This window comes from Nocardia vinacea, from assembly GCF_035920345.1.
Lineage (GTDB): Bacteria > Actinomycetota > Actinomycetes > Mycobacteriales > Mycobacteriaceae > Nocardia > Nocardia vinacea_A.
In genome coordinates, this window is record NZ_CP109149.1 from 9,067,488 (window position 1) to 9,123,684 (window position 56,197).

Sequence of the window (56,197 nt, forward strand, 5' to 3'; positions counted from 1 at the left end):
AACTCATCGAACCCGCGCTGGCAATGTGCAAGCCGGTCAAGCCGTACACCCCGGTGCCCTACGCGGCCGCGCCCGCCCTCGGCCTGACCGGTGCCACCCGCGACGATGTGATCGCGACGCTGTCGCCCATGCCCGCAACCAGATTCACCGAATGCGCGCTGAATCTGGTGTGGTCCAATGTCGTCCTGGAGAACGCCAGGGAGGACCTGGCGGGTGCGGTCAAGAATTCCCAGGGCGCCGTCGCCGATATCGCCGCACATCGGCTCATCGCCATGGCAGTCCGTGTCTTGTTGTCCGCATTCGGGATTCACTCGCTGCCCGCCGATGTCGCGCCCGCGCAGACCCTGCGGCGGCTGTTGCCGGACCACGCCCTGCGTCGTGACGATCTGCTGACGCAGCTGGAATCGGCACGGCGGGTCCGTTTCTCGGAGATAATCGGAATGGGCGGAGATACTCTCGCGGGTCTCGCGGTGCTGGACGATTTCGTCACACTGGTCCGATCGGTTGCTGCGGGGGCGGAGACGACAACGGGATTCCCGGCCTCCTTCGATTCACGTGAGCAGTGGCGGCGCACTCTGGCAATCGGTTACGACTGGCTGCGCATCGCCGGGTACCTGAATACCGACCTGCCCCTGGACGAGGCCCGCGATCTGCTGGCTTCCGGTGGCCAACAACCGCATCTGCGGGAAGGAGAGTCGTCATGACGGCGGTGGCTGGTACTACGACTGCCGACAAGGTGCGCCGGATCGTCCTGGCCACGGCCCCGGAACCGCCTGCCGAATTGTCCGACGAGCACCGCCTCGTGGAGGATCTCGGCTTCGATTCGCTGCGTCTGATGGAACTCACCGTCGTACTCGAGCGTGCGTTCGAACTGCCGCGCTACCGGCCCGAGGAGTTGGTGGGCGTACGCCGGGTCGATGCGGTGATCGCCTTGGTCTCTGGCAGTTTGGCGGCCGGCGAGGTTCCACTATGAGCTCCGGCGATACCGTGCTGGTGACAGGTGCGGCCGGATTGGTCGGTGCCGAGGTCGTCGCCAGGCTTGCGGCCGCGAGCCGACCGGTCGCCGCTGTGCTGCACAGCAATTCGACCATCGTGCGCAATGACGGCACCTTGATCGAGGCCGGTACCGCCGTCGCGGGTGACGTGCGGTTGCCCGGATTGGGCCTGTCCGAGCGCGATACCGAGGATCTGGCCGAGCGAGCCGGCATCATCGTGCACTGCGCGGCGACAACGGCATTCGACGCATCGGCAGCTGACTACGAGGAACTCAATGTGGTCGGCACCGCGAATGCCATCGCGCTCGCCCGCGAGTGGGAGGTGCCGCTCGTGCACGTCAGTACCGCTTACGTCTGCGGTATGCGGGGCGGCACCATCGCCGAGGACGAACTCGACGCCGGTCAAACTTTCGGAAATGGATACGAGGACAGCAAGTTTCGCGCCGAAAAGCTGGTGCGGGCGGCCGGGGCGCAGGGCCTGCCGTGGGCGATCGTGCGCCCCGGCATCGTGACCGGAGCGAGCGATACCGGCACGATTCGGGAATACAAGAACCTCTACACCGTCGTGAAACTCATGGTCGAGGGCAAGCTGCGCTCGCTGCCCGGCCGCTACGACGCGACGCTTTCGCTGGCGCCGGTCGACCATGTCGCCGATGTAATCGCCGCAGCCGTCCTGGATTTCGACTCCGCGCAGAATCGCACGCTGCACGCGCTCGGCCGCGACACCCTCTCGCTGCGCGAGGTCTCCGATGTGCTCGCCGAATATCCGTCCTTCGAGGTCGCCACCTTCGTGCCGGAAGCGACCTTCGCCGAGGACGATCTCGAGCCGATCGAGCGCGAATACTACCGCCGCATCGGTTCGCTCTACACCAGCTATTTCCGCCGGCGGCTGGTATTCGACACCGCCCACGCCGACGTCCTGCTCGGCAAGCCGTCTCCGGCGAGCGGCAAGGGGTATCTGCGGGTGCTGCTGGACTACTGCCTGGAATCGGGATACCTCGGCATGCCGCTACCGTCGATAGCGGAGATCCTGGCGAGCAACGACTTCGACGGAGCCGCCCCATGAGTGAGTCGTTGCGGGAACTGCTGAGCGCGCTGACGCCGTCGCTGCAGAAGGTCGACGCCTACGTCGCCGACACCTACGTGCAGGAATCGGTGGACCAACTCGATCGACTCGGCGTCGACGCGGCCAAATTCGCCAGGGAGCATTCCCTGTTGCTGCTCAAGCCGGACGCGATTGTCGCGCGTTCCGTCGAGCCGACACTGAATTGGTTGGCCGACAATGGTTTTCGTGTGGTCAGCGCGTTCCGCGTCCCGGTCGACCGGCATCTGGCTCGCGCACTGTGGTACTTCGCGTGGAATATCGCCTCCCCCGAACGCCGCCGCTTGGCCGATCTGCTGGTCGCCATCTCGGATGTGCTCGTACTCGTCGTGCACGCACCCGACGGCGAACTGCCCGTACCGGTGCGGCTGACCGAGGCGAAGGGTGCCACCGATCCGCGCAAGCGCCGCCCCGGTGAGCTGCGGTATCTGCTCGGCCGTCACAACTACCTGCTGAACCTGGTGCATTCGCCCGACGATCCCGCCGACGTACTGCGGGAACTCGCCATCTACCTGGACGAATGGAGCCGGGCAGCGGTGATCGCACAAGCCTGCACCGGCGCGGATCACGCGGCGGACGCGGCCGCGATCGCCGAGGAACTGTATGCGCGCACACCCGCGCGCAGCTTCGATCGGGCGGACGCGCTCGACCGGGTGCTACACGATTCGGCACGGGGCGGTAGGTCGGCCCCATCCGGCTTCGATCCGGCCTCGGATGCGGACTGCGCGCAGTTGCTGTATCGGGCCTGGGCCGATGGCCGGGAGCTGGATCCGTGGTCGGCGATCGTACTCGGATCCTATGTACTTCCCATGCGGACCGGCACCGCGTCGCAGACGTTGCGGCCGGTGTCCGCCGAAGAATGGTTGGAGGGTCGAACGTGACCACAGACGCGGCCGCCGTGCAGACGGCGAGCCATACCCGCACGATCCCCCGGGAGCTCGCACACCGATGCGCGGTCTCGGAGGTGTTCGTCACCTCATTGGACGCCGTCGGCGAGCACACCTTTGTCGCCGGAGCTCAACTACCGAGAATGCACGCGTATTACGGCGATCATGCCGGATCGCTTGCGGTGCGGCATGATCCGCTGGTGGTCATGGAGGCGGCCCGGCAGGCCGCCATCGCATTGACGCACAAGTTCTACGGAGTGCCGAACGAAATGGCCTTCGTGGTGCGCACTTTCAACGGCACCGGATCCGACACCGCCGCCTGGGAGGTGTGCACCGCGCCCGCCGATCTGGTGATGCATGTGCGAGTTCCGCAGCGCCATCAGCGCGGTGGTGTTCTGCAGGGTCTCGAAATGGTGCTCGAGATCGAATCCGACGGCGAGCCGATGCTGACGGTCGACGGATCCTTCTCCTGGGTGACCGCACGGCAGTGGTCGGCGCTGCGCAGCGGATTCCGGGACAGCCTGGAACTCGGCGAGTTTCGCGGTGCCTCGGCACTTACCGAACGCGCCGCACCCGCCGCAGTGGGACGAGAGAACTGGCGCAATGTGGTGATCGGCCCGCCGGTGCGCGACGGTGCGACCGCACGGGCACGGCTGGTACCCGATCTCGGCCATCCCTTCCTGTTCGACCACCAACTCGACCATGTGCCCGGCAGTCTGCTCATCGAGGCCTGCCGTCAGACCGCATTGTCGATGGTCGTGCGCGACCTGCCCCAACTCGAATGTGTGGCAAGTACTTTCGACCGCTTCGTTGAGCTCGATCTGCCTGCGGAATGCACCGCGGAGATCACCGACCAAGGGGCGGGAAATACCGTCATCCACTGCGAGATCCTCCAGGCCGATGCCGTGGCCGCCCAGATCGATCTCGAATTCGCCGAGGACGCACTGGTTTCCGAGGCCGATCCCGAAGGAGTCTGATGGGCGAGGAGTTCTCGGGCACCGACCTGCTGACCACCACCCGCGCCTTCCGTCGCCGCCTCGACCTGACCCGTCCGGTCGCGCGCCGAGACCTGCTGGACTGTCTGGATATCGCGGTGCACGCGCCGAGCGGCACCAACCGTCAGCCGTGGCGCTTTCTGGTCGTCGAGGATCCGGAGACCAAACAGCAGATCGCCGAGTACTACCGAAAGGGTTTCGCCGCTTACCTTTCGGCGCGCACACCCCGTCCGGACCAACTCGGTGATCTGGCCTCAGGGCAGCATCTCGCGGCGCATCTGCACGAGGTGCCCGCGCTGGTCATCGTGTGCTCCCTCGGTCGCCCACCCGCGAACGCCTCGCCGCTGCTGCTCGCCAGTTTCTACGGCTCGATCTACCCGGCGGTCTGGAACCTCATGCTCGCGCTGCACGAACGTGGGCTCGGCTCCACCATGACCACCGCACATCTGGCCTATGAGCGAGACATCGCCGACCTGCTCGGGATTCCGTTCGAGCAGGTCACCCAGGTCGCCATGGTGCCGGTCGCGCATCTGCGGCCCGGCACCCGGGGGCCGGGTTTGCGGCGCACGCCTGCCGCGGAGGTGACCATGTGGGATCGGTGGACCGAGGCATGAGCGAGCGAATCATGTCAGAGCGCGCATCGCGCATGCCGAAGCCGAGTGCCAACGAGGCACGGGCATGAGCGACGTCGCTGGGACGTCGTCCTCCGGTCTGTTTGATTCCGTCGTCCGCGTCTTCCGCTTCACTGCGGTTATGTACAAACCGCAGTACCTCCTGTACGGCGTGCTCTGGGTGCTGGCGTTGGAGGGCACTGCAGCCCTTGTGTCACAACCGGATTCGGCCTGGCATCCGACCGGGTCCACGGTTCTGCGCATCGTCGTCGTCGCGTTCGTCCTGCTGTATCTGCGCATGGTCGACGAACAGAAGGACCTCGACTACGACCGCGTGCACAACCCGGACCGCCCCTTGGTCACCGGCGCGATCTCGGCCGGCGAACTCCGTGCCGCCATGGGCGTCATCGCCGTCGGTGCGATCGCCGCCAGCCTGACGCTCTCGGTGGTCTCCGCACTCATGATCGCCGCCGTCCTCGCCTACGGCCTGGCGCTGTGGGGTCTCGAGCGCCTGTCGGCAACCATCCGAACCGATATCCTGGCGAATCTGGCCGTCACCTATCCGGTTCAACTCCTGGTCACCGCCTATGTCGTCCTCTCGGCTGCCGACACCGGCGAAGTCCGCGCCATCTGGAAGACCGCAGCCGTCGCTCTGATCTTCGCGGGTGCGTTCTTGCAATTCGAATTGGCTCGCAAGACATCTCGTACGCCACGCACCGACGAGCACTTCTACTCCAATGCCCTCGGCGCGACGGGCAGCACCGCGTTCGGACTGCTATGTGCTGCCGTCGCCGCCGCCACCGACATTGCCCTCGTCCAACCATGGACGTACACGTCGGCGCAGGCGGTGATCGCCTGGATTCCGTCGGCGCTCTTAGTGCTTCCTATCTGGGGAGCGGTGAAGTTCGTGCGCGGCAGCAAGCCGGACTATCCGGTACTCCCGGCTGTCCTGTTCATCCTGACGCTGTACACAGCATTGATCGTGCAGGCAATCACGCTGACGTAAGTTATACGCCCGCAGCTGATTTCAGCCGGTCGGCAAGCACGCCGACCCGAGATCGATGCCTGTCCCGACGCGCACCACGACCGAGCCCTCCGACTCCGGCGTGTAATTGCCGCCCACATACTTCGCGCGCACCGTGTGATTGCCGGTCGTGGCGGGCTTCCAATCGACCTGGGCGGTCAACGAGACACCGTTCGACGGCGTCGCCTTGTTCACCGTCGGCGTGACACTCCCGAGGAAGGTTCCGTCATCCCAGAACTCCACCGGCGGAATGTAATTCCCGAGCCCGAGCGAGGAACTCCCTGCCACCGTTGCCTTCACCTGCGCCGTGCATCCGGTGGCCGCCTGCCCCGATAGCGTCACCGCGGTGGTGACATCCCCCGGTGCGCCCACGGCGGCGCCGGACGCCAGCAACGACCCGCCTCCCAACGCAACGACAGCGGTGAGAACCGCGAACCCGGACGAGATACGACGAACAGCTGTGACGGCCATGTTGGCTCCTGCGCTCGCGGAACTTCGACCGATCCAGTTTCGACAGAGACTCGCTCGATCGCAAGATCTAAAACGCCTCAGCCGCCGTAGAGCCGGATGAAATCCTGGGTGGGATCGACCGCGGGCAGCGTGTACGACGAATATGTCGGATCCACCTGGGTTTCCTCGACGTAGCGGTCCGGTTCCTTCGGCAGGTGCCGCCAACGGGCGCGCGGGTCCGCAACTTCGCTCTCGAAACTCTCCGACGCCATGACCGAACCCTCTCGAATCGTGCTACTTACGAGGCTACCTGTGCGGATGAGTAGCTGGAATGAGTAGTTCGGCGGACGTCGGACTTGCTTTGCTGTCGAGGCCGATTGTGAAATCGCTACCGGACTGGTGTTATCCGAGCGCACCGCGCAGAACCACGTCCAACACATCCTGACCAAGCTGGGATTCGCCAATCGCAGCCAGATCGCGGCCTGGGTTAGCAGGAACCCGGGTCCGAAGTAACGGTTGTGTTGCTATGGGCTCACATGGCATTGATTCCGCCGGAATTGGGAATTCCTCGTGACACGTCCCGTGAGCGGAATGAGGTGCCACATGAACACAGTGGTATGCGGCGATTGCTGGCGTCGCGAAAACTTGACGTTCGCACAGCGACTGGACCCGGCATTCATCCGGCCCGGATTTGCCTATCTGTGCCCCGAGCACCGAGCCTGCCGAGCTGAAACGCTCGGTCGGCCCGAGCTCGGACAATCGGCGGCGTGAACCCCCGAAACCAACGCGCACCCCAGCGAATTTCGCTGGCGGTCAAGGCGCGTCGGGCAATGAACCGGTACGTCCGCGTTCGCGCTCCGCGGCGGTGGCGAGGTAATCGCCCAACTCGCGGCGCAGCGTGACATCGAGCGACCGGGCCAGGGTGGCGTGCACCGAGGCGACGGCCAGTTCGCGCATTTTGTTGAGCATCGTTGTGGTGTCGGCGATTTCGCTGCTGGTCTCCGGCAGCCAGCCGGGCCCGTGTTCGTCGACGATGTGCTGTTTGGCGGCCGTGATCATGATGTGGGTGATGTCATCGATGCGGTCGGCGACCTTGGCGTAGATCTCGATGAGCGTGCGCAGTTCCAGGCCGTATTCGTGCAATTCGGCGAATGAGGTGAGCAGTGCGGTATCGGTGAAGGCAACGGTATCGCCCTCGATCCGCACCAGCTTCATCTCCGCGAGCCGGTCGACGAGTTCGTCGGTATCGGTGCCGAGAATGGTTCCGATCAGTTCGCGAGGCACCTCGAAGGTTTCGTCCTTCGCCCAGGGGGCCGTCACCGCGTGCTGCAGGCCGAGCACCTCGGTGAGGTCCTTGCCGGTCTCCCAACTGGTGATGAAATCGGCGATATGGGCGGTGGTGAAGCCGCGCTGCAGCAGCGCATCGATGAGTCGCAGCCGCTCCAGATGCGAATCGTCGTAGATGCTGGCGCGCCCGTCCTTGCCGACCGGGGGCGGTAGCAGTCCGCGCTCCTGGTAGGCGCGCACGTTCCGGCTCGTGGTGCCCGCGGCGCGGGCGAGATCATCGATCCGGTACTCCGGCACCGGTATCACCTCCCATAGCGACTAGGGCCCGCTTGCACCGGCGGCCGGAATGCGGTCTTCGAACCGACCGAGTCTAGCGTCCCGGTCGCCGCCGGCCGATTGCTTGCGGGTCGCTCGAACAACACAGCCGCCCGTCACCTAGGAAACCGCCGCGGTCCGGTGCTTCGTCGTGCCCGCGGCGGGTACGACGTGATAGTCACCGAGGTTCACTGATCGCAGCTGGCCCACGTACTGGGTGGCGAAACCCGGATACATGGTCGCATTGAACCCGTCCTCGGTGAGATACCAACTGCGGCAGCCGGAGTTCCACGTGGTGCTGTCGAGGCGCCGCTGGATCGCCGCGTTGTAGCGGTCCTGCCGGTCCTTGCGCACGTCGAGCATGCGCAGATTCCGGTCCAGGATGGTGCCGATCGCGCTCACCAGATAGTCGATCTGGGCCTCCATGTAAACCAGCGCCGAATTGTGTCCCGGCCCCGAATTCGGCCCGAAGGTGAAGAACAGATTCGGGTACCCGGATACCGCGATGCTCTTGTACGCATATGCGCCACGGTGCCACTCGTCGGCGAGTGTCCGCCCGTCCCGGCCGACGACCGGGATGGGCGTGCCGGTCTTGGAGACATCGAATCCGGTGGCGAAGACGATGCAATCGACTTGGTGCTCAACACCTTCCGCGGTGCGGATGCCGTGTTCGGCGATGCGGGCGATCGGCCAGGTGACCAGCTTGCAGTTGTCGCGTTGCAGGGCCGGATAGTAGTCGTCGGTCATCAGCAGCCGCTTGCATCCGGCCCGGAAATCCGGGGTCAGCTGGCGGCGCAGCCACGGATCCTTGACCTGCCTGCGCAGTTGGGCTCGCCCGACCAGTTCGACGACCCTGGTCAGCGGGGTATTCCAGACCACTCCGAGCGCGACCGATTCGTGCCCGTAGAACCAGGCCAGGCGCGAGAGGGATTCGGCCGCGGGCACCTGGCGGTAGAGCTGCTTGGTCAGCGGGGTGGTGCGCCGATTGACCCGGGGCAGCACCCATCCCGGCGTCCGCTGGAACACCTTGACCGAGGCCGCCCGCTCCACCAGCTCCGGAATGATCTGCACCGCACTTGCCCCGGTACCGACGACCGCCACCTTCTTACCGGTGAAGTCGTAGTCGTGATCCCAACGGGCACTGTGGATCTTGTGTCCCCGGTAGTCCGCTATGCCGGGAATATTCGGCAGACTCGCATTGGCCAGTGGTCCAGAGGCCAACACCACCGTTCTGGCGCGGACGGTCTCCGCGCGGTCCTCGATCGTGATGCGCCAGACCCCGGCGTCCTCGTCGAACGCGATTCCGGTGACGTTGTGGCCGAAGCGGAAGTGCTTGTGCAGTCCGAACTTCGCGGCCATCGACTCGATATAGCCGAGGATTTCGCTGCTGCCGGAATAGGTGTGCGACCAATTCGGGTTCGGCGCGAAACTGTAGGAGTACAGCCGCGACGGAATATCGCACGCCGCACCGGGATAGGTGTTGTCGCGCCAGGTCCCGCCGATCGCGGTGCCGCGTTCGAAGATCGCGAAATCGCCGATTCCCTTTTGCTTCAGGCGAATCGCGGCACCGATACCGGCGAATCCGCCGCCGATAATGGCGACATCCAAGGTATGCCGACCCGTCGTCCGACGGCCGCCCATCGAATCGCTGCGCGATGCTGTATTCATCTCGTCCTTCGTCATGCCGCGGGCTCGTAGGTGAGTTCCTTGGACCAGGTCGGCTGCGGGCGCAGCAGCCGCTTCGGCACCCGGGCGGTGATCTTGACCAGTGCGTCGGCCAGTAGGTGATAGGGGTGGCCACGGTTGATCACCCAGCCGCCGTGCATCTTCACGATCTGATACATCGGCAGCCTGCGCGCGAATTCACTACGCTCGCCGACATTCGCGTAGCGCTTCAGCGCCGCATACAACTTCTCCTCGTCGACGCCCATCTCGACGATGTTGTCGCGCATCTTGTTCAGCAGCGGCACATAGCTCAGTACGCCGATGATGAACGTCGGCTTGGCCCACCCGCCCACCAGATCGATGAGCAGCTTGCGCATCTGTGCGTGGCCCAGCAGATCCATCACCGCGAAATCCACGGCCAGATGACGGGATTCGTCGGCATTGATCTTCTTGAAGGCCTCCTGGCAGATCGGATCCTCGATCTCGTCCATGATGAACTTGATCAGCGCACCGTCGAGGGCGACCTCCAGCATCGGAATCACCGTGCCGAGGAACGACAGCGACATATCGTCGGAGTACTGGTCCAGGAAGTCGATGACCAGCTTGACGTTCACATTCGGCTGCGGGATCTCGTCACCGTCGAGCATGCCCCAGCGCCGCATCAGGGCGAGTTCGGCATTGGCGTGCTTCTGCTCCTCGGCGTGGAAGTAGCGGTAGATCTCGCGCAGCGTTTCGGTCGGTGCCTTCTTCGCCATGGCGGCGAAGCCGCGCGCGCCGACATTCTCGATCCACATCAGATCGGCCATGAACGGCTTGAGTTTGGTGTGCAGTTCGGGCGAAATCGTTTCCGCGCCGGGGGCATCCCAGTCGATATCGGCCAGCGCCCATTGGCGGTCCTTGATCTTGCGGAGCATGTCGTCGAAGTCCATAGCGTGGCGATCGCTTGCGGGTCGCTCGAAAGGGCCAGCTGTGGCCATGATCAGACTCCTGTTTTGTCGGAGACCGAGGATCGGTCCGTGGTGGTCGAGTTCTCCTGTGGCAGTAGCCGATCCAGGAGTCCGAGGGCGTAGGTGTACTGGGCGGGGAAGTAGCGCTTGAGCCGCCAGATGAGGTGCGCGTCCAGTTGCGGCAGCACATACAGTTGGCCGCGGTCGTGGGCGTCAAGGGTGGTGCGCGCGACGCTGTCGGGGGAGAAGCCGGTCAGGCGCATGAGGGTGTCGGCCAATCGGGCCGATTGCGGTGTAATGCGGCCGTCGCGAGCCACATTCGTCTTGACGAAGGTCGGGCACAGTACGGTGACCGCGACTCCGGTGCCGCTCATTTCGGCGGCCATGGTCTCCGAAAGCGAAAGCACCGCGGCCTTGGACGCGTTGTAGACCGCCATCGATGGTGCGGCGGCGAAGGCGGCCGCCGAGGCGACATTGATGATGCCGCCGCGGCGGGCGGCACGCAGTTGCGGGGCGAAGATCTCGCATCCGTGCACCACACCCCACAGGTTGATGCCGAGCGCCCACTCCCAGTCGTCGAAACCGATTTCGCCGACCGGCTTTCCACCGATGCCGACACCGGCATTGTTGACCACCAGCGTGACCGGGCGTTCGAACAGCGATTCGGCGAAGCGCGCAAGCACTTCCACCTCCTCGCGCCGCGAAACATCACAGCGGAACGCGTGCGCGGCCCCGGGATGATTGCGCTCGATGAGGGCGACGGTCTCATCGGCGCGGGATTCATCGATATCGGCGCAGATCACCTGTCCACCGCGTTCGGCGATTTCGAGTGCGAAGGCCCGGCCGATACCGCTGCCCGCACCGGTCACCACCGCGCGGGCGCCGTGGCTGCGACGCGGTCGGATGCCGATCGGAATGAGCCTTTCCAGTCCGAACATCTCAGCTCACCTTCTTCGTGACGGTCTGGGAAATCAGTGCGGTATGGAGGAATTCGGCGGCCCGATCCAATGCCTTGTCCGCCTCCGGAACCAGTAGCGGCAGCGCCTGGAAGACGTGCACCTGCCCCGGCCAGATCTCGAGTGCGCAGTCGCCGCCCGCGTCGCGCACCATCGCGTGCAGGTGTCGGGCGTCGGCGCAGAGCATTTCGGCGCCGCCGGCCTGGATCAGCAGCGGCGGCATGGCCATGCCCGGCGGAATTCGTAGCCGCAGGCGTGGTGCGTCGGCGGGCAGGTCGCGGGTATAGGCGTGGGGGAGTCGGCCGGCGGCGCGGGCCGAGATGACCGGATCCCGTTGCCGCCGTTCCTGTTCGGCGGCCAAGCCGAGGGTGAGATCGATCAGCGGGGAGAACATCGCGACGGCGGCGGGTTGCGGCCGGGCGTTGCGGTCGTTCTCGATCAGCAGATCCAGTGCCAGATGCCCACCCGCGGAATCGCAGGCGATCACCAGATCTGCTGCGGCGAAACCGCGGTCGAGCAGCCAGCGGTATCCGGCCTCGACATCATCGGCGGCGGCCGGAAACCGATGCTCCGGCGCGAGCCGGTAGTCGGTGAGGAAGACCGGAAGTCCGGTTTTCCTGGACAATTGTGCGGCCAAGCCGCGGTGGGTGCGGGCCGAGCAGACGACGTAGCCGCTGCCGTGGATGTAGTAGATGGCGCGCTGTCCGAAATCCACGCCGGGTGCGCGGACCCATTCGCCGCGGACAGCGCCGGACCTGACCTGGACGACGGATATGCCACGCGGCGGCGGACCCGCCGTGGCCATGATCGTCGCGATCAGTTTGCGTGCGAACCACACTCCCGGTGCGTTCATGGGTACCGCATTGTTCAGCGGCCGCAGCCCGATCTCGCATGCCGCGGCAGCGAGTCTGGACCGTGCCGACGGCACCGTCGGAACGCCGGGGACCGAGGTCCTCGTTGACCTTGTCATGAGCTAAGAGTCAGGCATGAATGTGCCAGTTGTCAATGGCACATTTGAAACAGGCTGTTTGCGGCGCACGGTTATCGTGAGCCAGGCCGCCGCTCAGTGCGGTGGATTCAAGACGCCAGTGCTCGTAGCCGAATCCGACACCGACCTGGCCACGATCCTGGGCGGGTCAGTAACCCCGTTCGGTATCGATCGGAGCGAGCAGGTCACGCCCGGTGGTGAAGCGCTGCACATTCGCGCCGACATGGTCCGCGAACGCCGCGAGTCGCAGCTGTGGGGGATTCGAATCATGCGGTGTGACAATGGCATTCGGCAGCACCCAGAGCGGGTGGCCGTCCGGCAGCGGTTCGGGATCGGTGACATCGAGACCGGCGCCGCCGATCGCGCCGGAGGCCAGTGCGCCCACCAGCGCGTCGGTATCGATGAGGCTGCCGCGCGCCACATTGATCACCCAGGAAGACGGCTTCAACCGGGCCAGTTCCTCGGCTCCGACCAGGTGTTTCGTCTCGGGCGTCGCGGGCGCGGCGATCACCACGTGATCGGTGCGCGGCCAGATGCGGGCGAGATGTTCGGCCGGAAGGGTCTCGACGGTATCCGGAATGCCGGGTCCGGTCACCGGCCGGCCGGAGCGATTGACGGCGATGATGTGCGCGCCGAGCGGGACGAGCATGGGAATCAGGGCGCGCCCGATCCCGCCCGCGCCGACGATGGTGACCGTTCTGCCGTGCAGTGTGCCGACGTGCGGGAAGAACTCGTGCTGTCGCCAACTGCCCGCCCGCAGGTGCTCCGGCAGATAACGCACTCCGGCGAGCAGCAGCATCAGTGCGTGCTCGGCCACGCTCGCGGCGAAAGCGCCTGCGGCGGAGGTGAATCGAATGTCCGGGTGCCGAGCGAGAATGCCCGCGGTGAACCAGTCCTCGACACCGGCCGCGGGCAGCTGCACCCATTCGACGGACGGCGGCAACTCGTCCGGGAATTCGCCCGGCCCACCCGCCCAGATCAAGGCCCGCGCCTGCGGCAGATCCGCGATGGTCGCGCCGCCCTCGACGACGGCCTTGCGCAGCAGCGTCGGCGCGGGCGTCGACGGGCCGATCGCGACCGGCACCGGAACCTCGGCGGGGCTCATGGACAACCTCCTGTCGCGGGCAAAACCACTGGCACAGCGCCTGCGGCTGACTCTGCAGCGAACCGTAGCACCGGTGTCTTTTGTCCGGTCCGGGCCGTTCGAGTTCGGGCGGTCAGTCCTCGTCGAGTTCGACGTCCAGATTGTCGCGCTCGGCCCACTCCAGCAGTTGGTCGATGCGGAACACCGCCTCGTCGATGCCCTCGTGCAGATCGCCGAATTCGGCGAAGCGGGCGGGGACCGTCTTCATGGTGAAGTCGCGCGGGTCGACATCGGGTATCTCGTCCCAGCGGATGGGGGTAGAGACCGTCGCCTCCGGGACGCCGCGCACCGAATAGGCGGCGGCGATGGTGTGGTCGCGGGCGTTCTGATTGTAGTCGACGAACAGCAGTTTCGGATCGCGGTCCTTGCGCCACCAGGTGGTGGTCACATCGTCGGGCGCGCGGCGCTCGACCTCGTGCGCGAAGGCCAGTGCCGCCCGGCGCACCTCGGTGAAACCCCACTCCGGCGCGATGCGCACATAGATGTGCATGCCCTTGCCCCCGGAGGTTTTCGGCCAGCCGACCGCGCCCAGCTCGTCGAGTACTTCCTGCGCGACGCCCGCGACTCGCTGCACCCGCGACCACGGGCAATCCGGCATCGGGTCCAGGTCGATGCGCCATTCGTCGGGTCGCTCGGTGTCATCGCGGCGCGAGTTCCACGGATGGAACTCGACCGTGGACATCTGCACCGCCCAGATGACATCGGCCAGCTTGTCCACGCAGAGTTCGTCCGCATGCCGGCCGTAGCGCGGAAAGAAGACGCGCACAGTGGGAATCCAGTCCGGCGCACCGGCGGGCAGCCGCTTCTGATGCACCTTGTCCCCCGCGAGCCCCTTGGGGAACCGATGCAGCATGCACGGCCTATCCCGCAGCGCGCGGACGATGCCGTCGCCGACGCTCAGGTAGTACTGCACCAGGTCGAGCTTGGTCGCACCGGACTCCGGGAAGTAGATCCGGTCCGGATTGGACACGCGGACGGTGCGGTCGCCGACATCGAGTTCGACGGCGGGCGACGCGGACTTACTGGCCACGGTCCGACGATATCGGTTCGGTGGGTCCCCCGCCGGTGTCCCGAGTTGTATACAGCTAAAACTGTGTAGTTAAAACTGTACAGTTGAGGCTGAGTAAATTAGAGTCGATGGCATGGACGAGAAGATCTCCGAATCGGCCGTCCGAGCCGCCAGTGAGGTGCGGGTTGTCGTCGGCAGGCTGCGGCGGCGCCTGCGCGAACTGGCCGCCGATGACGACCTAACCCCCTCGCAGGCGGCGGTACTGAGTCGCCTGGATCGGGACGGCGCGGCATCCACCAGTGATCTGGCGGCGGCCGAACGGGTGCGGCCGCAGTCGATGGCAATGACCGTCGCGGCGCTGGATCGCTACGGATTCGTGGCGCGTCGTCCGGATCCCACGGACGGGCGCAGGCAATTGCTGTCGTTGACCGCTGCGGGCCGTGAGCGACTGAAGGGCGACCGGCAGGTGCGTCAGGAGTGGTTGGCGCGCACGCTGCACGAGCGGTATACCGAGGCGCAGCGGCGCACCATCCTCGAAGCGCTCGCATTGCTGGACGATGTGGCGCAATCATGACGGCCGTCGAAGAGCGCTCCGGATCATTCACTGGTACAAGGGGATTCGATCACAGGCTGATCGCGCCGATGATCCTCGGCTCGATTCTGAATCCGATCAACTCCTCGATGCTGGCGGTTGCGCTGGTACCGATCGGCAAGGCGTTCGGCGCGCCGCCATCGGAAACCATCTGGCTGGTGTCGGCGCTGTATCTGGCCACCGCGGTCGGGCAGCCGGTGGTCGGGCGGCTCGTCGACCGATACGGGCCGCGCACGCTCTATCTGCTCGGTACCGCTTTGGTCGGTATCGCGGGTGTACTCGGTGCCGTCGCACCGGGGCTCGGTGTCCTGATCCTGTCCAGGGTGCTGCTCGGCTTCGGCACCTCCGCGGCGTATCCGGCCTCGATGTTCTTGTTGCGCAGCGAATCCGAGCGCACCGGATTGCAGAGTCCGGCCGGGGTGCTCGCCATGTTGTCGATCGCCAATCAGGTGATGGCGGTGCTCGGGCCGACGCTGGGTGGGGCGCTGATCGGTGTCGGCGGTTGGCATCTGATTTTCACTGTCAATGTGCCGTTATCGCTGGCTTGTCTGGCGCTCGGGCGGATGAGTTTGCCCAAGCTGGCCGAACTGCCCGCGAGCGTGCGGGCACGGCAGGGTGGTGGCGTGGATATCACCGGCATGGTGTTGTTCGCGGGAACGCTGGTCGTCTCGATGCTGTTTCTGATGAAACCGGCTGTTGCGCACTGGTATCTGCTCGTGCTCGCCGGTGTGGTGGGTATCGGATTCGTGCTGCGGGAGTTGCACGCCGCCCAGCCGTTCATCGATCTGCGAGTGCTCGGCGGCAATGCGCCGTTGCTGGCCACCTATGGCCGCCAGGTGCTCGCGTTCGTCACGGCTTATGCCTTCCTGTACGGCTTTACGCAATGGCTGGAGGAGGGACGGTCGCTGAGTGCGTCCGTGGCCGGACTGGTGCTGCTACCGATGTCGTTGAGCGCCATCGCGATTACCGCGATTACCGCGCGGCGTCGCCAGGTGCGCGGCAAGCTCGTCGCCGGTGCTCTGCTGCAGGTCGCGGCGTGTGCGTGCCTGCTGCTGCTCGGTCCGCACACCGGGATCTGGCTGCTCGTGGTGGTCGGTGTGCTGAGTGGTCTGCCGCAGGGACTCAACGGGCTCGCCAATCAGAACGCCCTGTATCACCAGGCCGATCCGGCGCGGATGGCGTCGTCGGCCGGATTATTGCGCACCGGAACGTATCTCGGTGCGCTGATCGCGGCGGCGGCCGATGCCGCGGTATTTCCGCACGTCGCGGACAGTGCCGGAGTGCACGAGCTGGCCCTGTTGCTGCTCGTCGTCTCGGTGCTGCTGGTCATCGTCACGCTCACCGACCGCTCGCTCGCGCGGGTCGGACGCGACTGCGCCTGATCCTGTTATGTCCCAAGATAATTCAGCCAAGAAAGGGTAATTCATGCCGGTCACCACACTCGACGAGCGCACCGCCCTGGTCGTCATCGACCTCCAGCAAGGCATTGTCGCCGCACCGCGCCAACCACATTCGGCCGCCGCGGTCATCGAGAATTCCGCCGCACTCGTCCACGCATTCCGGGAGCACGGCCTGCCGGTAGTACTTGTCCGCGTCTCGTTCGCGCCCGATGGTGCCGATCAGGTGAAGGGGCGCAATGAATTTCCGTATCCGGGCGGAAACCCGCCCGAGGGTTGGGACCGGATCGTGGACGAGCTCATCGGCCATCCGGAGGATATCCACGTCACCAAGCGCAACTGGGGCGCGTTCTACGGCACCGACCTCGATCTGCAACTGCGTCGCCGCGGCATCACCCAGATCGTGCTCGCCGGAATCGCCACCAGCATTGGCGTCGAATCCACCGCCCGCGCCGCGCACGAACACGGCTACCACGTCACCCTGGCCGTCGACGCCATGACCGACTCCGATGCCGAGGCCCACCAGCACAGCATCAGCAAGATCTTCCCGCGTCTCGGCGAAACCGGCAGCACCGCCGAAATCGTCGAACTGCTCGCCGCGACCCGCTGACCCGCGGCTTCGCCTGTTGTGAACACCGATGCCATCCGGAGCGAACGGGCGCACACTGGCGAGATGATGACCAAGCTGACGCGAGCGATTCGTCGACTGTTCGGCCGGGGCGCGGTGCCCGCCGGCGGTGGTCAGGGACCTGGTGAGGCCGGTGGCGGAGCCGCGGGCGTCCGCGAGCCGCGCAGGCCGATACCGCCGGACGACCGACTGAGCGACACCAAGCGGATCGAGCCGGACCCGCCGACGCTTCGACTACCGGACGCGCGCCAGTAGGGCGCGTCCGGTGACCCCCGCGCGGGCTCAGTCGGGCCCGCGCAGCTCCGGCATAGGCGGTAGCTCGGTGGTATCGGCGATCGGGTCGATGCGCAGGTTGTCCAAGGATTCGAAGAATGCCTCGGCCGAGCCGTACCGCGCTTTGACCTCCTCCAGCAGCCGTTTTGCGGGAAGGTTCGAGTACATAGGCATATCGTGACCGATAATCCCGGTCCGAAACATTAGTTAGCCAAATATTTGCCGATTTGTTAGTTGCTGATCGGCAAACGGCGGGTTCGCGGAGCGAATCCGACTAGGTCTGGCTGGCGAGTGCGAATGGCAGTACTGCTGGTGCCCCCGCGTCGCGCAGCGCATGAGCCGCCACGGTCAGCGTCCAGCCGGTATCGGAGAGTGCGTCGACGAGCAGGATCGGACCGTCCACCGAACTCAGATCCGGGATCAGCCAGGAGTCGAACAGTCCGGCCACCCGGTGGGCCGAGTTCGCGGCGGACACCGGCGGCCGGTCCGGACGCAGTTGCAGGGTACCGAGGTCACGCAAACGGCCGACCTCGGCGAGGCGGGCAGCGAGGGTGGCGGTGAGCACCGGATAGCGGTGCGATTCGAGGGCCATTACCGCGGTCGGGCGCGTCGTCCAGTTCCACTCGCGAAGCACCGCGATGCAGGCGTCGAACACCGCATCCGGAACCGGATCGTCGGGCGCATCCAGCAGGGCGCGCAGGCGCTGACCCCAGCCGAGATCGGTGAGCCGACCGAGCGCACGGCCGGTCTGCGCACCGTTGGTGATCTTGCCGGACAACGGAATACCGAGTTTTGCCATCCCGGTCGGCCACTGCTTACGCGGGGCGAGATCGAGGCCGGGACGGTCCAGCCGGGCGCGGGTCGCGGCGATGGCCGAGGAGTCGATGGTGGTATCGAGGCGGGTGCCCGTGCAGTTGTCGCAGCGGCCGCAGCCCGGCGCGTCGGCCTCGAGTGCGGGCAAGCCCGGATCGTCGAGTTGGCGGCGCAGAAACTGCATCCGGCAGCCGGTGGTGCGCTGATAGTCGATCATCGCCTGCTGTTCGACCTCGCGGGCCGCGGCGAGACGTTCATAGCGTTCGGTGTCATAGACCCACGGCTGTCCGGTGGCGATCCAACCGCCGCGGACCCGCCGCACCGCGCCGTCCACATCGAGCACCTTGAGCACCATTTCCAGTCGCGAGCGGTTCAGCTCGACCATAGGCTCGAGCGCGACGGTGGACATGGCCCGGTCGAAATCCAGTGCGTCGAGTACCGAGCGCACGATGTGCTCGCGCGGAAAGGCGACGGAGGCAAAGTAACTCCAGATCCTGGCGTCCTCCGGCCCGGGCAGCAGCACCACCTCGGCGCGATCGGTGCCACGACCGGCACGACCCACCTGCTGGTAGTAGGCGATGGGGGAGGACGGTGCGCCGACGTGCACCACGAAACCAAGATCGGGTTTGTCGAAGCCCATACCGAGCGCCGAGGTGGCGATCAGTGCCTTCACCTCGTTGTTCAGCAGCGCCGCCTCCAGCGCCTCGCGTTCGGCGGTATCGGTCTGCCCGGTGTAGGCGGCGACATTGTGTCCATGCGAATTAAGCACGTCGGCGAGGTCGTGCGCGGCGGCGACGGTGAGGGTGTAGACGATGCCGGAGCCGGCCAGCTTGTCGAGGTGTCCGCTGAGCCATGCGGTGCGCTCGACGGCGTCGTCGAAACGCACCACCGACATGTGCAGTGATTCGCGATCCAAGGTTCCGCGCAGCACCAACGGGGGTGGCAGGCCGACGGAGTCGGCGTCGGTACCGATCTGGGTGGCGACATCGGTGACCACCCGATCGTTGGCGGTCGCGGTGGTCGCGAGCACCGGCACATCGGAGCCGAGATCGGCGATCAGGGTGCGGATGCGGCGGTAGTCGGGCCGGAAGTCGTGACCCCAGTCCGAGACGCAGTGCGCCTCGTCGATCACAACCAGTCCGGCGTCGGCGGCCAGCCTGGGCAATACCTGGTCGCGGAAGTCCGGATTGTTCAGTCGCTCCGGGCTGACCAGCAGCACATCCACCTCGCCCGCGGCCACCCGATCGTGGATCTCATCCCATTCGGTGACATTGCCGGAGTTGATGGTCGCCGCGACGACGCCCGCCCGTTCGGCGGCCGCGACCTGGTTGCGCATCAGCGCCAGCAGCGGCGACACGATCACCGTCGGCCCGCGCCCCGCCCGCCGCAGCAGCTTGGCCGCGATGAAATACACCGCCGACTTACCCCAACCGGTGCGCTGCACCACCAGCGCTCGGCGTCGCTGCACGATGAGCGCCTCGATCGCCGTCCACTGATCCTCGCGCAATTGCGCCCGCGCACCCGCTAGATCGCGCAGCAACTCCTCGGCCCGCTCGCGCAGGTCGGGAGCAGTGAGGTCGATCGCTGAGGTACCGGCCGCGGTGGTCATGCGCTCCATCGTGCCTGATGGCACCGACATCGATACCGACGACCGTGCCGCGCGGTATCCGCTCGGCGGATCGAAGGTCCCGGTCGTTACCGGTGGATACCGACATCTCCGGCGCCGCCAGGGCGGCCGAAACGGCGAAATATCCCTGGGCAACGGACAATAGGATGAGACGATTGCTCCGCACCGTGGGACCGCGCAGGAGGCAGCCATGACCAACTACGAGCCGCCGCCGGGTTGGTCGCCACCCGGTGCCCAATTCCGCAGTACCGGTGGATTCGGGCGGACCGTTTTCGGCATACTGACCGGTCTGGTCGTGACGCCGGTCGGGATCGGACTTGCCGCGCACGCGGCGCTGGATACCCGGCAGTGGGTCATTCTCGGATCCGCGGCAAATCGGGCCGGGTCGACGTTCCAGATCGTCGGCGGGGCGCTGTTGCTGCTCCTGGTGGCCGCGCTTGCCGCGTACTCGCCGGCTGGGACGGTGCTGGCCGGACTGGTCTGGGGTGTGGTGCCGGGTTTCGTGTATTTCCTGTTCCCGGATGACACCTGGCGGATCATTCATGACGATCTGCCGCTGTTGTCCGATGAGATGCGGCAAGCGCTGATCACCTGGGTGACCAGCGGTTTCCCTTTCATCCTCGGCGTCCTGCTGCTCGGTGCGGGCGTGGCAGGGACGCTGCGGCGACGCTGAGCGGCCGAATTGCATCTGTTCCCGCAATTCGACCGCTAGTTCCGAGTCCAGTCAGGTGCGCTCCGCAAACGGGTGTCGGTGTTGATCTTGGCCGCAATCCGTTGTACCGCACATTTTTTGTTGACGATGTGGTGAAACACCTTGCGCCACAACAACCGTAGGCGACCTACTCCTCTTCATCACGTAGGACCTCACCCGATCGCCTCGACGTCTGCCGCACACGAACGACCCGACCATCCTGCACCACCAGATCGGTGTCGTAGCCGCGCGGCTTGTTGAGGTAGGACAAGAATCTTTGACGAGGCAATTTCGAACCGCCCGCGACGTTCTTGTAGCTCGCGAGAACGTCTTCGGTACTCGACTGTCGCTTGGTCTGTCCCAGCAAAGCGACGAGCTCTGCCTCACTCATTCCGAGAACGACCTGCTCCGGACCGACAGTGTCCCTTTTCCGACCGAACACGATCCAAACCTCCTCCGTGGCCTACGGATCCCGGATCCGACCGTACTCGCACGTACTACCGGCCGGTTGACATTCCAACGGATTCCGAATCAGCGGACGTCGTGGATTGGGCTCGTAGCATGATGCGTGTCCACTCCAGCTGCGCGCGAACCGATTACACCGCTTCGCCACACCGATGCGCGACGACTGCTCGAGAATCGCATCACCCCTTCACGCACAGCACCTGACGCAACGTCGCGACGATATCGACCAGATCGCTCTGCGCGGCGATCACCTCGTCGATGTCCTTGTACGCGGCCGGGATCTCGTCGACCACACCCGCGTCCTTGCGTGATTCCACGCCCTCGGTCTGCGCGATCAGATCCGCGACGGTGAACTGCTTCTTCGCCGCGTTCCGGCTCATCCGCCGACCCGCACCGTGCGATGCCGACTGGAACGAGGCCGGATTTCCCTTGCCGCGCACCACATATGAGCGTGTGCCCATCGAACCTGGAATCAACGCCAGATCGCCAGCGCCTGCCCGCACCGCGCCCTTCCGGGTGACCAGCATCGGAACACCGTCGATCTCCTCCTCTGCCACATAATTGTGATGACAGCTGATCGGCTCGTCGAAAAGCACCTCGCGCCCGGCAAATTCCGCACGTACCGCACCGCATACCAGCGAAAGCATGACCGCGCGGTTGCGTGCGGCGTATTCCTGCGCCCAGGTCAGATCGCGCCGGTAGGCTTCCATTTCCGGTGTGCCGGAAAGGAATACGGCCAGATCACGATCGGGTAGGTCCTGGTTGTGCGGCAGTGCGCGTGCGACGGTCATATGGCGTTCGGCGAGTTCCTTGCCGATATTGCGGCTACCGGAGTGCAGCAGGATCCACACCGAGTCGTGCTCGTCCAGGCAGACTTCGATGAAGTGATTGCCGCCGCCTAGCGAGCCGATCTGCTTGTGCGCCTTGGACTCGAGCGCCTGTACGCCTGGATTCAGCGAGCCGAACTCGGACCAGAAACGCGACCAGCCACGGACGTGCTTGGCCAACTCGCCATGTGAGGTGGCGAACTGCGCTCCCAGCTTCGCGACGTCGACCGCATCCTTATGCGACTGGAACCCCACCGGAACCGCCGCCTCGATGCGCGAGCGCAGCGAATGCAGATTGTCCGGCAGGTCGGCGGCGGTGAGGTCGGTCTTCACGCTCTCCATGCCGCAGCCGATATCCACGCCGACGGCCGCGGGTGCGACGGCATGGCGCATGGCGATCACAGAGCCGACGGTCGCACCCTTGCCGAGGTGCACATCGGGCATGACGCGGACGCCGTGGACCCATGGCAGTTGCGCGATATTCCGCAGCTGCCGCAGCGCGGCCTGCTCGATTTCGTGCTCGTTGGCCCACATGAGCGTCTGCGCCTTGGTACCGCGCAGCTCGACGGGAAACATGGGGAACGTCCTTTCTCGTTTGGTCTGTTCCCCTTCAACGCTAGATTCCCCCAGGTCGACGCGCACTTAATTATTCGCATCCTCGCCTCCGAGAAATCGCCGGTCAGGCGACACCGGGTCGCTACCGACGAGCACGCGGTGTTCCGCGACCGCTATCGTGCGGGGCGGAACTGTTCGGCGAGCGAAAGCCTGGTGAAGCTACGGTGAGCACCCCTCAGGGCGGATGGTCGGGTCCGCCATCGGCGTCTCGGTCCACCAATCCCGCTGTTGTCATTCTGGTCGCGGTTGCCGCGCTGCTGGCCGTCGTCGTGGGCGTGGTCGGCGTAGTTGTGATGCAGAAGAGCAACGTCATTTCGGGTGCCGCGGCGGCAGCGGGCGCCAGTTCCGGGACGACCCCGGCGGGCGTGACCGCCACCGGTGCGGTCCGCGTCGGTGATTCGAATGCGAAGGTCGTCGTTCGCGTGGTCGCGGATCTGCAGTGCCCTGCATGCAAATCATTCGAGAAGCGCAACGCCAAGACCCTCGAAGACGCCGCCAAGAACGGCACGGCCATCATCGAATACGACGTCATCTCGTTCTTGGACCGCGCCTCCAGCACCCAATACTCCTCGCGCGCCGCGAACGCGTCGTATTGTGTTGCCGGACAAGACCATTCGAAGTATCAGGGCTGGTTCGCCGCGATGTTCGAACAGCAGCCCGCCGAGGGCGGCAGTGGCCTGCCCGACAGCAAACTCGTCGAGATCGCCAAGAATGCGGGCTACACCGACCCGTCGGTTGCTCAATGCATTACCGATCGCAAATACGACACCTATCTCCGTGACAAAACCGACCAGGTCCTGAACGGCGACGTCAACGCCACTCCGACCGTCTTCGTCAACGGTGAGAAACTCGACTCCAGCCAGCTGTCCAACGGACTCGACGCCGCCATCGCCGCCGCACGCTAGGGATAGGTGCGCACGGCGTTTCCACGGGCGATCGCGATGACGAGCCCTTCGGCATCGGCGAGAGTGATGGCGTCGTCGGCGATCCAATCGTCAAGTAGGCGGCCGAGACCGCGCCGCCACAGCAGTGCGCCGAGGTAGTGCAGCTCGGGGAGTCCGTAGCCGTCGGAGGAGTAGAGCATCGACCGGAACGGCGCGAGTTCGAGCGCTTCGCCGAGTACCGCCGAGGCTCGTTGTCCCACGTAGGGGATTGTCAGGCCGAGGTCCAGGTGCACATGGTCGAAGGCATGCGCGAGGTAGGCGGCATTGCGGTGGAAGGGCCAGCAGTGCAGCAGCATGACCGATAGTCCGGAGCCCGAGGTGGCGTGCAGGAAGTCGGTGAGCAGCAGCGGATCGGTGTGCTGGAGCCGCAGATCCGTATCGCCGAATCCGGTGTGGAACTGCAGCGGCAGGCCGAATTCCGCTCCGATGCGGGCACCGAGTCCGACCAGCCAGCCGAGCGTCGCCGGATCGGTGAGGCGCAGTTCGTGGATGATCGTCGATGGCAGGGTATCGGTGACGGGAAAGTTCAGACCATAGCGGTAGGCCACGATTGTCTTGAGGCCGACCGCATTTCGGGCCCGACCACGCAATGTGGTTTCGATATCCTCGAAAGGCATTGTCGCGATGCTGACTTCGGCGATTACCTGTTCGGCTATCTGTTCGAGCCTGACGATCTCACGCACCTCGCCAGGGGCGACCGCAGCGAATTCCGCTCGGCCACCGCCGAATCCGGTATCGAGAAACCATCGCGTGGTGCCGGAGGCGCGCAGCAGTCGGGTGGTCGTTTCACGCCAGCCGAGTTCGGCCCTGCGCGCCAGATACCTTTCCGGATCGGCATGCGGCTCCAGGTCGAGAATCGGTGCGCACCAACGCCTTACGGCAAGGCCAATAGCAGAATCGAAGGTGCCGCGTTGCCCTTCGCCGAGCAGTCGCTCGAAACCGGGGCGGTCCAGATCCGCGGCGACGACGCCGTGACAATGGTGATCGGTGAGTGCGACACCATCGGTGAGCACGCTAGAACCGCCAGCGGGTCATCTCGATCACCTTGGCCGGGCTGATATCCCGATAGCGTTCGGCCTCGGCGCGGCGCACGGTGAGCAGCGCGTCGTGCAGTTCGCCCCCGAGTGCCTCGGCGAGCACCTTGGAGTCGGCGAGTGCGTCGGCGGCCTCCATCGAACTGGTCGGCAACCGTCGCACACCCGACAGCATGAGTTTTTCCGCGTCGAATCCCATTGGGTCGCCAGTGATCTCGGTCGGCAGCCGCAGTTCTTCGGCGACACCGGCGAGTCCGGCCGCGATCACCGTACCGACGATCAGATACGGATTACCGGTCGCGTCGAAACATTTGACCTCGGCATTGGCTGCCCAGTCTTCGGTGCCCTGCACACCGGTGATGAAGCGCAGCGCCGCCTCCCGCGTCTCCCGGCCCCAGCACTGCCAGACCCCGGCCCACCGCGAGGGTTGCAGCCGGAGAAAACTCGCCGGATTGCCTGCGCCGATCGCGACCAATGCGGGCAGTTCCCGCAGCACACCGGCCAGGAACGCCTCGCCCGCGCGGCGCATGCCGTGGGGCCCCTCGCCCTGCGCCAAGAGCGGTCCTTCGTCGTCTTGCAGCGAAAAATGCAGGTGCGCACCGGAACCCGCACCGCTGGGCTCGATGCACGGCGCGAGCAGCGCACGCCAACCGTATTGCGCGCTCACCTGCCGGATGGTGTGCCGTACCAGGATCGCGTCATCCGCGGCAGCGACCGGATCATTGGGTGCGACCGACAATTCCAGTTGCGACAGCGCGTACTCCGGATGGAACTGATCGACAGCGATCTCCTGACGCTCCAACGCCGCGACGAGATCACTGGCGTACTCGCCCACCTGGCTCAACCGGATCAAGCTGTAGGCGGGCCCGAATACCACTGGGACGAAATCGTTTTCGACATCGCCGCGCCCGACCGACCACTCCGTCTCGAATGCCATCGAAATCCGCAGACCGGCATTCTGGGCCACCTGCGTCTGCCGGGTCGCGAAGGCGCGCTGACAGGCGACGAAGCGAGTGCCGTCCTGGGTGAACTTATCGGCAGGCGCCCAGGCCCACCCCGGCTGACAGGCGAGTTCGGTCAATCGCGACAGATCGGGAATCAGTCGCAGATCACCATCGGGTCCGCCGAGATACCGCCCGACCGACATCAGATCATCGAAGGTGAACGTCTCGAAACAGGGCGACACCCCGATGCCGAATTTGGCGGCCTGTGCCAACCGCCCCTTCGGCACCGCCTTCACCCTGGTTATCCCGGCATTGTCCACAAAAGTCAGGGCAACCATATGGGCCTCGAGGTGCCCGATAAACGCATCGTGGGCACCCTCGGCCGGTATCCGATCCGGCATGGTGGGCATGAGTCCCAAGATAATCCGCCCTCGCCCGCTTCGGGACGGACTCGGCCTACCTCGTCGCGCCGCGCCAGTTCGGCGGCCCGCACGCTGCTCGCGTCGTGGCGGCTTATGATCGACCTGTCGGGACCAGCTGGTTTTCGACTCGAGAGGTGAGTACATGAGTCGCTCGTGGTGCGGTCGGGGTGGCAGCCCGCCGCGAACGCGCGTATTTCCGGGAAGTCTGCGCCGATGATCGGTTGAGCGGTCGGTGTCCGACGGCAAGGCCGAGGGGACGCAACGCGACCTGACTTTCGGCATCGCAGCGGAACTGGCTGCGGCCGGGTTCGCCGACGCCCAAGAGATCGGCCGCGGCGCGTTCGGCATCGTGTACCGATGCACCGAGTCCGCACTCGATCGGGACGTGGCGGTCAAGGTGCTCGGCTCCACGGTCGACGATGACGACCGGACCCGCTTCCTGCGCGAACAACGTGCGCTGGGGAAGTTCTCGACTCACCCGAATATCGTCCAGGTGCTGACGACCGACGTCACCCCCACCGGACGGCCGTTCATCGTGATGCCCTTCCACCTCAGGGGCTCACTCGACGCTCGGATTCGCGCAGACGGACCGTTGCCGTGGCAGGACGTGCTGGCCGTGGGCGTGAAGTTGGCGGGTGCGCTGGCGACCGCGCACGCCTGCGGCGTCATCCATCGCGACGTCAATCCCGCAAATGTGCTGATCAGCGACTACGGTGAACCGCAGCTGTCGGACTTCGGTATCGCGCGCATCGGCGGCGCATTCGAGACAGCGGCGGGACTCGTTGCGGGGACCCCCGCCTACACGGCTCCGGAGGTGATACGCGGCGAACCTCCGACGGTTCTCTCCGATATCTACGGGCTGGGCGCGACGCTGTTCGCGGTTCTCACCGGACACGCCGCGTTCGAGCGCCAGTCGGGCGAGTCGATGGTGGCGCAGTTCGTGCGCATCACCTCCGAACCCGTACCCGACCTGCGAGCCGCCGGTGTACCGGCAATGGTGTGCGCCATCCTGGAAGCCGCGATGGCCACCGACCCCGCCGACCGGCCCGCCACCGCCCGGGACGTCGGCGAGCGGTTGCGCACCGTGCAGTTCTCCTGCGGGCTGCCGGTGGACACGATGGCCGCCCCGGAGCCCGACGGACCCGTCGAAACCGTGTCGGTCGCGGGCGGTCCGCCGATCCCGCCGACAACGTCGACCGCCGCAAGCATGTTGCCGCCGCAATCGGCCCCGAAGACCCGGTTCCGTCCACCGACGACGCTGCGCCGGCTGGTGAATCGCCCGCGGTTGCTGGAGACCTTACGGGAGGGACAATCCAGGCGACTGGTCCTCATTCATGGCCCGGCCGGTTTCGGCAAGAGCAGCCTGGCCGCACAGTGGGCGCATGCGCTCGACGTGGACGGCGTCCGGGCGGCCTGGTTGGCGATCGCCGAGGACGACAACAATGTCGTGTGGTTCCTGAGCCACTTGGTGGAGGCGATTCGGCAGGTCCGTCCCGCGCTCGCGATCGAACTGACGCAGATTCTCGAGGAGCATTCCGCCGCCGCGGCGCCGCAGGTGATGACGGCCCTGATCAACGAGATCGACGACAATGCGGAGCCCGTTGCCGTCGTGATCGACGATTGGCACTTGGTGACCAGTCCGGCGACCCTCGCCGCGATGGAGTTCCTGCTCGACAACGGGGGCCAGTACCTGCGATTGATCGTCACCAGCCGCACTCGCACCGGTCTTCCGTTGGGGCGCATGAGCGTTCAGGACGAACTGGTGGAAATCGACGAGACCGCACTGCGCTTCGATTCCGGGGAAACGACGGATTTCCTGGTCGGTGCGAAGAGATTGCACCTATCCGACGCCGATGTCGACCGGCTGCGCGAGTCGACGGAGGGCTGGGTGGCGGCGTTGCAGCTCGCCTCACTGTCACTGCGCGGCAAGGAGGATCCCGGTGGCTACCTGGACCAGATCACGGGGCAGCACTACGCCATCGGCGAATACCTGATGGAAAACGTCGTCGGTGAGCTCGAACCGACGATGCTCGACTTCGTCATTCGGACCGCGGTCACCGACACCATCTGCGGAGGTCTCGCGGAGGCGCTGACCGGAGTGCGGTCCGGGCAGGAACAGCTCGAGGAGGTCCGGCGCCGAGACCTGTTCCTGCGCAGCATCGATGACGAGCTGCGGTGGTTCCGCTATCACGCGCTCTTCGCGGACTTCTTGCGCCGCAGACTGATCCGGCAGCATCCCGGCTTGCTCGAACAGCTCCATCTGATCGCGTCGACCTGGTTTGCCGGGCACGAAATGCTCACCGAAGCCGTGGATCACGCACTCGCGGCCGGCGCCGCCGAGCAGGCGAAACAACTGGTGCAAGAACACGCCGACACGCTGATCGAAGATTCCCGCATGGCCACCTTCCTAGGGCTGGTGAAGAAGCTGCCCGCCGCGATCACGGTTGCCGATCCACAACTGCAACTGTCGGTGGCCTGGGCCAACATCTCGCTGCAGCGCCCTGCCGCCACCCGGAACGCGCTGGATCGCGTGGACGCGGCACTGGCAACCGCCGCACCGGACGATCCCGGGACCGCGGATCTGCGCATCCAGGCCGATGTGACGCGAGCCGCGGAATACCTTGTGACGGACCGGTTCAAGGATTTCCCGGATGCCGCCGAGGCATGGCTGGGGCAGCCGGTACGACCGTTCTTCGCCAGCGTCGCGGCCACCACCGCGGAAGCGGCCGCCTACTACCGTTTCGACTTTGCCGGCGCCCGCCGCTGGCACGCATGGGCCGAGCCCTACCGGACGCGCATCAACGGCCCGGCCGGCGTGGTGTATGGCACCTGCATCGCGGGCCAAGCCACCGCCGAAGAACTCGATATCGCCGGCGCCGAGGCGCTCTTCCGCTCCGCGCTCACCCTCGCCCGGAGTACCGGCAGCCAATCCCACGCGACTCGGATGGCCAGCGGGCTGCTCGGTGAATTGCTCTACCAGAAAGGGCAATACGCCGAAGCCGCCGAGCTGCTGACATCCGGCCCCGGCGTCGCGGCCGGCGCTATGGAATTCCTGGTCGCCACCTACGGGACCGGTGCCAGGCTGGTGGCAATGCGCGGCGATCTCGATGCCGCACGAAGACGGTTGGACGAGGGGCAAATGGTCGCGGAGCATATCGCCCTGCCACGGTTGACCGCCCGCATTGTGAACGAGCGGGTACGCCTGGGTCTGCCGATCACCGACGCAGACCGGCAGACGCTAGAGCACCTGCCCGCGTACCAGCGGCAACCGAACCACCCACTCGCGATCACCGCCGAACTCACCCACGAGTCGGCCATTCGTCTGCTACTCGCCCAACAGTCACCGGCCGCCGCCGAGCGCTGCGTCGCCGCCGCCGAACAGATCCTCGCTGAAATCCGTACCCAACCTCGCCCCCGCGCTCTCTTACAGGCTCAATTGCTATACGGCGGTTGCCTTTCCGTCGCCGGACGAACCGATCAGGCGATCGCCTGCCTGACTCCGGCACTTTCCCGCTGCGCCGAACTCGGTCTCGTCCGAGTGGCCGTAGACAGTGCCCCCGCGCTTGCGCCGGTCGTGGAAGCCCTGCTCGCTGCCCCGGAGGCACCCGACCGCCCACCCCGATCTTTCCTGCGACAGATCCTGAACGAGATCGACGCCTGAGAGCTGAAACAGGATGGGCCTCAGTCCATTACGTGTCAGACTCAGGCCGTTGACCCCGATCGCTTCGGGGCGCTGTTAGGTGGTGAGCGGGGTCGACTCGCCGTCTTGCACGCCTGCCGCGAATGCATCCCACTCGCCAGGTGTCGGATTACCGGTCGCGTCGAAACATTGACCTCGGCATTGGCCGCCCGGTCCTTCTTGCGCGGGTAAATGCGACGTGATATCGGACAGATTCGGTTTATCTAACAAGGCGAGATGCTTGTGGTGGCATCACTCGCCGCAAAAGCGGCGCGGAAAAAGCCGGTGACGTTTGCCACGGGCGTAGGTGTAGTTGGGGTCGTTGTCCTCGCGGAAGTGGCGGATGGTGTTGTCGAGGCAGCTCTGCAGGTGGGATTGGAGGAGTTGGGGTCAGCGGGATCGGCGCGGAGGACATTGTCGTTGTGGCGCAACAGGTATCGGCCATCGGGGAAGCCCAATGGTGTGGAGATCGCGGGCCGTGGTGGGGGGCGATCGGTGATGGGCTCGGGCAGACTGCGCCGCCGGTATCATCCAAACACCCGCGACAACTAAAACGGAATCAATCCGCCCAGCAGTGAGAAATGTAGCTTCGTGATCTTTACTTGGCGTGTGTCTTGCTATCTCGGAGAACCCGCAGCGCGGTCGGTCGGCGTCGGAGTAGGGAGCAAAAGGAATAAATCACCCGAAAGCTCCGATATCGGACTCGAGCGTCCAGCGTGGTGGGCCGCGACGTTGCGGGTTGTCGGCGAAGTTGCCTCGGTAGTGTCGGTAGTGCTGCTGGCTGTCGGCACGGCTGCTGCCGAGGCGCCTACGTCGGGCCCGGACCTCGGGCCGCCGGGCGGATATCACGCTCCCGCCGAGAGCGGCACCGGCCTTCCTGCCCAGCCGGTCATTACCGGGATCGAGCCGATCACCGACCGTTGGCTGCGGGTGTCCGTGCAATCGCCGTCGATGAATCGGGTCGTACAGGTGCAGGTGCTGCTCCCGGCCGACCGCAGCCGGCCGCGACCCACCCTGTACATGCTCGACGGGCGCGGCGCTCCCGAGAACGCCAGCAGCTGGACCGAGTACGGGCACGCGGTGGAGTTCTTCGCCGACAAGAACGTCAACGTCGTGCTGACCACCGGAGGGCCCGCCAACCTCTACGCCGACTGGCAACGCCGAGACCCCGTCCTGGGCACCAACAAATGGGAAACCTTTCTCATCCGCGAACTGCCCCCACTGATCGACGCTCAGTTCGAGGGCAACGGGCACAAGGCAATCGAAGGCGTGTCGATGGGCGGCGAGGCCGCGATGATGCTTACGATGCGCAACCCGGACGCCTACCGGGCGGTGGCGGCCCACAGCGGCTGCTACAGCGTCGCCCCAGGGCCCGGGCAAGCCCAGGCCCGCGCGATCGTGAAAACCTACGGCGGCGACCCCGACAACATGTTCGGGACCACCGACGATCCCGACTGGATCGCCCACGACGTCATGACACACGCGGAAGCCCTGCGCGGCACCGCAATCTACCTGTCCAGCGGCAGCGGGATTCCGGGGGAGCACGATATTCCCGGCCAGGTGGACGACTTCGCCGACGCCATCACCGTTGGTGGCTCCCTGGAAGCAGGCGCGTACGTATGCCTTGCCAAGCTCTCCGATCGGCTGGCGAAACTGCGGATTCCCGCGACGGTGAACCTGCGGCCCACCGGCACGCATTCGTGGCCGTATTGGGCCGACGAATTGGTCCGGTCCTGGCCGCTCATCTCCCACGCGCTCGACATCGACACGTCGTTGTCGACCACGGACCACAAGTAGGGCCGGTAGCGGCAGGCCGACGCGCGCATCTTCGAAACGATCGAACGTCTCTCGCCGCTGCTCAGTGGTCGATCTGGATTCGCTGGCTGAAAACCTAACGGCCTCAGTCCATTACGTGTGGGACTGAGGCCGTTGGCTGTGGTCGGGTAGGGGAGTTGTTACGCGGTGGGGTAGGTGAACTCACCGTCTTGTACGCCTGCTGCGAAGGCATCCCATTCGCCGGGAGTGAATACCAGTGCTGGGCCGGTTGGATTCTTCGAGTCTCGGACGCCGACGCTGCTTCCGTCGAGCCATGCCACTTCGACGCATTGGGCGCTGCCTTCGCTGTAGCTGCTCTTGAACCAGTTCACCCCGGATAGGTCAACGCTCACGACGCTCGTGCTCCTTCGCTACCTGCCGCAACAGGTTTCTGCTTTCCACCTCATCCAGACATGCATCCTGGATGGCCGTAGCAAGCTCACTATAGAACCGTACGTCGGCTGGCTTCTCGAGATAGACGTCCTGCGCTGCGCCGCCGTCGATAAATACCACTGGAGGCTCGACTGGTTCCCCCTTGGTGGTGCGCTCGAACTCCAGGATGATGAACGAACTGTAGGGCGTCCCCCAGGTCAAGCCTGCACTGAAGGGATGTATCCGCAGCGTGATGTTGGGTCGCTTGGACATTTCGGCGAGATGCTTCAATTGCGCGGCCATGATTCTCGGGGTGCCGATCACTCGGTGAAGCACCGACTCGTGCAGGATCACCTCCAACTGGATCGGGTTCGTCTTGCGCTTGATGAGAGCTTGTCGCTTCATCCGGTGCTCCACGCGCCGGTCGACGTCCTCGGGACTGGTGAACTTGGGGAACGCGCCGATGATTGCGCGGGCGTACTCGGCCGTCTGGAGCAGGCCGGGGACATGTTGCTCGTGGTAGGTGGTGAGTCGGCGTGCTGCGGCTTCGAGCCCGACATACATGCTGAACGCGGTGCTGAAAAGGCCGCCGTATACGTGGTACCAATTCTTGAACCTGGCTTGGGTCGCGAGATCGACTGCGGCACGGGTGTCTTCGCGTCCAACGTCGTACACCTCACACAGTGCCTGCACATCCTGCCTCTGGACCTTCTGAATCTGTCCGGTCTCGATGCGCTGCAGCACGGCTCTCGATAGGTCGACCAATTGGGCGGCTTCGGCGATCGTGAATCCGGTTGCTTCGCGGCGATCGCGAAGGAACCGTCCGAGCTGGCGGCGCGGCAGGGTCGACGATGGGCCATCCTCTTCGGTGCTGGTCACGGGGGTCTCCTGGAATCGAGTCACATCGGATCGGAAACTGAGCCTGTTTTCACCACGGAACCGAGTCCCGTTCTGGCGCTTCGGAGCAATCGCAATCGAGTTCTCGTTTCTGCTGGCCGCGAGCAGTTGCTGATGCTGTGCTGTGCACGGCGTTCGAGATGAGAACTGATGAGGCGCGAGACCTGCTCGGCCGCCACCCACCGTAATCCATCGACCGAAGGGGCGGAGCGATGATGAACAATCAAGTGGCAGAAGTAGATACCGGGCGATTCGACACGCCCAAGGCGGTCGGATTCGTGCGCGGTGACGTGTCCGGACTCGCTGCACCCCGGCACGCGAGCGCAGTGATGCAACACGCCGGGTTACTCGGCTATCAGTACGTGTACACGATACGGCCGCCGCAGGACACTCCCGATCCGATCGGTTACGCGCTCGGCATCGCGTCCGGGCTCGGTGTGGCCGCGATCGTGGTCTACGACCTGGCGCAGGTCGATGATCAACCGGCGCGCGTGTGTGAGGACTTCGATCTCGAAACCGTGTGTCCCGCAACGACATGGGCCAGAGTCGCACACCCGACCGTTGAGACGGGAGCGGCGTGATGGGGGAGGACACGATCCTGGCACCGCCGAGTGTTTGCGGGTATGCCGATATCGAGTTGGCGCACGAGCAGATGCGCGCGCACCGCGCCTGTCGCATCGGGCGGTGCGTGTGGAAGGCGGCGGCGTATTACACGCTGGTTGATGCGGGTCGCCTTGCGCCACAGTCGTTGACGCCGCGTGAGCGTGCTGCCGCTCGCGGGCTCGAGTTCCCACCGATCGGCAGCCAGGTGCACGCGGGCGGTGGGCCGACGTTGCGAACCCTGCGTGAGGTGCTGGACAAACTCACCGAACTAACGCTGCCGGGCGCGGACGGCGGTGACCACGGGTAGTCGGTCCGGGATGAGCGAGCATCGCACCGAGGTGGACGGCTGGCAGGCGATCTGGCGGATCGACAATTGCTGCATTCGAATGATGTTGGTGCGCAATCTATCCGAATCGGAAACGCTGATCTCGATGCCGAGCGTCGTCGCCGCGCCGGATCTGGTGCAGGTCCGTGAGCGGTTCCCGGAACTTGCGCGGTTGTGGGACGCGGTACGGCACGAATATTGGGTTGAATCCCTCGGCCCCGGGAGCAACGGCGCACGATCTGACTGACCGGCATCGATCACGTGAATGGCCCGCACGGGCATAGGTCGGAACTAGTGCCGAGTCCAGATTGCTTGCTGCGCTATCCGCCTCCGGCAGCTCGCCGAGCGTAGTGATATGGCGGTCGAATTCGGCGTGGGCGACCACCATTCGGCTATGTTCGACGGAACCCATCGCCCGAGCAGCGATACGGGCAGAAGCTGTCTGGATACGGAACCAGCTGCTGGCCCGGCTGTTCGGGCCTTTGCGATCGCCAACTGAATGCACCGGTGAGGCTGCGGCTGAATGTCGAAGATCTTATGCCGCAGCGTATCCGGTGAATTCATGCGCGGTCACGGTGACCATGCGGCCACCCATTGCCTTCACCGCCGTGCGAAAGTTGGGTCTACCACTGGGCGGTAGCGGCATCGACCAAGCGCTCGAACCGTCTCCGGCGTCGATCGCGTGCACCGTGATGCCGTCGGTCAGGATGAGATGGCTTGCGTCGGTTATTCCGTCGTAGCGTGAGGTGTTCGTGAACGGCGTCGGCTGCCGCCAGATTCGGTGTCCGTCCGTGAGATCGAGGCCTACCAGCTCTGATCCATCGAGCGATCGAACGATCACAGTGCTATCCACTATTCCTTCTACGGCAGGCATACGTCCGGTGTGCTCGTCGATGCCGATCTGCGCATTGGTCCAGAGGACTCGGCCTGTCGTTCGCTCGTAGGCACTTTCGCCGGTGAGGATCGGCGGCGGCGTCGCGGTCGCGGTCGGGTACCACTCGAGCAGGAAGCTCGCGTTGCTGACCTCGGTGATCGGGTGGCCAATGCGATCGAGAAGCGTGACCCGTCCCGGGCCCCGGTCGCGGCCGATCACCTGCGAAGCGACAATGCCGCCGTCGAACGTATGGCCAACGGGGCCGGTGAACAGCAACTCGCCGGTGCGCAGATCGTAGACGCGAACGTCCTGGTCGTGCCCGTCCTGGAAGTAGTCCTGCGCGATCCTGGGTCTGACAGGGTCGCCGGGAACGGGCGTCGGATACGTCCGCCGCCAGGTGGCGTCGATAGCGGAAACGGTCCCTCGCGTGACGACGGCGGTCATCCAGTCCGCGGTTCGGCCGACTACCGAAACCACGCCGTCGCGCACCCCCGCGTCCATGACCTCGAAGTCCGTCGCATGGTCTGCGAGTACCGCGCCCGTGGCGGCTTCGATGATCAACACCCGATTCGTGCCGTGGCAGGCGATCTTTCCGTCGAATACCTGCTCACGGCAGCCGAGGAGTTCGCCGACATCGGTCGTCCATCGCACCTGGCCGGTATCCGGATCGATGCCGTGCATACGCACCGGTCCGACGGTCAGTCCAACATTTTCGCCCGGCCCAAGCCCACCGGGCACCGCGGTTGCCGCGACGATCATCGGCCCGGCGTCCATCGGTCCGCCATAGCCGTAATAGCGATGCAGCGTCTGCGGCGCGGCCAGCAAAACCGCACCGGGCTCCTCGGACAAGTCGGCAGCGCGCAATGTCCACCGCGGCGCCGGAGCGGAGTCGAGTCGGGGCGAAATCCGGAACCGGCCGCCAGTCGCGGATATCTCCTGCGGCTGCACAGGCGAACGGTTCACCCACACGACCGCGGTGATGCCCGCCACCACAGCCACGACCAGCACCGTGATCCAGATCCTCCACTGATCGGTGAGCCACCTTGCAGCCTTGTTCACTCGGAGGTCTCCTTCATATACGTATCGGGACCAGGCGCTGGGCGGTCCGATACGCAAGATATCGGCTTGTCAGGGCTGAGAACTCAGACCGAACCGAGGCCGACGTGCCGGTTCAGCATGCGGCGTGGATCCAGGAAGACGCGTTGGGGGCAGTGTCAGTGCGTCCGCGGCTGCGCATGCGGCGTCCACTGCTGTCCGTCGAACCAGCGCACTACGCCGGGATTCGCCGGATCCGGATACCACCCCGGTGTCATCGATTGCGCGGGATGGCTCGGTCTGCGAGATCCGGACTGCGATGAGCAGGACGAGCCCGAGGCCCACTCCGACGACCACCAGTGCCACGATCAAGAGCAGCAGGAGTTCCATGCGGCAAGTATTGAGGGGCCGCCGGTCCGCGCCGTGGCTGGAACCGCTTTCGCACCGGTCAGTAGGCTGTTACCCATGACGGCTGGAACCACGACCGAGCAGGATATCCGCGAGACGGTGCACGATGCCGCGCGCAAGGCTCGGGTAGCTTCGCGGGTGCTCGCACAGCTGACCACGGCGCAGAAGGACGAGGCGCTGCATGCGGCGGCCGATGCGTTGCTCGCGGCGGCCGATACCGTGCTCGCTGCCAACGCCGAGGACATCGCGATCGCGCAGGCGGCCGGGACCGAGGAGTCCCTGCTGGACCGGCTGCGGCTGACCAAGGCGCGCATCGACGGCATCGCCTCCGGGTTGCGTCAGGTGGCCGGGCTGCCGGATCCGGTCGGTGTGGTCGTGCGCGGGTCGACGTTGCCGAACGGGCTGGAGATCCGTCAGGTTCGGGTGCCGCTCGGCGTGGTGGGCATGGTCTACGAGGCCCGGCCGAATGTCACCGTCGACGCATTCGGGCTCGCGCTCAAATCCGGCAATGCGGCGCTGCTGCGCGGTTCCTCCTCGGCCGCGCACTCCAATGCCGCATTGGTCACGGTGCTGCGTGAAGCCCTTGTCGCACTGGACATTCCGGCTGATGCGGTACAGCTGCTGCCCAGCCACGACCGCTCCAGCGTGACCCATCTGATCCAGGCCCGCGGCCTGGTCGACGTGGTCATCCCGCGTGGCGGCGCGGGTCTGATCAATGCCGTGGTCCGCGACGCCAAGGTGCCCACCATCGAGACCGGCACCGGCAACTGCCACGTCTACGTGCACGAAGCCGCCGATCTGGAGATGGCCGAGCAGATCTTGATCAATGCCAAGACCCGCCGTCCCAGCGTGTGCAATGCCGCCGAGACGGTGCTCATCGACGATGCGATCGCCACCACCGCCGTGCCCCGGCTGATCGAGGCGCTGGAACGACACGGCGTCACCGTGCACGGCGATCTGCCCGGACTGGTGCCCGCCAACGATCAGGACTGGGGCGAGGAGTACCTCACCCTCGATATCGCGCTCAAGATCGTCAAGGATCTCGACGCGGCTGTCGAGCACATCAACACCTGGGGCACCGGCCACACCGAGGCCATCGTCACCGCTGAACTGGCCGCGGCCCGCGAATTCACCAACCGCGTCGATGCCGCCGCTGTCATGGTGAACGCCTCCACCGCCTTCACCGATGGTGAGCAGTTCGGCTTCGGCGCGGAGATCGGCATCTCCACCCAGAAGTTGCACGCCCGCGGCCCGATGGCACTGCCGGAACTGACCTCGACCAAATGGATCGTCTGGGGCGACGGCCAGATCCGCCCGGTCTAGATTTCGTTCGGCGTAAGAACCGCCGAGCGCTTGCTTCGGGTACTCCCGTAGCTTTAGGGGCGGGATTGAATGGAAGGACGCTACGTGGGTACCGAAAGCGCAGTGCAGGAGCCGATCTTCACCTCGGTCGACGATGTGATCGAACGGCTGGCCACGACCGGGTACCTGGCCGATAAGGCGACGGCGACCTCGGTATTCCTGGCCGATCGGCTCGGCAAGCCGCTGCTGATCGAGGGGCCGGCCGGTGTCGGCAAGACCGAACTGGCAAGGGCGGTCGCGCAGACCGCGGATGCGGAGCTGGTGCGTTTGCAGTGCTACGAGGGTGTCGACGAGGCCCGCGCACTGTACGAGTGGAATCACGCCAAGCAGATTCTGCGGATCCAGGCGTCCAGCGAGAATGATTGGGAAGAGACCAAGGCCGACGTCTTCACCGAGGAATTCCTGCTGTCGCGCCCGCTGCTGACCGCGATCCGCCGCGCCGATCCGACCGTGCTGCTCATCGACGAAACCGATAAGGCCGATGTCGAGATCGAGGGTCTGCTGCTCGAGGTGCTCAGCGATTTCGCGGTCACCGTCCCGGAACTCGGCACGATTACCGCGAGCCGCAAGCCGTTCGTGGTGCTGACCTCCAATGCGACGCGCGAACTGTCCGAAGCGCTCAAACGCCGCTGCCTCTATCTGCACCTGGACTTCCCGGATGAGGAACTCGAGCGCCGCATCCTGGCCAGCCGGGTGCCGGAACTGTCCGCCTCGGTCGCCGCGCAGCTGGTCCGGATCGTGCACGTGCTGCGTGGGATGCAGCTGAAGAAGCTGCCGAGCGTCGCGGAGTCGATCGACTGGGGACGTACCCTGCTCGCGCTCGGCCTGCAGGATCTCGACGACACCACCGTGCGCGCCACCCTCGGTGTCGTGCTCAAACACCAGGCCGACCACCAGCGCGCGCTGGCCGAGCTGAAGCTGGCCTGAGCCATGGCGGCCGGATCGCAGCCCACACTCGATGCGCCGCACGGGATTTCGGGACATCTCGTCGGTTTCGTCGAGGCTTTGCGGGCGCGCGGCATCCCGGTTGGTCCGTCGGAAACGGTGGACGCGGGCCGTGTGGTGTCGGTGCTGGATCTGATGGACCGTGAGGTCGTGCGCGAAGGTCTGGCCTGTTCGCTACTGCGCCGCACCACTCATCGCAGCACCTTCGACGGCCTGTTCGACCTGTGGTTCCCGGCCGCCCTCGGTGCGCGCGGCAGCACTGCGGATGATCTCGAACTTCCGCGCACACCGTCCGGCGAGATCGATATTCCCGCGCTGCGCGGACTGCTCGCGGCCCTGCTGACCAGGGAGGATTCAACGCAGCAGCAGCAAATGATCGCCGCGCAGCTGGTCGAACAACTCGGGCAGTACGAATCCTCGCGTGGTCCCTCCTTCTCCGCGTACCGCACGCTGCGCGAGGTCCAGCCGGAAACACTGCTGGCCAGGATTCTGCAGGGTTTGGCCGCCGGACCGGATACCAGCGAATTCGATACCGAGATCGCCCGCCGCATCGGCAGGCAGCGCATCGCCGGATTCCGCGCCATCGTGGAGGCGGAAACGCATCGGCGGGTGGCCGAGAATATCGGCAGGGATCGCGTCGCGAGCTATGCCGTCGCTCGTCAAGTCGAGGATGTCGATTTCCTGCGTGCCTCCGAAACCGAGCTGGCGGAGATGCGGCGCGGCACCCAGCGACTGGCCCGAATCCTGGCGTCCCGACTTGCCGTGCGGCGCAGGCATTCTCGTCGCGGTGAGATTGATTTACGCAAGACGCTGCGCAAATCCATGTCGACCGGCGGCGTCCCCATCGACCTGGTGAATCGCAAACCGCGACCGGGTCGCCCCGAACTGGTGCTGCTCTGCGATGTGTCCGGCTCGGTGGCCGGATTCAGCAACTTCACGCTCCTGCTGGTCAATTCGCTGCGCGAACAGTTCTCCCGGGTGCGGATATTCGCCTTCGTGGACCGGACCGATGAGGTGACCCGATTCTTCGATCCGCACACCCAACTGGACCAGTCCATGGCCCGCATCTTCACCGAGGGCAGGGTGGTCGGCCTGGACGGGCACTCCGACTACGGCCATGCGCTGTCGACCTTCGTCGAGCAGTGGCCCGATGCGGTCACCTCCCGCAGCTCACTGCTGATCCTCGGTGATGCCCGCACCAATTACCGTGATCCGGACCTGAATACGCTGCGCGAGCTGGTACGCACCGCCAAGCACGCGCATTGGCTCAATCCGGAGAAGGAAAGCAACTGGGGCACCGGCGATTCCGCCGCCGACAGGTATCGCGAAGTGATCGATATGCACGAGTGCCGCTCGGCCAAACAACTGACCGCGGTGGTGTCCCGGCTGCTACCGGTGTGACGCTATTGTGACCGAACTCATTATCGGTCTCCGTTAACACCATCAGCATTCGTTAAGGGAACTATTGGCGCTGCGCACCAGGATTCGGTCCATGGTGAACAACGCGCCGGGTAGGTCTGGCCGCAGCGGTAGTGGGGATTATTCGTTCCAGGTCGATCTGCGCGGAATCGTCGATCTGCTCTCGCATCACTTGTATTCGAGTCCCCGGGTCTACATCCGTGAACTGCTGCAGAACGCGGTCGATGCCGTCACCGCGCGCAGGCAGCGCGATGCCTTGGCGCCCACCGCGATTCGGCTGGTCGTCGACGAATCCGGGCTGCGGATAACCGATCACGGCATCGGCCTCACCGAGGCGGATGTGCACCGCTTCCTCGCCACCATCGGAAATTCGTCCAAGCGCGACGATATCGAGGGTGCGCGCCGAGAGTTCCTCGGGCAATTCGGCATCGGGCTGCTGGCGTGCTTCACCGTGGCCGAGACGATCCGAGTGGTGACCCGCTCGGCCATCGACCCGGCCGCCCTGCCCGTCGAATGGCTGGCCGCCGCCGACGGCACCTACTCGCTGCGTTTGCTCGATCCGGCAGCGCAGCAAGAGCCGGGCACCACGGTACATCTCACGCCGCGAGCCGGTGCGCAGGCGTGGTTCACGCCCGGGCGGGTGCTGGATTTGGTCCGCGATTATGGTTCGCTGCTGCCCTATGAGGTGACGGTCGAGGCGAATGGTGCCGGACTGCGCGCGACCGACGGTCCGCCGGTGTGGCGGCGCGCCCATGCATCCCCAGCCCAGCGGCGTGCGGCGCTGTTCGAGTACGGCGCGCGCGTCCTCGGATTCACTCCGCTGGATGTGATCGATCTCGATGCCGAATTGGCGGGGGTCAGCGGGGTTGCTTTCGTGCTGTCACAGCCGGGCAATCCCGCGGAAAGCAGTGCGCACCGGGTGTATCTCAAGGGCATGCTGCTCGGTGACGCGGTGCGCGGATTGCTGCCGGACTGGGCCTTCTTCGTGCGCTGTGTCATCGATACCGACAGCCTGCGCCCGACCGCCTCTCGCGAGGGCCTCTACGAAGACGAACGCCTCGCCATCGTCCGCGACAGCCTCGGCGACCGAATCCGCGACTGGCTCACCGAAATCGCCGCCGAACAGCCCGAGCGGCTCGCCGCATTCCTGTCCGTGCACGCCCTCGGTGTCAAGGCGATGGCACGGCATTCGCCGGACATGCTGCGGATCATGGTGCCGCACTTGCTGTTCGAGACGACCGACGGCCGGGTCCCGCTGACCGAATTCGTGCGCAACCATCCGACCGTGCGGGTGACGGCGACGGTGGAGGAATTCCGTCAGGTGGCCGCCACCGCGGCCGCGCAAGGCATCGGCGTTGTCAATGGCGGCTATACCTACGATGCGGAACTCGTCGCGCTGCTGCCGACGATCCTGCCTGGTATCACCGTGACCGAGCTGGACGCGGCCGCGGTTACGGCCGCCCTCGACCTGGTGGATCCCGCCGAGGAACTGTTGTCGGCTCCGGTGCTCGCCGCGGCGCGCACCGCACTGGATCCGCTGTCCTGCGATGTGATTCTGCGTGCGTTCCATCCGGTTTCGGTTCCTGCACTGCATCTGGACAGTCGGGGTGCGCGTAATGAGCGGGCACGGGTCGAGACCACCGTCGGTGCGGATGAGCTCTGGACCGAAATCCTCGGTGCGCTGGAGGCGAGCGCACCCCGTGCCCAACTGGTGTTGAACCACAACAGTCCGGTGGTCCGACGATTGAGCCGGATCGACGACCCGGCCTTCCTGCGGACCGCGGTCGAATCGCTCTACGGCCAAGCGTTATTGATGACGCACCGGCCGTTGCGACCGGCCGACACCGCGCTGCTCAATCGCGCTTTCGGCGAATTCCTCAGCTGGGCGACCCGGCGTGTGGCGGGCGAGACCGCGGAGGAGGCCTGAGATGGATACCTCCGAGATCCGATCCGCGCTGGCGCAGAGCCGTTCACTGCCACCCGGACGCGGCCGCACCGAACGACTGGAAATGCTTGCCGCCGAGGCGAAGTCGGGTCCGGACCGGGCACTGGAGGGGAGTGTCCTGTTGGAACTGGCCCAGGCGTATGCGTATGCGGGTGAACGCGATCTGGCACCGGTCGCCTACGGCAGGCTGTTGCGGATCTACGACGATTTCCCGGCCGAACTCGGTCCGATGACGCATTCGGTGCACTGGTATCTGAAATGGCTGACCTGGGGCCTGATCGAGAATCCCGCGGTGCCGCTGCAGACCACCTACCGCTGGCTCGATGAGCTCGAAAGTCGTTACCGGCAGCGGGGGTACAGTGCGCGTCCGGTGCTCGCATTGCGCTCCGACTTGGCACGGGAACTGGGTCAGCACGACCTGGCCGCCGAACTGCTGGACGCCGCGCGTGCGGCCCCGCGCGACAGCATGTCCGATTGCGACGCCTGTGAACGCAACCAGTGGGGTGCGAACTACGCGCAGGCCGGTGACGACGAGTCCGCATTGGAGAGCTGGCGTCCGGTCATCGACGGTGCCCGCAGCTGTGCCGAGGAGCCGCATCGGGTGCTCGGGCAGGCCTTGCTGCCGATGTTGCGCACCGGGCGCACCGCTGAAGCACGCAGTGCGCATTTGACGGGTTATCCACTGGTGCGCCACCTTCCGGATCTGCGGCGCTCGGTTGGCGAGCACATCGAGTTCTGCGCACTGACCGGGAACGAGGCGCGTGGTCTGGAGATGCTGGCCAAGCATGCGGCGTGGCTGACCGATTCCGGCGCGGATGCCGCCATCCGGCTGGCCTTCATATCGGGAGTGTGCGTGCTGTTGCGGCGGCTGACCGAGCGGGATCTCGGTGCGCTCGAAGTCGGCGCGGGCACGGTGGATTCGGTATGCGCCGAGCTGAGCGTCGAAATCGGCGAGCTCGCCGCACGTTACGACGCGCGCAATGGCAATTCGGTGGTCAGCGAGCGGGTCACGGCCCGGCTCGCGCAACAACCGCTGGTCGACCATCTGCCACTCGGTGTGCGAAACACATTGCCGCGCAAAGTTTCCGCAGTGGTGCCTGCGCGGACGGCTACCGCCGAGGAACAAGCCGAGGACGCACTGCAGCTGGCCGAGCTCGCCGCAGTACGCCTCGTCGACTATCCGAATGATGCCGAACAGTATCTGCGCCAGGCACTTTCGATCGGCGCTACCGCGCTGCCCGCCGAACATCTCGCCCGCCTGAGTTCCCAGCTCGTCATGGTGCTCTCCGGACAGCCGGGCCGAGAATACGAACTGGCCGATGCGGCACTCACCGCCGCCGCACGGTGGGAACCGATTTCGGCCGCGGATGCGATACACCTCACCTTCGTCGCCGCGCGTGCCTGCCACCGGGCCGGACGGCATGGGGAGGCAGCGGCCCTGTTCGAGCAGCCACTCGCGGCCGGCGAGCAGCCGTATCCGCCCGCAGAAATGGCGATCGTGCGCCGCCAATACGGCGAATCCCTGCGCAAGCTCAGCCGATTCCGTGACGCGGCACAGCAATTCGTCGAGGCGGCCCGTCTGGTCCACAACGATCCCGACCGGGTCGAACTCGAAGCCGAGCTCGCCTGGTCGGCCGCCTCGGTCCTGGACTACTGCGGCGAAGACGAACAAGCTGTCGTCGCCTTCCTCCGCGCCGCCCACCTCTGGGGCACCCTCGACCGCGTCGGCCCCCGAGCCAAATGCCTACGCTCCGCGGCGTGGTTACAGCTCTACGGCGCCGGGATGGAATCCGACCGCCCCTGGCTCACAACCATGCGCGACCTACTCGCGGAACTGGAGAATCTGGCCGAAACGTCCCCATCACCCGAGGTGACCACCGAACTCCTCAACACCCGCACCCAACTCGCCGACATGCAGTGTGACGAGGACCGCTGATCACGTAGCCGACTGCTCGCCGACCAGCCCGCCGAGCAGCGCCTCGACCTGGTCGAAAGCGATGGCACCGGCGAGCGGATTCGAATAGCTGCGGGTCGAGACGATCAGCCCGTCACGTACCCGGGAGACATTGATGATCGGCAAATCGAACCGCTTACCGGTGGCCAGCACCGTGCCGTTGATCCGGTACTCGGCGATGACGACCTCCGGGTCGGCGGTCTCGTGAATGTGGACCTCGTCGACGGAATCGAAGCGTTGGATCCGCGCGCCTTCCACCAGATGAGCGCGAAACGCATCGCGGCCGACCTCGGGATGCTCGGCCCCCGGCGGCAGAAACGGCAGTTCGAACACCGCGTCGACGGCATACACATCGGCCATCTCCGGCGTCGGGCCGGGGGCAGTCGAGGACAGCAGGCGTTCGACGGTCTCACGAGGGGTGCGGGACATGACATACTCCTGTTCGGTAGCTAACCGGGGTGATCCCCCCGTTTAATATACGGGGCGAGCGCCCCGCTTGTCTGCGATTGCCTCCGACCTACGCGGTGTGCACCGGAATGACGCCAGCGCCGCCGGTGGGGGTGCTGACGGAGTTTGCGGACGATAAGAAAACTGTTAGGTGGCATCGGCATTGTTGGGGAGGACACCGAGATCGGCTCGGTGCGTTCTCGATTCGGAGCTCCGGATGAAGAAGACCGCTGCTGTTATCGGTGCGCTGGCCAGCGCCGCAGTACTCACGGCCTGTGGGCCGGACGAATCGCCGACGACCGGGGGCGGATCGTCGGTGACCGCGACACCGGCCGCGTCGGTGACGGCGACACCGGCCGCGTCGGTGACGGCGACACCGGCCGCGTCGGTGACGGCGACACCGGCCGCGTCGGTGACGGCGACACCGGCTGCGTCGACGACCGTCGCCGGATCGCCTCGAGCCGAAACCTTCACCGCGACAACAGTTCATCTCGAGGGTGCCGGGTACAAGATCGACGTGCCCCAGGTGAGCGGTGGAAAGGCCGATGCCAGAGCCGAATTCAACGCGGCTGTGCAGGCCGGGGCGCAGGAGTGGATCGACCGCATCACGCGTCCGGGCGATTCGGTCACCGGCGGTGACAGTCAGGTCGTCCGCATCGGTTCGCGGGTGCTCAGCGGGCATCTGGTCGTCATCATGTACTCCGAGGGCGCCGCGCACCCGAACAGCTTCGACGCCGCGCACGTCACCAACATCGATACCGGCAAGGCCATCACCCTGCCCGACCTGTTCACCGATCTGCAGCAGGGCCTGAACACGCTCTCGACTCAGGCCGAGGCTCAGGTGCAGCAGAATCCGCGAGCGACCGGCTACAGCAAGAGCCTGCTCACCCCCGTCGCCGAGCACTTCCAGACCTGGGTCGCCACGCCGGAGGGTATGCGGATCTATCTCGGTGAAATCGCGTCGCACGCCGCGGGCAATATTGATGTCACCGTGCCGTGGTCCGCGCTGGACGGCGTGCTGAAGCCAGGGATGCGCGCGGTCGTCAGCAGCTGATGAAACGGCCATAGCTCGCGGTGGTACGTTCTCGGGCACGAACGCGAGCTATTCGGGGAGGCGAAATGAGGAAGACCGCTGCCGCTGTCCTGGTCGGCGTCCTGTTCGCCGTGCTGACGGCGTGCGGGTCCGCCGACCGGGCCCATTCGACCGCGGCACCGGCCTTCACCGCGACCTCGATTCGGCTGGAGGGCCCCTGGTACTCCTTCGACCTGCCGCAGGTCGAAGGCGGAACCGAGGATGCGCGCACCGACTTCAACGACGGCTTGCGCGCCGAGCTGGATCCGTTCCTCCGGACCGCAGCGCCGGACCGGGCGGTCAAGGGATTCAACAGCGAGGTCGCCCATATCGGCCGCCATGTGCTCAGCGGTGTGCTCGGCGTCGAGGTCGAGGTCGACGGCGGCAAGCTGCATCCGACCACCTTCAAGCGCACTCATGTGACCGATATCGACGACGGTAAGGCGCTCACGCTGCCGGATCTGTTCACCGATCTGCAGCTGGGGCTCGATCGGCTGTCGGAGCAGGCGGCGGTGCAGGTACCCAAGTCCCGCGTCGGCACCAACCCCTACGACAAGCAGCGCATCGCACCGGCCGTGGAGAACTTCAAGGACTGGCTGGCCATGCCCGACGGTCTGCGCGTCTACCTCGGGGAGATCGCCTCGCACGCGCTGGGCTATATCGACATCACGATCCCGTGGTCCGAACTCGACGGAGTGCTGAAGCCGGGTCTGCGGGCGGTTGTCAGCAGTTGACCGTCCGGCCCCGGCCCGGACCGAACCGACCGGTTAAGCTCGGCTCTCATGCAGGAGAACGGTCGGCGTCGACGCAAGCTGGGGGTGATGGGTGGCACCTTCGACCCCATCCACCACGGCCACCTCGTCGCCGCCAGCGAGGTCGCGAACCGGTTCGAACTGGACGAAGTGATCTTCGTCCCGACCGGACAGCCGTGGCAGAAGGCCGATAGGCAGGTCAGCCCGGCCGAGGATCGCTATCTCATGACCGTGATCGCGACCGCTTCCAACCCCCGATTCTCGGTCAGCCGGGCCGATATCGACCGGGGTAAGGTCACCTACACCGTCGACACCCTGCGCGAGATGCGCACCAAGCATCCCGACGCCGAGTTGTACTTCATCACCGGAGCTGACGCGCTCGCCAATATCTTGACGTGGCAGGATTGGGCGGAGTTGTTCGAACTGGCGAAATTCGTCGGGGTGAGCCGACCGGGGTATGAGCTGAACACCGATCATCTCGAAGAGCATCTGCGCGACCTGCCGGTCGATGCGGTGACCATGATCGAGGTCCCGGCGTTGGCGATCTCATCGAGTGAATGCCGTCGCCGCGCCGCCGAGAACCGGCCGGTGTGGTACCTCGTGCCCGACGGCGTCGTGCAGTACATATCGAAGCGGCATTTATATGTGCCCGTAGGAGTGGAAGGTATTTAATTTGAGCGCATCTGTCGAGTCGGTGGAGATGGCGCAGGTCGCCGCGCGCGCGGCGGACGAGAAGCTGGCCACCGACGTCGTGGTGCTCGACGTGTCCGAGCAGTTGGTGATCACCGACTGCTTCGTGATCGCCTCCGCGCCGAACGAGCGTCAGGTCAATGCCATCGTCGACAATGTCGAGGAGAAGCTCCGCGCGGCCGGGCACAAGCCGGTCCGGCGCGAGGGGACCCGCGAGGGCCGGTGGGCACTGCTGGATTACGTCGACATCGTCGTGCACATCCAGCACAATGACGAACGCAATTTTTATGCGCTGGAACGGCTCTGGAAGGATTGTCCGGCGGTTCCGGTGGACGGGATCGCGGCCGGGACCGATGTGTTCAAGCACACCGAGTCCGAGGGTGTCGCGGTGCGTGGTGAAGCGGGGGAAGAACACGTGAGCGAGCGTAGCGAGTGAACCATCAATACTGCGAGCATGCTCGCAGCGGAGCCGAGCGAAGCGAGGCGTAGCTGTGAGCAAGTATGCCGGCGTCCGCACGCTGATCCTGCTGCGGCACGGGCAGACCGAGTGGAATGCAGCCGACCGGATGCAGGGGCAAATCGACACCGATCTCACCGAGCTCGGTCGTCGTCAGGCGAAAGAGGCCGCGCGCGAACTGGTTTCGCGCAATGCGATCGCCATCGTGTCCTCCGATCTGCGGCGCGCCTTCGATACCGCCTCGGCGTTGGCCGACCACACCGATGTTCCGGTGGTCCAGGATCGGCGGCTACGGGAAACCAACCTCGGCGACTGGGAGGGGTTGACCCATCTGGAGGTCGACGCCGACTATCCGGGCGCGCGGGTCGCGTGGCGCTTGGATGCGGCCTATACCCCGCCCGGCGGTGAGAGCAAGCTCGAGGTCGGCACACGGTCCCTACCGGTTGTTCGAGAATTGTTCGCCGAGCGGCAGGATTGGCCAGGCCGGACTATCATCCTGGTGGCGCACGGCGGGCTGATCGCCGCCCTCACGGCCGCGCTGCTCGACCTGCCGCCGCTGAACTGGCCTGTCCTAGGGGGATTGGCCAATACCAGCTGGGTGCAGCTGAGCAGTCACGGTCCGAGCATCGATCAGCCCGGTTGGCGCCTGGATGTGTGGAATGCAGCGGCGAAGGTGGCCCCGGATGTCCTCTGAAGAACCGGTTCGGCAGGTACCGGATGAATTGTTCCGTCGGGTTTCGGCGAAGCCCGAACGGGCGATCCCGGACGCGCTGTTCGGACCTCCCCCGGTGCAGCAGGTCGAGCCGGAGGAACCGGCCGAGTCGCAGTCGGCCGAGTCCGACAGCGACGAATCGGTTGCCGCCGCCGACTCCGGGGAAGGTAACGAGGAGCCCGCCGCGCACGTGACGGAGTTCGGAACCGGCGCGGAGCCGGCGGAACCGGCGAGTGAACCACCGGAAGGTGTTGCGGCAGCTTCCGATACGGATATCGCGGCGTCGACCGATGAGTCGGTGATCGGCACTGCTCGCAAAGACGAGTCCATAGCTCCCGCAGCGGAATCCGCGCCCGAGGTCACGGCTGCGTTTTCGGCAAGTGGTGGCGAGTCCACAGTCGATTCGGTGGTCGACGATCCCGAATCGGTACCCGCGCTCGAATCGGTTATCGACGACGAGGTTTCGGCCGCCGTAGCCGAACCGGCATCGACCGATGATTCGGATCGCCCGGTGCTGCTGGTGATCGCGGACTCACTGTCCTACTTCGGTCCGAAGGGCGGCTTGCCCGCGGACCATCCGAAGATCTGGCCGAATCTGGTCGGCGCCGAACTCGATTGGGATGTCGAGCTGATCGGGCGGATCGGCTGGACCTGCCGGGACGCGTACTGGGCGCTGATCGGCGACCCCCGGGTGTGGGCCGCGGTACCGCGCGCGGGTGCGGTCGTCTTCGCGGTCGGTGGCATGGACACTTTGCCCTCGCCGCTGCCGACCGCGCTGCGCGAGTTGATCCGCTATGTGCGCCCGCCGGTGCTGCGTCGTGGAGTGCGCTCCACCTACAACTGGCTGCAGCCCAAGCTGTCGAAACTCGGTCGCCCCGTGGCATTGCCGCCGAAGGTGAGCGTGGACTACCTGGAGCAGTCGCGCGAAGCGCTGGCCCAGCTGCGTCCGGATCTGCCGGTCGTCGCGGTACTGCCGTCCGTGCACAACTGTGCCGCCTACGGGCATGTGCACAGTGGCCGGGAGCGTGCCGTGCAGGCGCTGCGCGCATGGTCGGCCAAGACTTCCGTCCCGCTGGTCGATCTCGGTGAAGCGGTGCGCGAGGACATCTTCTCCGGCGACGCGAATCCGGACGGCATCCACTGGGGCTGGGCCGGACATACCGCCGTGGCGAATTCGATGGTGAAGACCTTGCAGGAGGTTCGGTAGTCCGTGGCCGTTGTGGTCGTCACCGATTCGTCCGCCAGCCTCCCTGCCGAACTCGTCGCTGAGTTGGACATCGCCGTTGTCCCACTGCATGTGCTGGTCGGCGACCGCACAATCCGCGAAGGCGTCGACGCCATCGATATCGACTACGGCTCGGATACCGTGACGACCTCGGCGGCCTCGCCCGGTGAGCTGCGTGCCGTCTACGAGCAGGCGCTGGAGCGCAGCAATGGGGACGGCGTTGTCGCGGTACATCTTTCGCGCCAACTATCCGGTACCTGGGAGTCGGGACGGCAGGCGGTCCGCGATATGGATGCAGCCGATCAGGTACGGCTGGTCGATTCACTCGGGGCCGGCCTGGCCACCGGCCTGCCGGCGCTCGCCGCCGCGCGTCGCGCGCACAGCGGCGCGCCATTGAATGTCGTCTATGACACCGCCGTTGCGGCAGCCGGCCGGTCACGCACCTTCATCCTGGTGAACCGCACGGAGCAATTGCGTCGCGGTGGCCGATTGAGCAGCGCCGCAGCCTTTTTCGGCAGCGAACTGGTGAGCAAACCGCTGCTGCAGATCGTCGAGGGCCGATTGGAACTGCGCGAAAAGGTGCGTACTCGCTCAAAGGCCTACGCCAAACTTGTTGCGGCAGCGGTGGATGCGGCCGGCGACGATGGTGCCGCCGTCGCCGTACAACACCTGGGTGCTGAGGATGCCGCGAATACCGTCGCCACCCAACTGCGCGAGTTGCTGCCCGGCATCCGCGAATTTATCGTCGCGGAATTCGGGCCGACTCTGGCCGTCCACCTCGGCGTCGGTGCGGTCGGTGTGTTGGTCCTCCCCGGCGGCTGCGCCTGATCGGCTACGGTCCAGCACTCGCGAGTGTGCCGCATCTCCGGTCGAATGGCATGATGGGCGTAATAATTTCTGCGTGATCGCAACCCCTTCGGTCGGCACCGGAGGTGACTAACGTCGCGGCATGACGAGTTCCGCAACTCCGATCAATCCGCCGCTGATCATCGAATCGGTCGAGTGGGCGCATCCGGACGCGGTCATCCTGCGCGATGAGATGGCCGCCGAGGTCGGTCCGCGCTACACCTATCTGGCGAAACATGTGCGAGATAAGCCGAATGCCGTCGATCCCGCCACCGTGCATCGCACCTTCCTCGCATATTGCGGCGATCCGGTCGGGCACACCGCCGTGCGCTGGAATGCGGGTGAGCTCGAGTTGAAACGGATGTTCGTGCGTCCTGGTTACCGCGGTTCCGGCGTTGCGCCGCTGCTGCTTTCGGCTGCCGAGGCCGCCGCCCGTGCACTCGCGCTGCCCCGGCTGATCCTGCAGACCGGCCACCTGCAGCCAGAGGCGGTTCGCTTCTATGAACGCAGCGGTTACCACCGCATCCCGATCTTCTCGCCCTATGAATCCCTGCCCCTGTCCAACTGCTTCGCCAAGGCTCTGAACTGATCGCCGATGCCACGATCCACAATGTGCGGCGGTGCCGCCAGGCGGCACCGCCCGACCCGACCTCGTCAGCGGGATATCACCAAGTGCCGCAGGGGCGCTCGGCGACATCGAGTGGGATGGCCGAGCTTCGGTATCGAGGCGGTGTACGGCAGCTATGGTGACGAGGTGGGGAACGAATGTCCGATCTGCGATAAGCACCGGGGGATCGGTGCGCTGGTCGGTCCGGTGATCTACGCGGACGACTTGGTATTGGTCACGCATCGGCCGCTCACCGAGGGCACGCCGGTGCCGGGCTACCTCTTCGTGGAGACCCGGCGGCACGCTCCGACGTTGTCTACCCTGACCGACGCCGAGGCCCAGGCGGTGGGCTGGGCAGCCCGCCGCGCCGCGCACGCGTTACACGTCGAGCTGGCACCGGAATTCGTGTTCTCCGCGATCACCGGACTGAGCGTCGCGCATTTCCATCAGCACGTATTCGCTCGTCCGCACGGCACCCCCGCCTCGGTGCCGTGGACGAACGCCGATGCGTGGCCGGACGCGCCACACCTGGACGCGTGCGCACTCGGCGAGCTGTGCGACCGCTTGGCGATCCATTTCGTCACCGAGCACTGAAGGTCACAGCAGGGTGCTGTGCGCTGCGATGAGTTCGGTTATGCGGGAAAGCAGTTCGTCGGCGGGTAGCGGTTCCAGGCGTTGTCCGTCCCGAAGCCGCACCGCGACAAGGTCATTCGCGACCTCCTTCGGACCTATCACGACTTGGTAGGGGACCAGGCGGGCCTGGCGAATGCGCGCGCCGAGACTGCCGAGTTCGTGATCGGCGATCTCGGCGCGCAGTCCCAGCTCTAGGCAGCGTTCGACGAGTGCGTCGGCAGGTGCCGACTCGGCCGCCGAAACCGGTAGGACGACCAACTGGCTAGGGGCAAGCCAGGCCGGGAACGCGCCGCCGTGCACCTCGATCAGGTGCGCGACGGCCCGTTCGACGCTGCCGATAATGCTGCGGTGCACCATGACCGGCCGGTGTTCGGCGCCGTCTGCGCCGGTGTAGCGCAGGTCGAATTGCTCCGGTTGGTGGAAGTCGACCTGCACGGTGGAGAGGGTGAATTCGCGGCCCGCGCTGTCGGTGAACTGGATATCGATCTTGGGGCCGTAGAACGCGGCCTCGCCTTCGGCTGCTTCGTAGGGTAGGCCGGAGCGGTCGAGCACGTCGGTGAGCATGGTGATCGACTGCTGCCAGAGTTCCGGGGCCGCAACATATTTCCCGCCCGGTCCGGGTAGCGAGAGGCGGTATCGGGTGGGCCGGATTCCCATGGCCGCATGTGCCGACCGGATCAGTTCCAGCGCGCCCGCGACCTCGTCGGCGACCTGATCCACGGTGCAGAAGATGTGCGCGTCATTGAGCTGGATCGCGCGCACACGGGTGAGTCCGCCGAGCACACCGGAGAGTTCCGCTCGATACATCCCGCCCAATTCGGCCATCCGCAAAGGCAATTCGCGGTAGCTGTGCGAGCGGGAGCGGAACATTACCGCGTGATGCGGACACAGGCTCGGGCGCAGCAGCACCTGCTCGCCGCCCAACTGCATGGGCGGGAACATGTCGTCGCGGTAGTGCGACCAGTGCCCGGATATTTCGTAGAGCTCCCGCTTCCCGAGCGCCGGTGAATACACGTGCCGGTACCCGGCGCGTCGTTCCGCGGTGCGGATGAACTCCTCGAGTGCGTGGCGCAGGGTGGCGCCATCGGGCAGCCAGTACGGCAGGCCGGATCCGATCAGCGGATCGGTATCGAACAGGCCGAGTTCGCGGCCGAGTTTGCGGTGGTCGTGCACGGGGTCTCCTCGCGGACAGCGGGCGAGTGACCACAAGACGAAGCCCCGGGCACTCGCCCGGGGCTTTCGATCTGGACAGCAATCAGCGCGCCGGGACGGTCTCCGGCGTCGTCACAGCAGCGCGCTTCATGTCGGCCACGGTAGCAGAACCGATATGGCGCTGGCATATCAATTATTCCTGCGGTCGTGCAAGGAGATTCGCTGTCACACCTGCTCGGCGAGGAAGTTCTCCCAGGTGAGCTCGCCGACCGTCGCGCCATCGAGGGTCAGATTCTCCTTCGCGCGATACGCACGCCCGATCTTGCCCGGCACCGGAACCGGCAGGAACAGTCGCCGCTTGCCCTCGGCCTTCAGGTATCCGCGGATCAGCTCGGCCATCGTGTACACCGCCGGCCCGACCAGATCGGGTACCCGCCCGGCCGGTGCGCCGCGCGTCAGCTCTACGAGCCGCGCGGCCACCTCCCGCGAATCGACCGGCTGCCACAGGACAGCGCCGGGTGCGGGAACGATCGGGCTCTTCGCCATGGCTCGCGCGGTCTTCAGGGCGAGGTCGTGGAACTGGGCCGCGCGCAGGATGGTGTACGGCACGCCCGATTCGATAATGGCCTGTTCGGCGGCGAACTTGGCCTGGAAGTAACCGATCGGCAGTTTTCCGGCGCCGACCACGCCGATGTAGACGATGTGCTGGACCCCGGCCTTGGCGGCGGCGTCGACCAGGTGCCGGGTCGCCGCATCGTCGCCCTTGGGGCCGCCCGCGAGGTGCAGGATGATCTCCGTGCCATCGACCGCGGCCTCGACGCCGGTGCCCTCGAGCAGATCTCCGGTCACGAATTCGATGCCGTCGCTCGATTCGTGGGCATTGCGGCTGAGCATTCGAATCTTGAAACCGGCTTCGACCAGCAGTGGTGTGACGTGGCGGCCGAGTGTGCCGGTGCCGCCGGTCAGCAGGATGGTCGTCATGGTTCCTCCAAAGTTCGCATGTGCTGGTCTTCACCGGTATGACGACGCAGGCGGGCCTGGTGTGACAAAGCGGGGAATTGTCCGCGCGCACCTCTAGGATTCCCGGGTGACCGGATACGACCACGATGCCTTCGAGCACCTCGACACCTCGACCCTGCCGCCGCGCCAGCAGCGGATCCTCGCCACGATCCGGGACTGGGTGCTGCGGTACGGCTACGCGCCGAATACCAGGGAGATCGGCGACGCTGTCGGCCTGCGGTCCTCGTCCTCGGTCTCCAAGCATCTGAAGTCCTTGGAGGACAGGGGATTTCTGCGTCGCAGTGAGACCATGTCGCGGCCGATCGATGTGCGCATGTTCCTGCAAGCGTCGGTGGCTCAGGCGCAGGCCGAGGATTCGGTCGCGGTTCCGGTCGTCGGCGATATCGCGGCGGGCACGCCCATCCTCGCCGAGGAACACGCCGACGACATGATGACGTTGCCGCGTGAACTCGTCGGTCGCGGAACGGTTTTCGGGCTGCGCGTGCGCGGCGATTCGATGATCGATGCGGCGATCTGCGACGGCGATCTGGTGGTGATCCGCAAACAGCACGAGGCGCATTCCGGTGACATCGTCGCCGCGATGATCGATGGGGAGGCGACGGTGAAGGTGTATCGGCGTCGCAACGGGCATGTCTATCTGGAACCGCGCAATCCGGCCTACGACGTGATCGACGGTGACGAGGCGGTGGTGCTCGGGAAGGTCGTGTCGGTGATGCGCCGCGTGTGAGCTGAAAAATTCCTTTGCCTGGGCTAATGACCAGCTGTAGCGTTCCTTCGGTTTGTCCACCGATCGATCGAAGGAGTCGATGCCGTCATGAAAGCCGTCACCGAACGCGACATCAGGTCGTCGTTCATCAACTGTTCCAAGACGACTGCCAAGAAGCTACCGGTGCCCCGGGACCTGGACGCACAACCGTGGGATGACCTGGATTTCCTCGGCTGGAGCGATCCGTCGCTGCCCGGCCGCGGGTATCTCGTTGTGCCGCAGGGTGATCGCATCATCGGCGTCGCGCTGCGCTACGAAACGGGCGGATCCGGCCGGACTCAGATGTGCGCGATCTGCCTGACCTCGCATACCGGTAGGGGTGTCTCGCTGATGACCGCGCACAAGGCCGGTGAATCCGGACGCCGGGGCAACTCGGTCGGCACCTATATGTGCACCGATCTGGCGTGTTCGCTCTACGCGCGGGGTAAGCGAACGCCCGCCCTCGGCAATCGGTACCGCGAAGATCTCATCACCGAGGAGACCAAGATCGGGCGGGTCCGGGACAACATGAACGCCTTCGTCACCAGGCTGTTCACCTAGATCCGTTTATTCGATCCCAGCAATGAAATGGAGGTAGATGCCATGCGCCGACACTCAACAGAACTCGGGGTGCCCAGGATTCCTCTCCGGTTGAGTAGGCCCGGAATCGGTCCGGACCTAATCATCCGGAGAGGAATCACTCTTTTCGAGGCTGAGGTTCGCGTTTCACTTGTCGTGGTTCCTTGTCGAGACGGAGTCCGCGCCAGGACGGGTGTCGAAGTCGGTTGTCACCGGTCCATTCGGTGAACGACACCTCACCGACAAGCTGGGGCTCGACCCAGATGGCGTCGGGAACATCGGTGTCGACGGTGGGTGTTTTGCGTTGCAGCGGTTGGAGTCTCGCCTTCAGCTCGTCGAGCATCGCTTGGGTGAACCCGGTGCCGACGTTGCCGATATAGGTCAGTTTTCCGGCGTTGTCGTAGATGCCCATGAGCAATGAGCCGATGCGCCCGGCCCGGCGGCCGATACCGGGGCGCCAGCCGATGATGACGACTTCCTGGTCGTTGACATTCTTGACCTTGGTCCACAGCGGGCTGCGTCGCCCGGGCAGGTAGGGGCTGTCGAGTCGCTTGCAGACCAAACCTTCGAGGCCGAGCCGTCGAGATTCGGCGAGGACCTCGGCGCCGGAGCCGTGTAGACGCGGCGGAACCCGCCAGTGCGGGCCCTGGAGGCCGAGTTGTTCCAGCAGTTGTCGACGCTGCTCGTAGGGCAGATCGATCAGAGAGCGAGTGCCGATGTGGAGCAGATCGAAGATGAGATAAGTCGCTTTCACGGACTTGGCGAGGCTTCGAATCGCTGCAGGATTGCGCTGGTGCATCCGTGGTTGCAGCGCCTCGAAGGAGCTGCGGCCATCGGTGGTGAAGGTGACGATTTCGCCATCGATGACGAAGGGCGGGGTTGCCGGGGCGAGATCGACGAGTTCGGGCCACGCCGCAGTGATGTCGTTGCCGTTGCGTGAGATCAGGCGCAGGTCGCGGTCGACATGGCCGATGGCACGAATACCGTCGAATTTCACCTCGTATGCCCAGCGTTGGTCATCGCTGGGGAGGTGGCCTGCGATCGCCAGCATCGCCGCATACCGCGGCAGCCTTGTCACATTCGCCTCGACACCATCGCCTGGCCCTTCGCCGGTGACGACAATCAGTTGAATAGTACCGATTGGTCTGGATAGCTGGGCGGTCACTGGCCGGGTTTTCCGAACTCGGCGTGTTGTCGTCGTCGGCCGTCCGGCGTCGCATCCGCCCCCTACCCGGCACGGCCCGCGCACCGAAGCCGCGACCATGTCGACGAGGATCCGCTCGTGCGAACCAGCTATGTCATCGCTCATCCGGAGTCGACACATCACGTCGCGGGCCTGGTGGGAGGGTGGTACGACTCGCGGCTCACGCCTGCCGGTTTGCGTGCGGCGGATACGATCGCCGAGGCGCTTCGGTCGAGGATTCCGGCCCAGGTCGACGTGGAGTTGTTCTCATCGGATCTGCGACGTGCCGCGAGTACCGCGACCGTGATCGGCAATGTGCTGCAGGTGCCACCGATTCTCGATCCGCGACTGCGTGAGAAATCCTATGGCGAGGCCGAGGGCAAGCCCCAGGAGTGGCTGGATCGGCGATTCGTGCGGCCGCCGGTCGTCGGGGAGCGAATGGGCCACTTTGAAGGCATACAAGGATCGGAGACCATAGCCGCACTCGCCCGGCGCATCTACGCGGCGATGGACGCGATTCGGCAGCACGACTGCGATCATCAGATCGTCGTGACCCATGGTGGCGCAATCACTTTCGTCGTTGCGGCGTGGATGATGTTGCCGATCGAATCACTCGGCTACGCCCGGTTCCACGCTGCTCCGGGAAGTATCACGGAGCTGCGCGAGGATGACTACTTTCACAACCGCCAGGTCATCAGCCTCGGTGACACCCGCCATCTCACCTGAGAGTGCTTGCGATGACGGTGGTTACGACTTTGCGGGTGGCTTCGGGGGTGGGTGGGGCATCGGTTCTGTCG

At 65.6% G+C, this 56,197-nt stretch carries 61 protein-coding genes (2 of these 61 only partly in view); 36 read left to right on the forward strand and 25 right to left on the reverse strand.

The window, feature by feature from the left end; all coding sequences use genetic code 11:
- From OIE68_RS40990 to OIE68_RS41020, 7 genes are all read left to right on the forward strand, one after another.
- Nucleotides 1–704: the 3' end of an AMP-binding protein gene (locus OIE68_RS40990; protein ID WP_327096249.1), read on the forward strand. The gene continues 2,701 nt to the left of window position 1, outside the view; the window shows 704 of its 3,405 coding nt (coding positions 2,702–3,405); its start codon lies off the left edge, out of view; its stop codon occupies nt 702–704.
- A complete protein-coding gene (locus OIE68_RS40995) occupies nt 701–973 on the forward strand; it encodes an acyl carrier protein (RefSeq protein WP_327096250.1) in 273 nt (90 codons plus the stop codon). Before OIE68_RS40990 ends, OIE68_RS40995 begins: the two co-directional genes overlap by 4 nt.
- On the forward strand, nt 970–2,061 hold the full coding sequence (locus tag OIE68_RS41000) for an SDR family oxidoreductase (RefSeq protein WP_327096251.1): 1,092 nt from the start codon (nt 970–972) through the stop codon (nt 2,059–2,061). The genes OIE68_RS40995 and OIE68_RS41000 overlap by 4 nt, the downstream gene beginning before the upstream one ends.
- On the forward strand, nt 2,058–2,978 hold the full coding sequence (locus OIE68_RS41005) for a nucleoside-diphosphate kinase (protein ID WP_327096252.1): 921 nt from the start codon (nt 2,058–2,060) through the stop codon (nt 2,976–2,978). The genes OIE68_RS41000 and OIE68_RS41005 overlap by 4 nt, the downstream gene beginning before the upstream one ends.
- Nucleotides 2,975–3,961 (forward strand): ScbA/BarX family gamma-butyrolactone biosynthesis protein, encoded by a 987-nt coding sequence (locus OIE68_RS41010; protein ID WP_327096253.1) that lies wholly within the window; start codon nt 2,975–2,977, stop codon nt 3,959–3,961. The genes OIE68_RS41005 and OIE68_RS41010 overlap by 4 nt, the downstream gene beginning before the upstream one ends.
- Complete coding sequence (locus OIE68_RS41015; RefSeq protein ID WP_327096254.1) at nt 3,961–4,593, forward strand: nitroreductase family protein; 633 nt, start codon at nt 3,961–3,963, stop codon at nt 4,591–4,593. Before OIE68_RS41010 ends, OIE68_RS41015 begins: the two co-directional genes overlap by 1 nt.
- Nucleotides 4,594–4,657: 64 nt before the next feature.
- Nucleotides 4,658–5,596 (forward strand): hypothetical protein, encoded by a 939-nt coding sequence (locus OIE68_RS41020; protein ID WP_327096255.1) that lies wholly within the window; start codon nt 4,658–4,660, stop codon nt 5,594–5,596.
- A gap of 21 nt (nt 5,597–5,617) precedes the next feature.
- Here OIE68_RS41020 and OIE68_RS41025 read toward each other — a convergent pair whose 3' ends face one another.
- Both OIE68_RS41025 and OIE68_RS41030 read right to left on the reverse strand, forming a co-directional pair.
- Complete coding sequence (locus OIE68_RS41025; RefSeq protein ID WP_327096256.1) at nt 5,618–6,085, reverse strand: hypothetical protein; 468 nt, start codon at nt 6,083–6,085, stop codon at nt 5,618–5,620.
- Nucleotides 6,086–6,162: 77 nt separating this feature from the next.
- Nucleotides 6,163–6,336: a hypothetical protein gene (locus tag OIE68_RS41030; protein ID WP_327096257.1), complete on the reverse strand. Its 174-nt coding sequence runs from the start codon at nt 6,334–6,336 to the stop codon at nt 6,163–6,165.
- A 112-nt stretch (nt 6,337–6,448) separates the two neighbouring features.
- On the opposite strand from OIE68_RS41030, the gene OIE68_RS41035 reads away from it, so the two are divergent.
- Nucleotides 6,449–6,577 (forward strand): LuxR C-terminal-related transcriptional regulator, encoded by a 129-nt coding sequence (locus tag OIE68_RS41035; RefSeq protein ID WP_327102001.1) that lies wholly within the window; start codon nt 6,449–6,451, stop codon nt 6,575–6,577.
- Nucleotides 6,578–6,877: 300 nt separating this feature from the next.
- On the opposite strand, the gene OIE68_RS41040 is transcribed toward OIE68_RS41035, so the two are convergent.
- The 7 genes from OIE68_RS41040 to ligD (OIE68_RS41070) form a co-directional block, all read right to left on the reverse strand.
- Complete coding sequence (locus tag OIE68_RS41040) at nt 6,878–7,648, reverse strand: MerR family transcriptional regulator (RefSeq protein WP_327096258.1); 771 nt, start codon at nt 7,646–7,648, stop codon at nt 6,878–6,880.
- Nucleotides 7,649–7,786: 138 nt separating this feature from the next.
- Nucleotides 7,787–9,334 carry an NAD(P)/FAD-dependent oxidoreductase gene (locus OIE68_RS41045; RefSeq protein WP_327096259.1) on the reverse strand — a complete coding sequence of 516 codons (1,548 nt, stop codon included), beginning with the start codon at nt 9,332–9,334 and terminating at the stop codon, nt 7,787–7,789.
- Nucleotides 9,335–9,345: 11 nt separating this feature from the next.
- Nucleotides 9,346–10,308 carry a ferritin-like domain-containing protein gene (locus OIE68_RS41050; RefSeq protein ID WP_327096260.1) on the reverse strand — a complete coding sequence of 321 codons (963 nt, stop codon included), beginning with the start codon at nt 10,306–10,308 and terminating at the stop codon, nt 9,346–9,348.
- Between the two features lie 2 nt (nt 10,309–10,310).
- On the reverse strand, nt 10,311–11,216 hold the full coding sequence (locus OIE68_RS41055; protein ID WP_327096261.1) for an SDR family NAD(P)-dependent oxidoreductase: 906 nt from the start codon (nt 11,214–11,216) through the stop codon (nt 10,311–10,313).
- A 1-nt stretch (nt 11,217) separates the two neighbouring features.
- Nucleotides 11,218–12,204 carry an alpha/beta hydrolase gene (locus OIE68_RS41060; RefSeq protein ID WP_327096262.1) on the reverse strand — a complete coding sequence of 329 codons (987 nt, stop codon included), beginning with the start codon at nt 12,202–12,204 and terminating at the stop codon, nt 11,218–11,220.
- A gap of 166 nt (nt 12,205–12,370) precedes the next feature.
- The gene (locus OIE68_RS41065; RefSeq protein WP_327096263.1) at nt 12,371–13,327 is read right to left on the reverse strand and encodes a D-isomer specific 2-hydroxyacid dehydrogenase family protein; all 957 of its coding nucleotides are present in this window, start codon (nt 13,325–13,327) and stop codon (nt 12,371–12,373) included.
- Nucleotides 13,328–13,439: 112 nt separating this feature from the next.
- Entirely contained in the window at nt 13,440–14,396 is a 957-nt protein-coding gene (gene ligD / locus OIE68_RS41070; protein WP_327096264.1) for a non-homologous end-joining DNA ligase, read from the reverse strand.
- Nucleotides 14,397–14,508: 112 nt separating this feature from the next.
- Between ligD (OIE68_RS41070) and OIE68_RS41075 the strand changes: the two genes are divergently transcribed.
- The 4 genes from OIE68_RS41075 (at nt 14,509) to OIE68_RS41090 (ending at nt 17,247) form a co-directional block, all read left to right on the forward strand.
- On the forward strand, nt 14,509–14,949 hold the full coding sequence (locus OIE68_RS41075) for a MarR family winged helix-turn-helix transcriptional regulator (protein ID WP_327096265.1): 441 nt from the start codon (nt 14,509–14,511) through the stop codon (nt 14,947–14,949).
- The gene (locus OIE68_RS41080) at nt 14,946–16,349 is read left to right on the forward strand and encodes an MFS transporter (protein ID WP_327096266.1); all 1,404 of its coding nucleotides are present in this window, start codon (nt 14,946–14,948) and stop codon (nt 16,347–16,349) included. Before OIE68_RS41075 ends, OIE68_RS41080 begins: the two co-directional genes overlap by 4 nt.
- Nucleotides 16,350–16,392: 43 nt before the next feature.
- On the forward strand, nt 16,393–16,974 hold the full coding sequence (locus OIE68_RS41085) for a hydrolase (protein ID WP_327096267.1): 582 nt from the start codon (nt 16,393–16,395) through the stop codon (nt 16,972–16,974).
- Between the two features lie 63 nt (nt 16,975–17,037).
- Entirely contained in the window at nt 17,038–17,247 is a 210-nt protein-coding gene (locus tag OIE68_RS41090; RefSeq protein ID WP_327096268.1) for a hypothetical protein, read from the forward strand.
- Between the two features lie 27 nt (nt 17,248–17,274).
- Here the strand turns inward: OIE68_RS41090 and OIE68_RS41095 are convergent, their stop codons facing one another.
- Both OIE68_RS41095 and OIE68_RS41100 read right to left on the reverse strand, forming a co-directional pair.
- On the reverse strand, nt 17,275–17,433 hold the full coding sequence (locus OIE68_RS41095) for a hypothetical protein (RefSeq protein ID WP_327096269.1): 159 nt from the start codon (nt 17,431–17,433) through the stop codon (nt 17,275–17,277).
- Nucleotides 17,434–17,539: 106 nt separating this feature from the next.
- Entirely contained in the window at nt 17,540–19,687 is a 2,148-nt protein-coding gene (locus tag OIE68_RS41100) for an ATP-dependent DNA helicase RecQ (protein WP_327096270.1), read from the reverse strand.
- A 208-nt stretch (nt 19,688–19,895) separates the two neighbouring features.
- Here OIE68_RS41100 and OIE68_RS41105 point away from each other — a divergent pair, with 208 nt between their 5' ends.
- The gene (locus tag OIE68_RS41105; protein WP_327096271.1) at nt 19,896–20,378 is read left to right on the forward strand and encodes a hypothetical protein; all 483 of its coding nucleotides are present in this window, start codon (nt 19,896–19,898) and stop codon (nt 20,376–20,378) included.
- 166 nt (nt 20,379–20,544) lie between these two features.
- On the opposite strand, the gene OIE68_RS41110 is transcribed toward OIE68_RS41105, so the two are convergent.
- Both OIE68_RS41110 and OIE68_RS41115 read right to left on the reverse strand, forming a co-directional pair.
- Nucleotides 20,545–20,787, reverse strand: coding sequence for a hypothetical protein (locus OIE68_RS41110; protein WP_327096272.1), 243 nt, complete (start codon nt 20,785–20,787; stop codon nt 20,545–20,547).
- 253 nt (nt 20,788–21,040) lie between these two features.
- On the reverse strand, nt 21,041–22,264 hold the full coding sequence (locus tag OIE68_RS41115; protein ID WP_327096273.1) for an RtcB family protein: 1,224 nt from the start codon (nt 22,262–22,264) through the stop codon (nt 21,041–21,043).
- Nucleotides 22,265–22,467: 203 nt separating this feature from the next.
- Here OIE68_RS41115 and OIE68_RS41120 point away from each other — a divergent pair, with 203 nt between their 5' ends.
- Nucleotides 22,468–23,208 (forward strand): DsbA family protein, encoded by a 741-nt coding sequence (locus tag OIE68_RS41120; protein WP_327096274.1) that lies wholly within the window; start codon nt 22,468–22,470, stop codon nt 23,206–23,208.
- On the opposite strand, the gene OIE68_RS41125 is transcribed toward OIE68_RS41120, so the two are convergent.
- On the reverse strand, nt 23,205–24,260 hold the full coding sequence (locus OIE68_RS41125; protein WP_327096275.1) for an amidohydrolase family protein: 1,056 nt from the start codon (nt 24,258–24,260) through the stop codon (nt 23,205–23,207). The genes OIE68_RS41120 and OIE68_RS41125 overlap by 4 nt on opposite strands.
- A 1-nt stretch (nt 24,261) precedes the next feature.
- Nucleotides 24,262–25,635 carry a glutamine synthetase family protein gene (locus OIE68_RS41130; protein ID WP_327096276.1) on the reverse strand — a complete coding sequence of 458 codons (1,374 nt, stop codon included), beginning with the start codon at nt 25,633–25,635 and terminating at the stop codon, nt 24,262–24,264.
- A 244-nt stretch (nt 25,636–25,879) separates the two neighbouring features.
- Between OIE68_RS41130 and OIE68_RS41135 the strand changes: the two genes are divergently transcribed.
- Together OIE68_RS41135 and OIE68_RS41140 are read left to right on the forward strand one after the other, a co-directional pair.
- On the forward strand, nt 25,880–29,308 hold the full coding sequence (locus OIE68_RS41135) for a protein kinase domain-containing protein (RefSeq protein WP_327096277.1): 3,429 nt from the start codon (nt 25,880–25,882) through the stop codon (nt 29,306–29,308).
- Nucleotides 29,309–30,088: 780 nt separating this feature from the next.
- Nucleotides 30,089–31,123 (forward strand): alpha/beta hydrolase family protein, encoded by a 1,035-nt coding sequence (locus OIE68_RS41140; RefSeq protein WP_327096278.1) that lies wholly within the window; start codon nt 30,089–30,091, stop codon nt 31,121–31,123.
- A gap of 158 nt (nt 31,124–31,281) precedes the next feature.
- Here the strand turns inward: OIE68_RS41140 and OIE68_RS41145 are convergent, their stop codons facing one another.
- Together OIE68_RS41145 and OIE68_RS41150 are read right to left on the reverse strand one after the other, a co-directional pair.
- A complete protein-coding gene (locus OIE68_RS41145) occupies nt 31,282–31,494 on the reverse strand; it encodes a DUF397 domain-containing protein (RefSeq protein WP_327096280.1) in 213 nt (70 codons plus the stop codon).
- Nucleotides 31,484–32,593: a helix-turn-helix transcriptional regulator gene (locus tag OIE68_RS41150; protein WP_327096281.1), complete on the reverse strand. Its 1,110-nt coding sequence runs from the start codon at nt 32,591–32,593 to the stop codon at nt 31,484–31,486. Before OIE68_RS41150 ends, OIE68_RS41145 begins: the two co-directional genes overlap by 11 nt.
- 29 nt (nt 32,594–32,622) lie before the next feature.
- Between OIE68_RS41150 and OIE68_RS41155 the strand changes: the two genes are divergently transcribed.
- The 3 genes from OIE68_RS41155 to OIE68_RS41165 are packed head-to-tail and all read left to right on the forward strand — an operon-like array spanning nt 32,623 to nt 33,585.
- Entirely contained in the window at nt 32,623–32,991 is a 369-nt protein-coding gene (locus tag OIE68_RS41155; protein ID WP_327096282.1) for a hypothetical protein, read from the forward strand.
- A complete protein-coding gene (locus OIE68_RS41160) occupies nt 32,991–33,320 on the forward strand; it encodes a hypothetical protein (RefSeq protein WP_327096283.1) in 330 nt (109 codons plus the stop codon). The genes OIE68_RS41155 and OIE68_RS41160 overlap by 1 nt, the downstream gene beginning before the upstream one ends.
- Nucleotides 33,321–33,330: 10 nt before the next feature.
- Nucleotides 33,331–33,585 (forward strand): hypothetical protein, encoded by a 255-nt coding sequence (locus OIE68_RS41165; protein ID WP_327096284.1) that lies wholly within the window; start codon nt 33,331–33,333, stop codon nt 33,583–33,585.
- Between the two features lie 288 nt (nt 33,586–33,873).
- On the opposite strand, the gene OIE68_RS41170 is transcribed toward OIE68_RS41165, so the two are convergent.
- Both OIE68_RS41170 and OIE68_RS47320 read right to left on the reverse strand, forming a co-directional pair.
- Nucleotides 33,874–35,271: a PQQ-binding-like beta-propeller repeat protein gene (locus OIE68_RS41170; RefSeq protein ID WP_327096285.1), complete on the reverse strand. Its 1,398-nt coding sequence runs from the start codon at nt 35,269–35,271 to the stop codon at nt 33,874–33,876.
- Between the two features lie 155 nt (nt 35,272–35,426).
- Nucleotides 35,427–35,525, reverse strand: coding sequence for a DUF2510 domain-containing protein (locus OIE68_RS47320; RefSeq protein WP_419150639.1), 99 nt, complete (start codon nt 35,523–35,525; stop codon nt 35,427–35,429).
- 187 nt (nt 35,526–35,712) lie between these two features.
- Here OIE68_RS47320 and OIE68_RS41175 point away from each other — a divergent pair, with 187 nt between their 5' ends.
- From OIE68_RS41175 to OIE68_RS41195, 5 genes are all read left to right on the forward strand, one after another.
- Nucleotides 35,713–36,978 (forward strand): glutamate-5-semialdehyde dehydrogenase, encoded by a 1,266-nt coding sequence (locus OIE68_RS41175; protein ID WP_327096286.1) that lies wholly within the window; start codon nt 35,713–35,715, stop codon nt 36,976–36,978.
- A 69-nt stretch (nt 36,979–37,047) separates the two neighbouring features.
- On the forward strand, nt 37,048–37,944 hold the full coding sequence (locus tag OIE68_RS41180; RefSeq protein WP_051181768.1) for an AAA family ATPase: 897 nt from the start codon (nt 37,048–37,050) through the stop codon (nt 37,942–37,944).
- A gap of 3 nt (nt 37,945–37,947) precedes the next feature.
- The gene (locus OIE68_RS41185) at nt 37,948–39,363 is read left to right on the forward strand and encodes a vWA domain-containing protein (protein ID WP_327096287.1); all 1,416 of its coding nucleotides are present in this window, start codon (nt 37,948–37,950) and stop codon (nt 39,361–39,363) included.
- Between the two features lie 91 nt (nt 39,364–39,454).
- Complete coding sequence (locus OIE68_RS41190) at nt 39,455–41,308, forward strand: HSP90 family protein (RefSeq protein WP_327096288.1); 1,854 nt, start codon at nt 39,455–39,457, stop codon at nt 41,306–41,308.
- A 1-nt stretch (nt 41,309) separates the two neighbouring features.
- Nucleotides 41,310–43,262, forward strand: a complete 1,953-nt coding sequence (locus OIE68_RS41195) for a hypothetical protein (protein WP_327096289.1) — start codon at nt 41,310–41,312, stop codon at nt 43,260–43,262.
- Here the strand turns inward: OIE68_RS41195 and OIE68_RS41200 are convergent, their stop codons facing one another.
- Nucleotides 43,263–43,709, reverse strand: a complete 447-nt coding sequence (locus OIE68_RS41200) for a nuclear transport factor 2 family protein (RefSeq protein ID WP_327096290.1) — start codon at nt 43,707–43,709, stop codon at nt 43,263–43,265.
- A 165-nt stretch (nt 43,710–43,874) separates the two neighbouring features.
- A complete protein-coding gene (locus tag OIE68_RS41205; protein WP_327096291.1) occupies nt 43,875–44,201 on the reverse strand; it encodes a hypothetical protein in 327 nt (108 codons plus the stop codon).
- A gap of 52 nt (nt 44,202–44,253) precedes the next feature.
- On the opposite strand from OIE68_RS41205, the gene OIE68_RS41210 reads away from it, so the two are divergent.
- The 9 genes from OIE68_RS41210 to OIE68_RS41250 all read left to right on the forward strand — a co-directional run bounded on the left by OIE68_RS41210 (nt 44,254) and on the right by OIE68_RS41250 (nt 50,682).
- Entirely contained in the window at nt 44,254–44,781 is a 528-nt protein-coding gene (locus OIE68_RS41210; protein WP_327096292.1) for an RsiV family protein, read from the forward strand.
- Nucleotides 44,782–44,846: 65 nt separating this feature from the next.
- A complete protein-coding gene (locus OIE68_RS41215; RefSeq protein WP_327096293.1) occupies nt 44,847–45,533 on the forward strand; it encodes an RsiV family protein in 687 nt (228 codons plus the stop codon).
- 48 nt (nt 45,534–45,581) lie between these two features.
- Complete coding sequence (nadD, locus tag OIE68_RS41220) at nt 45,582–46,223, forward strand: nicotinate-nucleotide adenylyltransferase (RefSeq protein WP_327096294.1); 642 nt, start codon at nt 45,582–45,584, stop codon at nt 46,221–46,223.
- Between the two features lies 1 nt (nt 46,224).
- Nucleotides 46,225–46,677 carry a ribosome silencing factor gene (rsfS, locus tag OIE68_RS41225; protein WP_327096295.1) on the forward strand — a complete coding sequence of 151 codons (453 nt, stop codon included), beginning with the start codon at nt 46,225–46,227 and terminating at the stop codon, nt 46,675–46,677.
- A gap of 55 nt (nt 46,678–46,732) precedes the next feature.
- The gene (locus OIE68_RS41230) at nt 46,733–47,392 is read left to right on the forward strand and encodes a histidine phosphatase family protein (RefSeq protein ID WP_327096296.1); all 660 of its coding nucleotides are present in this window, start codon (nt 46,733–46,735) and stop codon (nt 47,390–47,392) included.
- Between the two features lie 466 nt (nt 47,393–47,858).
- The gene (octT, locus tag OIE68_RS41235; RefSeq protein WP_327102002.1) at nt 47,859–48,617 is read left to right on the forward strand and encodes a diglucosylglycerate octanoyltransferase; all 759 of its coding nucleotides are present in this window, start codon (nt 47,859–47,861) and stop codon (nt 48,615–48,617) included.
- A gap of 3 nt (nt 48,618–48,620) precedes the next feature.
- Complete coding sequence (locus OIE68_RS41240; RefSeq protein ID WP_327096297.1) at nt 48,621–49,463, forward strand: DegV family protein; 843 nt, start codon at nt 48,621–48,623, stop codon at nt 49,461–49,463.
- Between the two features lie 121 nt (nt 49,464–49,584).
- Complete coding sequence (locus OIE68_RS41245) at nt 49,585–50,070, forward strand: GNAT family N-acetyltransferase (RefSeq protein WP_327096298.1); 486 nt, start codon at nt 49,585–49,587, stop codon at nt 50,068–50,070.
- 165 nt (nt 50,071–50,235) lie between these two features.
- A complete protein-coding gene (locus tag OIE68_RS41250) occupies nt 50,236–50,682 on the forward strand; it encodes an HIT family protein (RefSeq protein WP_327096299.1) in 447 nt (148 codons plus the stop codon).
- A gap of 3 nt (nt 50,683–50,685) precedes the next feature.
- Here the strand turns inward: OIE68_RS41250 and thrS are convergent, their stop codons facing one another.
- Together thrS and OIE68_RS41260 are read right to left on the reverse strand one after the other, a co-directional pair.
- Complete coding sequence (thrS, locus tag OIE68_RS41255; protein ID WP_327096300.1) at nt 50,686–51,894, reverse strand: threonine--tRNA ligase; 1,209 nt, start codon at nt 51,892–51,894, stop codon at nt 50,686–50,688.
- A gap of 204 nt (nt 51,895–52,098) precedes the next feature.
- Nucleotides 52,099–52,854, reverse strand: coding sequence for an SDR family oxidoreductase (locus OIE68_RS41260; RefSeq protein WP_327096301.1), 756 nt, complete (start codon nt 52,852–52,854; stop codon nt 52,099–52,101).
- A gap of 106 nt (nt 52,855–52,960) precedes the next feature.
- Here OIE68_RS41260 and lexA point away from each other — a divergent pair, with 106 nt between their 5' ends.
- Both lexA and OIE68_RS41270 read left to right on the forward strand, forming a co-directional pair.
- A complete protein-coding gene (gene lexA, locus OIE68_RS41265; protein WP_327096302.1) occupies nt 52,961–53,620 on the forward strand; it encodes a transcriptional repressor LexA in 660 nt (219 codons plus the stop codon).
- An 87-nt stretch (nt 53,621–53,707) separates the two neighbouring features.
- Nucleotides 53,708–54,199 (forward strand): FBP domain-containing protein, encoded by a 492-nt coding sequence (locus OIE68_RS41270; protein ID WP_327096303.1) that lies wholly within the window; start codon nt 53,708–53,710, stop codon nt 54,197–54,199.
- A gap of 136 nt (nt 54,200–54,335) precedes the next feature.
- Here OIE68_RS41270 and ligD (OIE68_RS41275) read toward each other — a convergent pair whose 3' ends face one another.
- On the reverse strand, nt 54,336–55,295 hold the full coding sequence (gene ligD / locus OIE68_RS41275) for a non-homologous end-joining DNA ligase (RefSeq protein WP_327096304.1): 960 nt from the start codon (nt 55,293–55,295) through the stop codon (nt 54,336–54,338).
- Between the two features lie 204 nt (nt 55,296–55,499).
- On the opposite strand from ligD (OIE68_RS41275), the gene OIE68_RS41280 reads away from it, so the two are divergent.
- Nucleotides 55,500–56,126, forward strand: coding sequence for a histidine phosphatase family protein (locus tag OIE68_RS41280; RefSeq protein WP_327096305.1), 627 nt, complete (start codon nt 55,500–55,502; stop codon nt 56,124–56,126).
- Here the strand turns inward: OIE68_RS41280 and OIE68_RS41285 are convergent.
- A protein-coding gene (locus OIE68_RS41285) for a TetR/AcrR family transcriptional regulator (protein ID WP_327096306.1) crosses the window boundary here: on the reverse strand, nt 56,119–56,197 show its 3' portion. Its footprint extends 509 nt past the window's final position; 79 of the gene's 588 nt are visible here — the last part of the coding sequence; its start codon lies off the right edge, out of view — the gene reads right to left on this strand; the stop codon is at nt 56,119–56,121. The two genes, OIE68_RS41280 and OIE68_RS41285, sit on opposite strands and share 8 nt — an antisense overlap.

Bases quoted from the DNA above. Each gene is read 5' to 3' on its own strand.
- OIE68_RS40995 (WP_327096250.1), top strand. From the start codon at position 701: ATGACGGCGGTGGCTGGTACTACGACTGCCGACAAGGTGCGCCGGATC.
- OIE68_RS41000 (WP_327096251.1), top strand. From the start codon at position 970: ATGAGCTCCGGCGATACCGTGCTGGTGACAGGTGCGGCCGGATTGGTC.
- OIE68_RS41005 (WP_327096252.1), top strand. From the start codon at position 2,058: ATGAGTGAGTCGTTGCGGGAACTGCTGAGCGCGCTGACGCCGTCGCTG.
- OIE68_RS41015 (WP_327096254.1), top strand. From the start codon at position 3,961: ATGGGCGAGGAGTTCTCGGGCACCGACCTGCTGACCACCACCCGCGCC.
- OIE68_RS41020 (WP_327096255.1), top strand. From the start codon at position 4,658: ATGAGCGACGTCGCTGGGACGTCGTCCTCCGGTCTGTTTGATTCCGTC.
- OIE68_RS41025 (WP_327096256.1), bottom strand. From the start codon at position 6,085: ATGGCCGTCACAGCTGTTCGTCGTATCTCGTCCGGGTTCGCGGTTCTC.
- OIE68_RS41030 (WP_327096257.1), bottom strand. From the start codon at position 6,336: ATGGCGTCGGAGAGTTTCGAGAGCGAAGTTGCGGACCCGCGCGCCCGT.
- OIE68_RS41045 (WP_327096259.1), bottom strand. From the start codon at position 9,334: ATGAATACAGCATCGCGCAGCGATTCGATGGGCGGCCGTCGGACGACG.
- OIE68_RS41050 (WP_327096260.1), bottom strand. From the start codon at position 10,308: ATGGCCACAGCTGGCCCTTTCGAGCGACCCGCAAGCGATCGCCACGCT.
- OIE68_RS41055 (WP_327096261.1), bottom strand. From the start codon at position 11,216: ATGTTCGGACTGGAAAGGCTCATTCCGATCGGCATCCGACCGCGTCGC.
- OIE68_RS41060 (WP_327096262.1), bottom strand. From the start codon at position 12,204: ATGACAAGGTCAACGAGGACCTCGGTCCCCGGCGTTCCGACGGTGCCG.
- OIE68_RS41065 (WP_327096263.1), bottom strand. From the start codon at position 13,327: ATGAGCCCCGCCGAGGTTCCGGTGCCGGTCGCGATCGGCCCGTCGACG.
- OIE68_RS41075 (WP_327096265.1), top strand. From the start codon at position 14,509: ATGGACGAGAAGATCTCCGAATCGGCCGTCCGAGCCGCCAGTGAGGTG.
- OIE68_RS41080 (WP_327096266.1), top strand. From the start codon at position 14,946: ATGACGGCCGTCGAAGAGCGCTCCGGATCATTCACTGGTACAAGGGGA.
- OIE68_RS41085 (WP_327096267.1), top strand. From the start codon at position 16,393: ATGCCGGTCACCACACTCGACGAGCGCACCGCCCTGGTCGTCATCGAC.
- OIE68_RS41090 (WP_327096268.1), top strand. From the start codon at position 17,038: ATGATGACCAAGCTGACGCGAGCGATTCGTCGACTGTTCGGCCGGGGC.
- OIE68_RS41095 (WP_327096269.1), bottom strand. From the start codon at position 17,433: ATGTACTCGAACCTTCCCGCAAAACGGCTGCTGGAGGAGGTCAAAGCG.
- OIE68_RS41100 (WP_327096270.1), bottom strand. From the start codon at position 19,687: ATGACCACCGCGGCCGGTACCTCAGCGATCGACCTCACTGCTCCCGAC.
- OIE68_RS41105 (WP_327096271.1), top strand. From the start codon at position 19,896: ATGACCAACTACGAGCCGCCGCCGGGTTGGTCGCCACCCGGTGCCCAA.
- OIE68_RS41110 (WP_327096272.1), bottom strand. From the start codon at position 20,787: ATGAGTGAGGCAGAGCTCGTCGCTTTGCTGGGACAGACCAAGCGACAG.
- OIE68_RS41115 (WP_327096273.1), bottom strand. From the start codon at position 22,264: ATGTTTCCCGTCGAGCTGCGCGGTACCAAGGCGCAGACGCTCATGTGG.
- OIE68_RS41130 (WP_327096276.1), bottom strand. From the start codon at position 25,635: ATGCCCACCATGCCGGATCGGATACCGGCCGAGGGTGCCCACGATGCG.
- OIE68_RS41155 (WP_327096282.1), top strand. From the start codon at position 32,623: ATGATGAACAATCAAGTGGCAGAAGTAGATACCGGGCGATTCGACACG.
- OIE68_RS41160 (WP_327096283.1), top strand. From the start codon at position 32,991: ATGGGGGAGGACACGATCCTGGCACCGCCGAGTGTTTGCGGGTATGCC.
- OIE68_RS41165 (WP_327096284.1), top strand. From the start codon at position 33,331: ATGAGCGAGCATCGCACCGAGGTGGACGGCTGGCAGGCGATCTGGCGG.
- OIE68_RS47320 (WP_419150639.1), bottom strand. From the start codon at position 35,525: ATGACACCGGGGTGGTATCCGGATCCGGCGAATCCCGGCGTAGTGCGC.
- OIE68_RS41175 (WP_327096286.1), top strand. From the start codon at position 35,713: ATGACGGCTGGAACCACGACCGAGCAGGATATCCGCGAGACGGTGCAC.
- OIE68_RS41180 (WP_051181768.1), top strand. From the start codon at position 37,048: ATGGAAGGACGCTACGTGGGTACCGAAAGCGCAGTGCAGGAGCCGATC.
- OIE68_RS41185 (WP_327096287.1), top strand. From the start codon at position 37,948: ATGGCGGCCGGATCGCAGCCCACACTCGATGCGCCGCACGGGATTTCG.
- OIE68_RS41190 (WP_327096288.1), top strand. From the start codon at position 39,455: ATGGTGAACAACGCGCCGGGTAGGTCTGGCCGCAGCGGTAGTGGGGAT.
- OIE68_RS41195 (WP_327096289.1), top strand. From the start codon at position 41,310: ATGGATACCTCCGAGATCCGATCCGCGCTGGCGCAGAGCCGTTCACTG.
- OIE68_RS41200 (WP_327096290.1), bottom strand. From the start codon at position 43,709: ATGTCCCGCACCCCTCGTGAGACCGTCGAACGCCTGCTGTCCTCGACT.
- OIE68_RS41215 (WP_327096293.1), top strand. From the start codon at position 44,847: ATGAGGAAGACCGCTGCCGCTGTCCTGGTCGGCGTCCTGTTCGCCGTG.
- nadD (WP_327096294.1), top strand. From the start codon at position 45,582: ATGCAGGAGAACGGTCGGCGTCGACGCAAGCTGGGGGTGATGGGTGGC.
- OIE68_RS41245 (WP_327096298.1), top strand. From the start codon at position 49,585: ATGACGAGTTCCGCAACTCCGATCAATCCGCCGCTGATCATCGAATCG.
- OIE68_RS41260 (WP_327096301.1), bottom strand. From the start codon at position 52,854: ATGACGACCATCCTGCTGACCGGCGGCACCGGCACACTCGGCCGCCAC.
- OIE68_RS41270 (WP_327096303.1), top strand. From the start codon at position 53,708: ATGAAAGCCGTCACCGAACGCGACATCAGGTCGTCGTTCATCAACTGT.